This window comes from Methylobacterium sp. ME121, from assembly GCF_000974725.1.
GTDB classification, from domain to species: domain Bacteria; phylum Pseudomonadota; class Alphaproteobacteria; order Rhizobiales; family Beijerinckiaceae; genus Methylobacterium; species Methylobacterium radiotolerans.
Genome location: NZ_BBUX01000010.1, coordinates 1 through 55,212, shown reverse-complemented (window position 1 = coordinate 55,212; position 55,212 = coordinate 1). Strand labels below are relative to the sequence as shown.

54 protein-coding genes and 1 pseudogene (1 of these 55 only partly in view) are annotated in these 55,212 nt (G+C 72.9%); 26 read left to right on the top strand and 29 right to left on the bottom strand.

All coding sequences use genetic code 11. The features are described 5' to 3' along the window. Nucleotides 1-360: the final stretch of a tyrosine-type recombinase/integrase gene (locus tag ME121_RS09640; protein ID WP_059408734.1), read on the top strand. It extends 1,497 nt beyond the left edge of the window; only the last 360 of its 1,857 coding nucleotides appear in the window; the start codon falls outside the window, past its left edge; the stop codon is at nt 358-360. A gap of 144 nt (nt 361-504) precedes the next feature. Here the strand turns inward: ME121_RS09640 and ME121_RS09635 are convergent, their stop codons facing one another. Then, nucleotides 505-2,325 (bottom strand): recombinase family protein, encoded by a 1,821-nt coding sequence (locus ME121_RS09635; protein ID WP_210199723.1) that lies wholly within the window; start codon nt 2,323-2,325, stop codon nt 505-507. 11 nt (nt 2,326-2,336) lie between these two features. Here ME121_RS09635 and ME121_RS09630 point away from each other — a divergent pair. Continuing rightward, nucleotides 2,337-3,761 (top strand): annotated as a pseudogene (locus tag ME121_RS09630) (ComEC/Rec2 family competence protein); the annotation flags it as partial. Here ME121_RS09630 and lexA read toward each other — a convergent pair. Further along, the gene (gene lexA / locus ME121_RS09625; protein ID WP_012318999.1) at nt 3,755-4,483 is read right to left on the bottom strand and encodes a transcriptional repressor LexA; all 729 of its coding nucleotides are present in this window, start codon (nt 4,481-4,483) and stop codon (nt 3,755-3,757) included. The pseudogene ME121_RS09630 and the gene lexA sit on opposite strands and share 7 nt — an antisense overlap. Nucleotides 4,484-4,732: 249 nt before the next feature. On the opposite strand from lexA, the gene ME121_RS09620 reads away from it, so the two are divergent. Further along, complete coding sequence (locus tag ME121_RS09620; RefSeq protein WP_012318998.1) at nt 4,733-5,182, top strand: hypothetical protein; 450 nt, start codon at nt 4,733-4,735, stop codon at nt 5,180-5,182. 18 nt (nt 5,183-5,200) lie between these two features. On the opposite strand, the gene ME121_RS09615 is transcribed toward ME121_RS09620, so the two are convergent. Then, nucleotides 5,201-5,416 carry a hypothetical protein gene (locus tag ME121_RS09615; RefSeq protein ID WP_012318997.1) on the bottom strand — a complete coding sequence of 72 codons (216 nt, stop codon included), beginning with the start codon at nt 5,414-5,416 and terminating at the stop codon, nt 5,201-5,203. A gap of 80 nt (nt 5,417-5,496) precedes the next feature. On the opposite strand from ME121_RS09615, the gene ME121_RS09610 reads away from it, so the two are divergent. After that, the gene (locus ME121_RS09610) at nt 5,497-6,738 is read left to right on the top strand and encodes an NRAMP family divalent metal transporter (RefSeq protein WP_053621161.1); all 1,242 of its coding nucleotides are present in this window, start codon (nt 5,497-5,499) and stop codon (nt 6,736-6,738) included. 62 nt (nt 6,739-6,800) lie between these two features. Next, nucleotides 6,801-7,340, top strand: coding sequence for a formaldehyde-activating enzyme (fae, locus tag ME121_RS09605; RefSeq protein ID WP_012318995.1), 540 nt, complete (start codon nt 6,801-6,803; stop codon nt 7,338-7,340). 39 nt (nt 7,341-7,379) lie between these two features. Here the strand turns inward: fae and ME121_RS09600 are convergent, their stop codons facing one another. From ME121_RS09600 to ME121_RS09585, 4 genes are read right to left on the bottom strand one after another with little or no spacing between them, the layout of a single operon-like run. Next, entirely contained in the window at nt 7,380-7,844 is a 465-nt protein-coding gene (locus ME121_RS09600; RefSeq protein WP_012318994.1) for a hypothetical protein, read from the bottom strand. A 44-nt stretch (nt 7,845-7,888) separates the two neighbouring features. Then, nucleotides 7,889-11,179 (bottom strand): error-prone DNA polymerase, encoded by a 3,291-nt coding sequence (locus ME121_RS09595; RefSeq protein WP_059408732.1) that lies wholly within the window; start codon nt 11,177-11,179, stop codon nt 7,889-7,891. Continuing rightward, on the bottom strand, nt 11,176-12,903 hold the full coding sequence (locus tag ME121_RS09590; RefSeq protein ID WP_210383229.1) for a Y-family DNA polymerase: 1,728 nt from the start codon (nt 12,901-12,903) through the stop codon (nt 11,176-11,178). The genes ME121_RS09595 and ME121_RS09590 overlap by 4 nt, the downstream gene beginning before the upstream one ends. After that, nucleotides 12,830-13,615, bottom strand: a complete 786-nt coding sequence (locus ME121_RS09585) for an ImuA family protein (RefSeq protein WP_059408730.1) — start codon at nt 13,613-13,615, stop codon at nt 12,830-12,832. The genes ME121_RS09590 and ME121_RS09585 overlap by 74 nt, the downstream gene beginning before the upstream one ends. A 225-nt stretch (nt 13,616-13,840) precedes the next feature. Between ME121_RS09585 and ME121_RS09580 the strand changes: the two genes are divergently transcribed. Next, entirely contained in the window at nt 13,841-14,767 is a 927-nt protein-coding gene (locus tag ME121_RS09580; protein WP_059408729.1) for a collagen-like domain-containing protein, read from the top strand. A gap of 25 nt (nt 14,768-14,792) precedes the next feature. Here ME121_RS09580 and ME121_RS09575 read toward each other — a convergent pair whose 3' ends face one another. Then, entirely contained in the window at nt 14,793-16,010 is a 1,218-nt protein-coding gene (locus ME121_RS09575; protein WP_059408728.1) for a TIGR03862 family flavoprotein, read from the bottom strand. A 257-nt stretch (nt 16,011-16,267) separates the two neighbouring features. Between ME121_RS09575 and ME121_RS09570 the strand changes: the two genes are divergently transcribed. After that, a complete protein-coding gene (locus tag ME121_RS09570; protein WP_179239988.1) occupies nt 16,268-17,806 on the top strand; it encodes an MDR family MFS transporter in 1,539 nt (512 codons plus the stop codon). A 357-nt stretch (nt 17,807-18,163) separates the two neighbouring features. Beyond that, nucleotides 18,164-19,198: a TerC family protein gene (locus tag ME121_RS09565; protein WP_012318987.1), complete on the top strand. Its 1,035-nt coding sequence runs from the start codon at nt 18,164-18,166 to the stop codon at nt 19,196-19,198. A gap of 25 nt (nt 19,199-19,223) precedes the next feature. On the opposite strand, the gene ME121_RS09560 is transcribed toward ME121_RS09565, so the two are convergent. From ME121_RS09560 to ME121_RS09550, 3 genes are all read right to left on the bottom strand, one after another. Next, the gene (locus ME121_RS09560) at nt 19,224-19,979 is read right to left on the bottom strand and encodes an N-acetylmuramoyl-L-alanine amidase (protein ID WP_012318986.1); all 756 of its coding nucleotides are present in this window, start codon (nt 19,977-19,979) and stop codon (nt 19,224-19,226) included. Continuing rightward, complete coding sequence (locus ME121_RS09555) at nt 19,976-20,716, bottom strand: TerB family tellurite resistance protein (RefSeq protein WP_024830265.1); 741 nt, start codon at nt 20,714-20,716, stop codon at nt 19,976-19,978. Before ME121_RS09555 ends, ME121_RS09560 begins: the two co-directional genes overlap by 4 nt. A 162-nt stretch (nt 20,717-20,878) precedes the next feature. Continuing rightward, entirely contained in the window at nt 20,879-21,148 is a 270-nt protein-coding gene (locus tag ME121_RS09550) for a YMGG-like glycine zipper-containing protein (RefSeq protein ID WP_012318984.1), read from the bottom strand. Nucleotides 21,149-21,388: 240 nt separating this feature from the next. Here ME121_RS09550 and ME121_RS09545 point away from each other — a divergent pair, with 240 nt between their 5' ends. Beyond that, the gene (locus ME121_RS09545) at nt 21,389-22,057 is read left to right on the top strand and encodes an urease accessory protein UreE (protein WP_059408727.1); all 669 of its coding nucleotides are present in this window, start codon (nt 21,389-21,391) and stop codon (nt 22,055-22,057) included. Nucleotides 22,058-22,185: 128 nt separating this feature from the next. On the opposite strand, the gene ME121_RS09540 is transcribed toward ME121_RS09545, so the two are convergent. Next, nucleotides 22,186-22,611 carry a GFA family protein gene (locus ME121_RS09540; RefSeq protein ID WP_012318982.1) on the bottom strand — a complete coding sequence of 142 codons (426 nt, stop codon included), beginning with the start codon at nt 22,609-22,611 and terminating at the stop codon, nt 22,186-22,188. 163 nt (nt 22,612-22,774) lie between these two features. After that, complete coding sequence (locus ME121_RS09535) at nt 22,775-22,990, bottom strand: hypothetical protein (protein WP_012318981.1); 216 nt, start codon at nt 22,988-22,990, stop codon at nt 22,775-22,777. A 510-nt stretch (nt 22,991-23,500) separates the two neighbouring features. On the opposite strand from ME121_RS09535, the gene ME121_RS09530 reads away from it, so the two are divergent. Next, the gene (locus ME121_RS09530) at nt 23,501-24,376 is read left to right on the top strand and encodes an SDR family oxidoreductase (protein ID WP_012318978.1); all 876 of its coding nucleotides are present in this window, start codon (nt 23,501-23,503) and stop codon (nt 24,374-24,376) included. 68 nt (nt 24,377-24,444) lie between these two features. On the opposite strand, the gene ME121_RS09525 is transcribed toward ME121_RS09530, so the two are convergent. The 3 genes from ME121_RS09525 to motA all read right to left on the bottom strand — a co-directional run bounded on the left by ME121_RS09525 (nt 24,445) and on the right by motA (nt 28,877). Continuing rightward, entirely contained in the window at nt 24,445-26,076 is a 1,632-nt protein-coding gene (locus ME121_RS09525; RefSeq protein WP_245337807.1) for a methyl-accepting chemotaxis protein, read from the bottom strand. Nucleotides 26,077-27,130: 1,054 nt separating this feature from the next. Beyond that, nucleotides 27,131-27,991: a flagellar motor protein MotB gene (locus ME121_RS09520; protein ID WP_012318957.1), complete on the bottom strand. Its 861-nt coding sequence runs from the start codon at nt 27,989-27,991 to the stop codon at nt 27,131-27,133. A gap of 22 nt (nt 27,992-28,013) precedes the next feature. Further along, nucleotides 28,014-28,877, bottom strand: a complete 864-nt coding sequence (gene motA / locus ME121_RS09515) for a flagellar motor stator protein MotA (RefSeq protein ID WP_012318956.1) — start codon at nt 28,875-28,877, stop codon at nt 28,014-28,016. 495 nt (nt 28,878-29,372) lie between these two features. On the opposite strand from motA, the gene dusA reads away from it, so the two are divergent. Then, nucleotides 29,373-30,392 carry a tRNA dihydrouridine(20/20a) synthase DusA gene (dusA, locus tag ME121_RS09510; protein WP_089231324.1) on the top strand — a complete coding sequence of 340 codons (1,020 nt, stop codon included), beginning with the start codon at nt 29,373-29,375 and terminating at the stop codon, nt 30,390-30,392. A 12-nt stretch (nt 30,393-30,404) separates the two neighbouring features. Here dusA and ME121_RS09505 read toward each other — a convergent pair whose 3' ends face one another. Genes ME121_RS09505 through cobS form a run of 3 tightly spaced genes read right to left on the bottom strand, consistent with a single transcriptional unit; the run spans nt 30,405 to nt 32,192 of the window. After that, nucleotides 30,405-31,097, bottom strand: coding sequence for a retropepsin-like aspartic protease family protein (locus ME121_RS09505; protein WP_012318954.1), 693 nt, complete (start codon nt 31,095-31,097; stop codon nt 30,405-30,407). Further along, nucleotides 31,094-31,306 carry a DUF1289 domain-containing protein gene (locus tag ME121_RS09500; protein ID WP_012318953.1) on the bottom strand — a complete coding sequence of 71 codons (213 nt, stop codon included), beginning with the start codon at nt 31,304-31,306 and terminating at the stop codon, nt 31,094-31,096. Before ME121_RS09500 ends, ME121_RS09505 begins: the two co-directional genes overlap by 4 nt. Nucleotides 31,307-31,358: 52 nt before the next feature. After that, nucleotides 31,359-32,192: an adenosylcobinamide-GDP ribazoletransferase gene (cobS, locus tag ME121_RS09495; protein WP_059408726.1), complete on the bottom strand. Its 834-nt coding sequence runs from the start codon at nt 32,190-32,192 to the stop codon at nt 31,359-31,361. A gap of 86 nt (nt 32,193-32,278) precedes the next feature. Here cobS and cobT point away from each other — a divergent pair, with 86 nt between their 5' ends. Next, nucleotides 32,279-33,331, top strand: coding sequence for a nicotinate-nucleotide--dimethylbenzimidazole phosphoribosyltransferase (gene cobT, locus ME121_RS09490; protein WP_024830270.1), 1,053 nt, complete (start codon nt 32,279-32,281; stop codon nt 33,329-33,331). A 138-nt stretch (nt 33,332-33,469) separates the two neighbouring features. Here the strand turns inward: cobT and ME121_RS09485 are convergent, their stop codons facing one another. Further along, nucleotides 33,470-35,062, bottom strand: coding sequence for an ABC transporter substrate-binding protein (locus ME121_RS09485; protein ID WP_059408725.1), 1,593 nt, complete (start codon nt 35,060-35,062; stop codon nt 33,470-33,472). A 117-nt stretch (nt 35,063-35,179) separates the two neighbouring features. On the opposite strand from ME121_RS09485, the gene ME121_RS09480 reads away from it, so the two are divergent. The 4 genes from ME121_RS09480 (at nt 35,180) to queC (ending at nt 38,080) form a co-directional block, all read left to right on the top strand. Further along, nucleotides 35,180-35,857, top strand: a complete 678-nt coding sequence (locus ME121_RS09480; RefSeq protein WP_012318949.1) for a GntR family transcriptional regulator — start codon at nt 35,180-35,182, stop codon at nt 35,855-35,857. 104 nt (nt 35,858-35,961) lie between these two features. Beyond that, the gene (locus tag ME121_RS09475) at nt 35,962-36,915 is read left to right on the top strand and encodes a dihydrodipicolinate synthase family protein (protein ID WP_029361237.1); all 954 of its coding nucleotides are present in this window, start codon (nt 35,962-35,964) and stop codon (nt 36,913-36,915) included. A gap of 99 nt (nt 36,916-37,014) precedes the next feature. Beyond that, nucleotides 37,015-37,371, top strand: coding sequence for a 6-carboxytetrahydropterin synthase QueD (queD, locus tag ME121_RS09470; RefSeq protein WP_012318947.1), 357 nt, complete (start codon nt 37,015-37,017; stop codon nt 37,369-37,371). Next, complete coding sequence (gene queC / locus ME121_RS09465) at nt 37,361-38,080, top strand: 7-cyano-7-deazaguanine synthase QueC (RefSeq protein ID WP_012318946.1); 720 nt, start codon at nt 37,361-37,363, stop codon at nt 38,078-38,080. Before queD ends, queC begins: the two co-directional genes overlap by 11 nt. Here queC and ME121_RS09460 read toward each other — a convergent pair. After that, the gene (locus ME121_RS09460) at nt 38,067-38,633 is read right to left on the bottom strand and encodes a TetR/AcrR family transcriptional regulator (protein WP_024830274.1); all 567 of its coding nucleotides are present in this window, start codon (nt 38,631-38,633) and stop codon (nt 38,067-38,069) included. The genes queC and ME121_RS09460 overlap by 14 nt on opposite strands. Before the next feature lie 149 nt (nt 38,634-38,782). Here ME121_RS09460 and ME121_RS09455 point away from each other — a divergent pair, with 149 nt between their 5' ends. The 5 genes from ME121_RS09455 to ME121_RS09435 all read left to right on the top strand — a co-directional run bounded on the left by ME121_RS09455 (nt 38,783) and on the right by ME121_RS09435 (nt 42,460). Further along, nucleotides 38,783-39,745 carry a quinoprotein relay system zinc metallohydrolase 2 gene (locus tag ME121_RS09455; RefSeq protein ID WP_012318944.1) on the top strand — a complete coding sequence of 321 codons (963 nt, stop codon included), beginning with the start codon at nt 38,783-38,785 and terminating at the stop codon, nt 39,743-39,745. A 41-nt stretch (nt 39,746-39,786) separates the two neighbouring features. Then, nucleotides 39,787-40,626, top strand: a complete 840-nt coding sequence (locus ME121_RS09450; RefSeq protein WP_012318943.1) for a quinoprotein dehydrogenase-associated SoxYZ-like carrier — start codon at nt 39,787-39,789, stop codon at nt 40,624-40,626. 2 nt (nt 40,627-40,628) lie between these two features. Further along, complete coding sequence (locus tag ME121_RS09445; protein WP_012318942.1) at nt 40,629-41,225, top strand: rhodanese-like domain-containing protein; 597 nt, start codon at nt 40,629-40,631, stop codon at nt 41,223-41,225. A gap of 121 nt (nt 41,226-41,346) precedes the next feature. Beyond that, the gene (gene panB / locus ME121_RS09440; protein WP_012318941.1) at nt 41,347-42,165 is read left to right on the top strand and encodes a 3-methyl-2-oxobutanoate hydroxymethyltransferase; all 819 of its coding nucleotides are present in this window, start codon (nt 41,347-41,349) and stop codon (nt 42,163-42,165) included. 13 nt (nt 42,166-42,178) lie between these two features. Continuing rightward, a complete protein-coding gene (locus tag ME121_RS09435; RefSeq protein WP_012318940.1) occupies nt 42,179-42,460 on the top strand; it encodes a DUF333 domain-containing protein in 282 nt (93 codons plus the stop codon). A gap of 337 nt (nt 42,461-42,797) precedes the next feature. Here ME121_RS09435 and ME121_RS09430 read toward each other — a convergent pair whose 3' ends face one another. Continuing rightward, nucleotides 42,798-43,793: an NUDIX hydrolase gene (locus ME121_RS09430; RefSeq protein WP_012318939.1), complete on the bottom strand. Its 996-nt coding sequence runs from the start codon at nt 43,791-43,793 to the stop codon at nt 42,798-42,800. Between the two features lie 217 nt (nt 43,794-44,010). On the opposite strand from ME121_RS09430, the gene thiE reads away from it, so the two are divergent. The 3 genes from thiE (at nt 44,011) to ME121_RS09415 (ending at nt 46,343) form a co-directional block, all read left to right on the top strand. Further along, nucleotides 44,011-44,757, top strand: a complete 747-nt coding sequence (gene thiE, locus ME121_RS09425; RefSeq protein ID WP_012318938.1) for a thiamine phosphate synthase — start codon at nt 44,011-44,013, stop codon at nt 44,755-44,757. Then, entirely contained in the window at nt 44,754-45,569 is an 816-nt protein-coding gene (gene thiD, locus ME121_RS09420) for a bifunctional hydroxymethylpyrimidine kinase/phosphomethylpyrimidine kinase (protein ID WP_029361400.1), read from the top strand. The genes thiE and thiD overlap by 4 nt, the downstream gene beginning before the upstream one ends. A 147-nt stretch (nt 45,570-45,716) precedes the next feature. Then, complete coding sequence (locus ME121_RS09415) at nt 45,717-46,343, top strand: helix-turn-helix domain-containing protein (protein WP_012318936.1); 627 nt, start codon at nt 45,717-45,719, stop codon at nt 46,341-46,343. Nucleotides 46,344-46,377: 34 nt separating this feature from the next. Here the strand turns inward: ME121_RS09415 and ME121_RS09410 are convergent, their stop codons facing one another. The 6 genes from ME121_RS09410 to ME121_RS09385 form a co-directional block, all read right to left on the bottom strand. After that, nucleotides 46,378-47,361 carry a helix-turn-helix domain-containing protein gene (locus tag ME121_RS09410; protein ID WP_059408724.1) on the bottom strand — a complete coding sequence of 328 codons (984 nt, stop codon included), beginning with the start codon at nt 47,359-47,361 and terminating at the stop codon, nt 46,378-46,380. Between the two features lie 251 nt (nt 47,362-47,612). Then, complete coding sequence (locus ME121_RS09405; RefSeq protein ID WP_012318934.1) at nt 47,613-48,191, bottom strand: ABC-type transport auxiliary lipoprotein family protein; 579 nt, start codon at nt 48,189-48,191, stop codon at nt 47,613-47,615. 121 nt (nt 48,192-48,312) lie between these two features. Continuing rightward, nucleotides 48,313-49,395, bottom strand: coding sequence for an MlaD family protein (locus ME121_RS09400; RefSeq protein ID WP_012318933.1), 1,083 nt, complete (start codon nt 49,393-49,395; stop codon nt 48,313-48,315). 131 nt (nt 49,396-49,526) lie between these two features. Further along, a complete protein-coding gene (locus tag ME121_RS09395; RefSeq protein WP_012318932.1) occupies nt 49,527-50,336 on the bottom strand; it encodes an ABC transporter ATP-binding protein in 810 nt (269 codons plus the stop codon). 10 nt (nt 50,337-50,346) lie between these two features. Beyond that, entirely contained in the window at nt 50,347-51,501 is a 1,155-nt protein-coding gene (locus ME121_RS09390; RefSeq protein WP_012318931.1) for an ABC transporter permease, read from the bottom strand. Between the two features lie 48 nt (nt 51,502-51,549). Then, the gene (locus ME121_RS09385) at nt 51,550-52,725 is read right to left on the bottom strand and encodes an MFS transporter (RefSeq protein WP_012318930.1); all 1,176 of its coding nucleotides are present in this window, start codon (nt 52,723-52,725) and stop codon (nt 51,550-51,552) included. A gap of 149 nt (nt 52,726-52,874) precedes the next feature. Here ME121_RS09385 and ME121_RS09380 point away from each other — a divergent pair, with 149 nt between their 5' ends. Further along, a complete protein-coding gene (locus tag ME121_RS09380; RefSeq protein ID WP_024830277.1) occupies nt 52,875-54,209 on the top strand; it encodes a hypothetical protein in 1,335 nt (444 codons plus the stop codon). A 115-nt stretch (nt 54,210-54,324) separates the two neighbouring features. Further along, a complete protein-coding gene (locus tag ME121_RS09375) occupies nt 54,325-54,765 on the top strand; it encodes a DUF1489 family protein (RefSeq protein WP_012318928.1) in 441 nt (146 codons plus the stop codon). A 127-nt stretch (nt 54,766-54,892) separates the two neighbouring features. On the opposite strand, the gene ME121_RS09370 is transcribed toward ME121_RS09375, so the two are convergent. Next, nucleotides 54,893-55,212, bottom strand: a 320-nt coding sequence (locus ME121_RS09370) for a hypothetical protein (RefSeq protein ID WP_491892829.1), incomplete at its 5' end; no start/stop codon positions are given.

Genomic DNA, 55,212 nt, shown 5'->3' with positions numbered 1-55,212 from the left:
GAAATGTCTTCCGAACTCGGGCAGCCGACGGATGTGCATTTCTACCGCCTTGATGCCAAGAGCTGGGAAACTTTTGTTTGTTCCAACCGACTAGCAGACATTTCTCAAGAATATATACGGCGCATAGATCAAATAATATTCGATTTCAAATCGATGGAATCGTGCGGCCATGTAACTTACGCTCAGGAACTTTTTAGGAAAAATGCCAAAAGAATTGTCGTATTCGCCAATCATGGTATTCAAATCGATTACGTCCATGAGGCAACCGACGATCTAATCGACCGCCTCTATGGCTCGATTGTCGATGAGAGACGTCGGGCTTGCCTCCTCAAATCAAGAGGGTCTAAGCCTGGAATTTGATGTGTTGACCGGATAGTTTCGCGACATCGCTACGTAAATATTTCTCTCAAGCGAATTCAACTCCACCGACGGCAGCCGAATTCGTCGGGAAGAATATCGAAGCCTGGCAATTCGGTAGGCCGGCCGAGGAGGCAAGTAAATACTTTAAGCACTTTCTTCCTTGCTGCCCAACTTAGCCTCGCGGATCCTGTACGCTTCCTCCAGCCATACCCGACGGCGCGCAAGCTCCTTTTTGGTCGCCCAGTACCCGCCGCCGAACGCGGCCCCTGCCCAGGGCACCCATAGTTCCTCTTCCGCGCACCACCAATACCCGTCGCGGAAGAGGTGGATCTCTCCGTCAATCGTGAGGATATCGATGTACCCTTCCGGATGGCACCACATCTCCGCGACGGTCTCACGGATGATCTGTCGGATGCGCCACCGCGCGGCGAAGATCTGCTCCACGGGTGCCTTGTCCTGATGGAGTTCGATCAGGTGGGCCACAGCCATACGGCGTTCCTCGGCGCCGCCGGAGGCCTTCAGGGCGAGCGCCTGCGCGCCCAATTCCGAGATCCGCACCTCCAATACGTTCAGCTCGGCCTCGATCTCGGCCAGGGGCGCCTTGGCGAACCGACTGGATACGCCGACGTCTCGGACAATGGCTTCGCCCCGAGACTGCATCTCGTCGCGCTTGGCGATCGTGCGCCTCATCTCCTCATCCAGCCTGGCGGCCTCTCCGGGCGCCTTGCCGGAAAAATCGACTTTTATCAGCCAGGACAGGATGGCGTTCTCGTTGTCTTGGTAGGGGAAGCGATAACTGTTGGTGCAGGTCCCTGCGCGCTCCCCGGAGCAGCGAAGCACGGCGAATGATCGAGGCCCGCGGTCGCGGTATGTCATCCTCTTACCGCAACTTCGGCAGGCCGCGACCTCGCCGAACAGGTTGGTGACGTAAGTGCCCTGCCGGCCGCCGGCGTTGGGGGCCTTCCCGAGCCTGCGCTTCACCGCCACCGCCCTGGCCCGCGTCCACAACTCGTCGTCGACGACGCGGGGAAAGTAGCCGGGAATTGGATCGCCCACCGGCACGCGCTTGGCGACCATGACGCCCTTGCGCTCCTCGTAAACCAGCTTGTGCGGCTGGAACTCGCCGATCAGGGCTCGATTGTCGGTCAGCTTCTGCACTGTCCCGCCGTGCCATTGGGTGCCGTGACCCCAGGGCTTCTCCCCCCTCGCATTGAGGATGCGGGCGATACGGTCTCGCCCGATCCCGTCGGCCAAGTGACCCAGGATCTCCCTGACGACCTCGACGCGGTCGTCGTCAGCGACGAACGTGCCGTCGACGACCTTGAGCCACGCCGGGCACCGGCCCGAGATCGGACGCTCCAAGGCGACCTGTCGCTTCCGCTCCCACGTCTGGCGCAGGCGCGTCGCCTTGACGACGGATTCCTCGTGCGCCCGAGTCAGGCTCATGATCGACATGATGAACTGGGAGGCGTCGCGGCTTTCCCGGTAGACCTGGCCGTCGGTCAGGGAGACCACCACAATGCCGCTGTTCACCAGTGAGAGGAGCACGGCTTGAGCGCGCCCAACCTGTTGCCGGCTCATGCGGTCCAGGCTTTCGACCAGGAGGTGGCTCCCGCGGGCGATGCGACCGGCCTCGACCTCGGCCAGGAAGGCAGCGAGCTTCCCGCCCCCGCCGCGCGCGACGTTCGCGCCGGTGTATCCCGAGACGCCGATGTCGTGCAGCACAAGGCGGGTGTCGAGCGTCAGGTGCGGGTTCCTGGCGAGGTACTCGTCGCGCAATGCGATCTGCCTCCGGAAGCCGTCCCTGTAGGTCTTGCTGTCCTCGGTGTTGGCCTGGCGCTTCGAGCTGAGACGCAGGTAGGAATAGGCCGTTGCGGGCGCGGGTTTTCCACCCGGCGAAAACTCATTTTCCATCGCGGCGCCCGGTGATCCGTTCTCCTCGTTCGTAATCTCCAAGCCGGTCAACACGCAAGATTGTCGTGTCGATCTCGGGCCTCCACATGGTGCTGGCCGCCGGCGTGGTGTTCTGGCTGGTGCGGGCGGTCCTCGCCGCGGTGCCGCTCTGCGCGCTCCTCTGGCCGATCAAGAAGATCGCGGCCGGCTTCGCCATGGTCGGCGTCACCGCCTACTGCGCCTTCTCGGGCTGGGACATCGCGGCCGAGCGCTCGCTGATCATGACCCTGATCATGCTGGGCGCGATCCTGGTGGACCGGCCGGCCCTGTCGATGCGCAACCTCGCCCTCGCGGCGCTGATCGCGCTCGCCCGGGAGCCGGAGGGCCTGCTCGGCCCGAGCTTCCAGATGTCCTTCGGCGCCGTGGCCGGGCTGATCGCCTGCGCCCGGCTGATCGACGGGCGGCTGTTCGTGCGCCCCGGGGCCGGGCGGATCGGCCGCCTCGTCGGCACCGGCCTCTCGGCGATCACCGGGACCCTGGCCACGACCCTTGTGGCGCAGGTCGCGACCGCGCCCTTCGCCACCTACCACTTCCAGACGGTTCAGCCCTTCGGCCTCGTCGGCAACGCCCTGACCCTGCCGCTCGTCTCCCTGGCGGTGATGCCCGCCGCGGTAATCGGCTGCCTCGCCTATCCCTTCGCCCTCGACCGGCCGGTCTGGTGGCTGATGGGGCAGGCGGTGGCCGGCATGCTGGCGATCTCGGACTGGATCGCCGGGTTCGAGCGGGCGAGCCTGGTGCTGCCGGCCTTCGGCGCCGCAGCGCTGACCCTGCTGACCGCGGGCCTGCTGCTGGCGACGCTGCCGGCCTCCCGCCTGCGCTGGCTCGCCGTGCCGCCGGTCCTGCTCGGCCTCGTCCTCGCGGCCCGGCCCGACCGCTACGACCTCTACGTCGACCGGCAGGGCGCGGGAGCGGCGGTGCGGGGTCCGGACGGGCGGCTCGCGGCCCTCGGAAGCCCCTCCGGCTTCGTCCTCGAGCAGTGGCTGAAGGCGGACGGTGACGGGCGGCGGCCCGCGGCGCTCATCGTCCGGTCGGGCAGCGGGCGCTGCGACCGGCTCGGCTGCACCGCCCGGCTGCCGGACGGGCGGGCGGTCGCCCTCGTCCGGGACAGGCGGGCCTTCCCGGAGGATTGCGCCCGCGCCGCGGTGCTGATCACCTTCCTCGCGGCGCCGCCGACCTGCACGGGCCCCCTGGTGATCGATCGGCAAGTCCTCGCCGCCCGCGGCGCCGTGGCCCTCCGGACCGACGGCGACGGCTTCGCCGCGCGCTTCGCCCGGGACGACGGGCGCGCCGTGCCCTGGCGGCCGGCCCCGGGACGCGATCCGGGACGCGATCCGGGACCGCCGCGGCCGGTCACCGCGGAGCCGGGCGACCGCGCCGCGGAGGACGGGGCCGCCGCGCCGGGCGGAGACCTCGCTCCCGGCGACGCGCCGGCCGAGCCGCTTCAGTAGCGGCGGACGAGGCTGACGAGGCGGCCCTGGATCCGGACCCGGTCGGGCCCGAGCACGCGGGTCTCGTAGGCCGGGTTGGCGGCCTCCAGGGCGATCGAGGAGCCGCGGCGGCGCAGGCGCTTGAGCGTCGCCTCCTCGTCGTCGATCAGCGCCACGATGATGTCGCCGGTATTGGCGGTGTCCTGCTTGCGGATGACCACGAGGTCGCCGTCCAGGATCCCGGCCTCGACCATCGAGTCGCCGCGCACCTCGAGGGCGTAGTGCTCGCCGCCGGCCACGAAGTCCGGCGACAGGGTGATGGCGTGGCTCTGGTTCTGGATCGCCGAGACGGGCGTACCGGCCGCGATCCGGCCCATGACGGGGATCGAGATGGCCCGGCCGGACTCGTCGATCATCCGCGTGCTCGCCGGGGCCGGCGGCTGCTTGGACTTGCCGCCCTCGACCACGCTCGGCGTGAAGCGGCGCGGCTCGGCGGGGGTCTGGGGCGCCGGCGCGGCCTGCGTCAGGCTCTCGGGGATGCGGATCACCTCGATGGCGCGCGCCCGATTCGGCAGGCGCCGGAGAAAGCCGCGCTCCTCCAGCGCCGTGATCAGCCGGTGGATGCCGGATTTCGACTTGAGGTCGAGGGCATCCTTCATCTCGTCGAACGACGGCGGGACGCCGCATTCCTGCATCCGGCTCTGGATGAATCGCAGGAGGTCCAGCTGCTTGCGCGTGAGCATCGACGGGGGACTCGCGGCTTGGCGGACCGCCACGTGACGGTCTCCGAAACAAATCACGAACAGGTTAAACGTTCCGCAAGTGTTCCGCAAGAGCGGCACCGCCACGCTCGGCGCGCTGCGGCGCGCCCGCGGGACAAGGCGGAGAAACGCATTGACGGCGCAAGCGGAGCCGTTTCAATGCACCGCGGTGCCCCGCCGGGCAGGCGGCGGATCCGGGGCGCGGGCTGGGACCCTCTTGGAATGACGAGGATGCGACGACCCGCGGCTCTGCTGCCCCTCGGCCTCGCCGCCCTCGGCCTCGCCGGCTGCACCACCGGGTTCTCCTACATCTCGCGGAACTACGTGGCGCTCACCCCCCAGGTCGTGACGATCGGCTGCAAGGAGCCCTACGAGGTCTACGACAACCGGCAGCTGCGCCGGATGCTGATCGTCTCCAACGCCCTGCGCGAGTACACCGGCTGCAATCTGAGCGAGGTCCGGATCGATCCGGAGCCGGACGCCACCCGGGTGAAGCGCTTCCGCACCGCCGCCCGGGCCTATCTCGACGAGACCGTGCGCGAGGATTGCCGGATCACCGGCGAGACCGTGTTCGATCCGCTGAAGACCGAGTTCGCCTACGCGTGCGACGCGCCGATCGAGAAGCGCGGCACGGTGGTCCCCCGCCTGCCGGGCCGCAACCCCGGCCTCGGGGTGCGCTGACCGGCCGGCGGCGCGCCGTCAGGCGCCCGGCTTCGGGAAGGTCCGCTCAGCCGCGTCCCCGGCGGCGGCGAGCAGGGCGCGGGCGAAGGCCCGGGCCTCGGCCCGGTCGAGCACGATCGCGGCGGTCACCGGCGCGCCGCCGAGGTCGGCGAGGGCGAGTTCCAGGCGCACCCCGTCGGGCACGGCGCTCGCCTGCAGGCTCCAGCCGGAGCCCCGATCCGTGCTCTCCGCCATCTCACGCTCCTCCCGCCTGCCCCGGGAAAACGCCGCAGGCGCCCGCCGGAACCGCCCGTGCGCGGGACTGTTCCCGAGCCGTGCCCAGCGCTTCCCTGCCTCGCCTGTCCGCTTACCTCAAGGCCGCGGGCCCCGGACTCGTGGTGATGCTGGCCGATACCGATGTCGGAAGCCTCATCACGGCGGCCCAGAGCGGGGCGCGCTGGGGCTACGCGCTGCTGCTCCTGCAGATCCTGCTGGTGCCGATCCTGTACGTCGTCCAGGAGCTGACGGTGCGGCTCGGGACCGCCACCGGGCGCGGCCACGGCGCGCTGATCCGGGAGCGGTACGGGCCGGTCTGGGCCTGGATCTCGTACGGCGGCCTCGTGGTCGCCGGCCTCGGCGCCATCGTCACGGAATTCTCCGGCATCGCCGGCATCGGGGACCTGTTCGGGGTGCCGCGGCTCGTGAGCCTCGGCCTGCCGGCCTGCCTGCTCCTCGGGCTCGTCCTCACCGGGAGCTACCGGCGCGTGGAGGTCGTGGCGATCGTGGTCGGACTGTTCGAGCTGGTCTTCGTCGGGCTCGCCGCCGCGGCGCGGCCGAACGTGTCCGAGATCGTCGCCTCCTTCGGGCACATGCCGCTGGGCGACGGTCAGTTCCGGGTGCTGATCGCCGCCAATATCGGCGCGGTGATCATGCCGTGGATGATCTTCTACCAGCAGTCGGCGATCGTCGATAAGGGCCTGGGCTGGGAGCACGCGCGGCGCTCGCGGCTCGACACGCTCGTGGGCGCGGTGATCTCGCAATGCGTGATGGGCGCGATCCTCGTCGCCGCCGCCGCCACGATCGGCAAGGCCGGGCAGGGCAGCGCGAAGGGGCTGGAGACCGTCGGCGACCTCGCGGGCGCCTTCACGCCGGCCCTCGGGCCGTGGCTCGGACAGGTGGTGTTCGGGGTGGGCATCGTCGCGGCGGCCTTCGTGGCGCTCAACGTCGTGGCCCTGGCGCTGGCCTGGGGGTTCGGCGACGTGACCGGCCGGCCCCACTCCCTGGAGCAGTCCCCCCGGGAGGCGCCGGCCTTCTACGGCGCCTTCGCGCTCGCCGTCGCGGCGGGGGCGGGCGCCGTGCAGCTCGTGCCGAACCTCGTGGCGCTCAACATCGCCGTGGAGGTGATGAACGCGCTGCTCCTTCCCCTGGCGCTCGGCCTGCTGATTCTCCTGGCCACCCGGGCCCTGCCCGAGGGACAGCGCGTGGCGGGCGCCTACAAGTGGCTGGTCTACACGGTGTCGGGCCTCACCGTCGCCTTCGCGATGGTCGGCGTCCTGGACGGGGTGGGCCTGCTCTGACGCGATTGACGCAGGGCCCCCGATGATGTCTCCCGCGGGCTCCGATCAGGTGGAGTTCGAACATGCAAGAGATCTGGTTCCGCGCGGGCGAGGCCACGGTGCTGGCGGCCGAGGGCCAGTACACCGACGCCATGCCGGAGGTGCTGATCGGCTCGGTGCGCGGCCCGGTGGGTCAGGCCTTCGCGTCGATGATGGGGCAGGTCCAGGGCCACACGCGGATGTTCGTGGTGCGCGACCTCAACCAGTTGGTGCGCCCGGCCACGATGATGACCACCAAGGCCACGATCCACACGGCCGAGTACGTCGAACTCCTCGGCGGCGTGGTCCAGGCCGCCACCGGCGACGCGATCGTGGACTGCATCATCGAGGGCATCCTGCCCAAGGACGGGCTCGACGAGCTGTGCATGATCATCATGATCTGGCTCGATCCCCGCTGCGCGGAGGACGACAACCTCGACCAGAAGGACCTCTACCGGACGAACTACGAGGCGACGAAGCTCGCCATCGCCCGCGCCCTCAAGGGCGAGCCGACGGTGGACGAGCTGATCGCCAACCGGAAGACCGTGAAGCACTACGCGCTCGACGGCGTGATCGAGTACTGATCGGCCGCGCGGACCGCATCCCGCCGGCTCAGGTAAGCCTCAGCCCGGCGGGATGCGCCCCACCGAGCAGAGGGTGCGCACCGTGCTGCTGCCCGGGTCGGTGTAGCAGGAGGCCGACCAGCCGTTCTGCTGGATGAACGACTTGCGCCGCTCCGCCAGCGCGGTCCGGTAGGCGTTGGCGATGATCGGCTCGACGGTCGCGGCCGGCTCGCCGACGAGGATCTCGGAGGCCACCGACAGGTCGCGGAAGAAGGCCGCCGAGGGGGCCGGCTCGGCGGAGGTCGCCTGCACGATCGGCTCGGCCCGGCAGGTGACGTCGAACTTGATCGGGCCGGCCACGCGGATGTCGATGCTGGGGCCGGCGCGCTTGCCGACCCGGCCGCCGATCGCGCCGGCGATCTGGCGGGTGAGGTCGTCGCAGCTGTCGGCCCGGGCGGCCTCCGCCAGGAGGGGCAGGGCCGCGCAGGCGGCGAGGAGGAGGCGCGGAACGGCGAAGCTCGACATCGCCGCACTCTACGCCCGGCGCGGGGCCTGTCGAGGGGCGCGCCTCAGTGGAAATCCCGGCTGCGGTACACGCGCCGGTCCGGGGGCACGCCGAAATCCGTGTTCTCGGGCGGCAGCCTCATGCCGGCCTCGCGCAGGTCGCGTAAGGAGGCGGTGAGGTCGCGGAACCCCTCCGCCACGAGGTGGACCACCCCGTCCGCCCGCTGGATCCGGCCGCGCACGGCGAGGAACCGGGCCTGCATGGCGGCCCGGCGGTTGGCCTCGAACACCGCCTTCCAGACGATCACGTTGGCGATACCGGTCTCGTCCTCCAGGGTCAGGAAGACCACGCCCTTGGCGGTGCCCGGCCGCTGTCGGATCAGCACGAGGCCCGCCACCGTGACCCGCGCGCCCTGGGGCAGGGCCGGATCGAGATGGGCCCGGACCGGGATCGCGCCGATCCGGGCGAGCCGCCCCCGGAAGAAGGCGACCGGATGCCCCTGCAGGGACAGGCCGGTGGCGGAATAATCCTCGGCCACCGCCTCGGACGGGGCCAGGGCCGGCAGGTCCACAGCCGGCTCGTGCCGGAACAGGCCGTCATCGGCGTGCCAGGCGAAGAGCGGCAGCGGCGCGTCCAGCAGATGGGCCCGGCGCTCGCTCGGATCGGCTCGGGCGGCCTTGCGGGCCGAGGTCCCCTCCAGGGTGCGGACCATCCAGAGGGCGGCGCGCCGGTCGAGGCCGAGCGAGCGGAACGCGTCCGCCTCGGCCAGGCGCTCCAGGGCGTTGCGGGGCAGGGCGAGGGACGCCTGCAGGCCCTCGATGCTGGCGTAGCCGTTGGCGCGCAGCCGCACGAGCCGGCGCATGGCGGCCTCGGGCAGGCCGCGCACCGCGCGCAGGCCGATCCGCACGGCGTGCAAGGCCGGATTCCCGCCCGGCTCCAGGGTGCAGTCCCAGTCGCTGGCGTTGACGCAGACGCCGCGCACCTCGACGCCGTGGGCGCGGGCGTCGCGCACCAGCTGGGCCGGCTGGTAGAAGCCCATGGGCTGGGCGTTGAGGATCGCCGCCAGGAAGACGTCGGGGTGGCGGCACTTCATCCAGGCCGAGGCGTAGACGAGGAGCGCGAAGCTCGCCGCGTGGCTCTCCGGGAAGCCGTAGGTGGAGAAGCCGCGGATCTGCGCGAAGCAGCGCTCGGCGAAGTCCTTCGGGTAGCCCCGGCGGGTCATGCCGCCCACGAACTTGTCCGCGAACCCGCCGATCGAGCCGACATGGCGGAAGGTCGCCATGGCACGGCGCAACCCGTCGGCCTCGGCCGGGGTGAAGCCCGCCGCCGTGATGGCGATCTGCATGGCGTGCTCCTGGAACAGCGGCACCCCGTAGGTCTTCTGCAGGACCTCCTTCAGCTCGTCGGCCGGGCCGTGGTGCGGGTGCGGGGCCGGGTACTCCACCGGGTCGATCCCGGAGCGCCGCCGCAGGTAGGGGTGGACCATGTCGCCCTGGATCGGGCCGGGGCGCACGATCGCGACCTGCACCACGAGGTCGTAGAATTCCTTCGGCTTCAGGCGCGGCAGCATTGACATCTGCGCCCGGCTCTCGACCTGGAACACGCCGACGGAATCGGCCTTCGCCAGCATCGCGTAGGTCGCGGGATCGTCCTGCGGCAGGTCGGCCAGCGTCGCGTAGAAGGTGCCGTGGTCCCGCTCCAAGAAGTCGAGGCCGCGCTTGAGGCAGGTCAGCATGCCGAGCGCCAGCACGTCGACCTTCATCAGCCCGATCGCGTCGATGTCGTCCTTGTCCCACTCGATGAAGGTGCGGTCCGCCATGGCGCCGTTGCCCACCGGCACGGTCTCGTCGAGCCGGCCGCGGGTCAGCACGAAGCCGCCGACGTGCTGCGACAGGTGGCGGGGGAAGCCGATCAGCTGGTGGGCGAGGTCGAGCGCCTGACGGATCGCGGGATTCTCCGGGTCGAGGCCGGCCTCGCGCACGTGCCGGTCCGGCATGCCGGTGCCCCAGGAGCCCCAGACCGTGTCGGCGATCGCCGCGGTCACGTCCTCGGTCAGGCCCAGGACCTTGCCGACCTCGCGGATCGCCATGCGCGGGCGGTAGTGGATCACCGTGGCGCAGAGGGCGGCCCGCTCCCGCCCGTAGCGGGCGTAGAGGTGCTGGATCACCTCCTCGCGGCGCTCGTGCTCGAAATCGACGTCGATGTCGGGCGGCTCGCCGCGGTTCTCCGAGATGAACCGGGCGAAGAGCAGCCGGTGCTTCGACGGGTCCACCGCGGTGATGCCGAGGCAGAAGCACACGGCGGAATTGGCCGCCGAGCCGCGGCCCTGGCAGAGGATGCCCTGGCCGCGGGCGAACTCGACCACGTCGAACAGGGTCAGGAAGTAGCGGGCGTAGTCCATCTTGGCGATGAGCCGCAGCTCCTCGCGGAGCGTCGCCGCGACGGCGTCCGGGACCTCGCCGGCGTAGCGCCAGCGCGCCCGCTCCCAGGTCTTCTCCTCCAGGTATTCCTGCGGCGTGCGCCCGGGGGGCACGGGCTCGTCCGGGTACTCGTAACGCAGCTGCGCCAAGTCGAAGGCGCAGGCCTGCGCGATCTCGACGGTGCGGGCCAGCGCCTCCGGGTGGTCGGCGAACAGCCGCGCCATCTCGGGCGGCGGCTTCAGGTGGCGCTCGGCATTGGCCTCCAGGCGGTAGCCGGCGTCCTCGATCCGGCAGCCTTCGCGGATGCAGGTGACCACGTCCTGGAGCGGGCGCCTGTCGGGATGGTGGTAGAGCGCGTCCGAGACCGCGACCATCGGGGCGCCGGAGGCCGCGCCCAGCTCGGCGAGCAGCCCGAGGCGCCGCCGCTCGTCGCCGCGGCGCGTGTGGCTCGCCCCGAGGAAGGTCCGGCCCGGCGCCGCGGCGGCCAGCGCCTCCAGCCGGGCCCGGAAGCCCTCCGGCAGGCGCCGGGCCGGCGGCATGGCGATGAACATCTGCCCCTCCGAGGCCTCCAGCATCTCGGCGAAGGCGAAGCGGCAATCGCCCTTGCGGACGCGCCGGTTGCCGAGGGTGAGCAGCCGGCAGAGGCGGCCCCAGGCCTCGCGGTCCATCGGGTAGGTGACGGCCTCGAACCCCTCCTCGGTGACGAGGCGCACCCCCGGCAGGATCCGGATCGCGGTGCCCTGCGGTTCGAGGGCGCGGGCCGCCGCGTGCGCGCGCACCACACCGGCCACGGTGTTGCGGTCGGCGATGCCGATGGCCTCGAGGCCGTAGGAAGCCGCCTGCGCGACGAATTCCTGCGGGTGCGCGGCGCCGTGCAGGAAGGAGAAGTTCGTGGTGACGGCGAGCTCGGCGTACGGGAGCTGAGGCGCGGTCACGCGAACAGCCCGTGGACGTACCACGCGGCCGGGCGGTCGGGGGCGTGCGGGCCGTCGCGGTAGAGCCAGAGCCGGTGCCCGGCCTCGCACTCGATGCGGTAGTAATCGCGATCCGCGCCGGGCTCGCGCCACCATTCGGCGGCGATCCGCTCCGGCCCCTCGGCATGGGTGACCCGGTGGATCCGGGCGCGCCAGCGGAAGCGCCGGGGCGGCCCCTCCGGAACGGTCGAGAGCACGTCGAGGGCGGCCTCGCCGCGGGGGAAGATGACCAGGGGGCGGGGCGGGAGGTCTTCGGGCCAGGGGGACGCGCGGGTGCGCGCCTTCCCTTCCATCCCTGTGCGGGAGGTTGCCCCCATCGGGGTCGAACACCGCCCTTGATCGAGGAGCGCACCCGGCCCCCCCTCCCGTGCGGGAGAAGGTCGGGGTGAGGGACGGGAAGCGTCGGGATCGAGCACACCGCCGCCGTGAGAGGCGGTCGCGCCGCGTCCCGCAGGACCTGATCCCTCTCCCTGCCCCTCTCCGGCCACCCAGACCCGGCTCCGGTCGGCCCGCTCGGGCAGGTGGCTCGCCCGGGGCTCGAGCCGCAGGAGCGCCCGCCCGAGGCGCTGCGCCAGGGCATCGGCCAGGACGCCGACCCCGTCGCCCGCGGACGCCGCGCCGAGATCCGTCTGGCGGGCCGGCATGGGACCGGTCACCGTGACGGCGAGCGCCACCGTCTCGAACCCGAAGCCGGCGTCGAGGGCGGAGCCCAGCCGGTCGAGGCGCAGGGAGACGAGGGCCGCGACCCGCTCCGGGCAGCGCTCGGGGCGGGACAGGCCGAGATCGAGGACGCGCAGGGCGCCGTCCACCCGGTGCAGGCTGAGGCGCAGGGCGCAGGCGCCGAGCCCGTCCCGCTCCAGCCGGGGGGCGGTCTCGGCCATCAGGTCCCGGGCGGTCCGGACGATGTCCGCTTGCCGCCCGATCGGGTCGAGGAAGCCGCGCGCGGCGGCGTAGGCGGCGGCCTCCGTCAGGGGCGCCAGCGGCTCGGGCCGGCGGGCCAGGGCCTGATCGAGGCGCAGGAGCAGCGCCGCGCCGAAGCGGCGGGCGAGGGGCCCCCGGGGCAGGGCGTCGAGTTCGCCGATCCGGCGCAGGCCGAGCCGCTTCAGCCCCGCGACCGTACCGGGATCGAGGCGCAGGGCGTCCACGGGGAGAGCCCGCAGGGCCTCGGGGGCCCCGCCCGGCGGCACCACGACCCGGTCGCCCCCGCCATGCCGCGCCAGCGCGAAGGCCCCGCCGGGCGTGTCGGCCAGCGCGATCCCCGCCGGGACGCTGCTCCGCGCGAGCCGGGCGGCCAGGTCCGCGACGAGGTTCGCCTCGCCGCCGCGCAGGTGGCTCGCGCCGGCGACGTCGATGTAGAGCCCGTCCGCCGCCTCACCCGGCCCGAACGGCGCCACGAGGGGCGCGTACCCGCTCGCCCAGCGGCACAGCCGCAGCAGGGCGTCCCGGTCGGCTTCCGGGTCGGCGGGATAGACCTGGAGCGGGACGCCGATCCGCGCCCGGACCCGGCCGAGGGGCTCGCCGACCCGGAGGCCCAGGGCGCGGGCCTCCGGGTCGAGGGCCACGAGCCGCAGCCCGCCGGACCCTTCGGCCGCCACCGCGAGGGGGCCGCGCTCAGGCGCGAGACCCGCCCGCCGCAGCCGCGTCACCGGCCAGTGGCTCAGGCAGATGCAGACGATGCGCGGCATGGTCCCACTCCACAAGCCAGTCGCCGCCCCGCCCGTTGCGGCAGCGGTCGAGCCGCGCCCGCCAGCGCGGCCTGTCCAGGGTCCCGAACCGGTCCCGCGCCGCCGGCGCCGACGCGATCCGCCAGCGGGTGGCGGCCCCGTTGGGCAGGCTGGCGGGCGCCGGCCGCAGGATCAGCAGCAGCGGCGGCGCGGGCCCTTCCGCGGCGAGCTGCAGGCGCCGGCCCGGCTTCAGCGGCAGCCCGTCCCGCAGGAGGCCGATCAGGGCCGTGAGCGCCCGCGCGTGCAGGGCCGCCTCCAGGGCGCGGAACACCTCCGCGTCGCTGCCGGCTTCCAGCAGCAGCAGGCGGCCGGGGTCGAGGCCGAGGCCGGCGAGACCGTGCCCGTAGGGCAGGGGCTGGCCGGGCGCGGCGGCGATCAGCGCCTCTCCGGGCGCCCGGGCGAGGTGGCGGGCGCAGAGCGCCAGGGCGAAGCCCAGGGCCGCGATCGCGTCCGCGGGCTCGGCCGGCGCGATCTCGTGGGGCGGCCCGAGGACGAGGCCGCCGCCGGGCAGGTGCGCGTCGAGGTCCGGCACGCCGAGCGGCAGGACCAGGGACGGATCCCGGCCCCGGTCCGGCGGCGCGAGGCGCACCCGCAGGGCCGCCAGCCGGGCCCGGGGATCGCTCGGCGCGAGCGCCGCCTCGGTCTCGTCCGCAGGGTCCAGCCCCATCTCCATCGGCTCCGGTCATGCTGGACGATAGGAACAGAACAGGAACAGGCACAAACGGTTTCCGCAAGGTCCCGAAATCGCGCGTGGCGGCAGCGGCTTGGCCTGTGGACGGCTGTGGACGCCGGTGGACTCGACAGCCACCTCTGGGTTCGAGGTCACGGTTGACCGCAATCGCAGGGCGAGACCAATGTCCCGACGCCGCGCGCGTGACGCGGCCGGACCGGACCGCGCATGCGCTCAGCCCTCAGCTCAGCCCTCACCCTGACGTTCCTGCTCGCCCTGGCGGGGGCGGCACTCGGCCAGCAGGCGGATCCGCCGGGTGCCGCCGGTCCGGATCCGGCCGCGTCCGCCCCCGCGACGGGGCGGTCTCGCCCGGCCCGCCCGCGGGTCCGCCACGCGCAGGCCCCGAGCCAGCCGATCATGGTCTACGACGCGCGGATCGAGGCCGGCGACCTGCGGATCTCGGGCTCGGTGCGCAAGCCCGGGGCGATCGTGGTGCTGGACGACGACATCTCGATCCAGGCCGACCGGCGCGGCCGGTTCACCTTCCGGCTGCCCTACCGGCCCTCGACCTGCGTGGTGACGCTGAAGGCGGAGCCGGACGAGCGCGAGGCGGTGGTGGCGAACTGCGCGCCCGAGGGGCCGCCCGGACCGCCCGGTCCCCAGGGTGCGGCGGGACCGGCCGGCGAGACGGGCCCCAAGGGTGAGACGGGCCCCAAGGGTGAGACCGGTCCCAAGGGCGAGCAGGGGCCCAGGGGGGATCAGGGGATCAAGGGCGAGCAGGGCCCTCAAGGCGAGCGGGGCCTCAAGGGCGATACGGGTCCCCAGGGCGAGCCCGGCCCGAGAGGAGAGCCCGGTCCCGCGGGCGCGGTCGGCCCACAGGGCGCACCGGGTCCGAAGGGCGACGCGGGCGCCGCGGGCCCACGGGGTCCGGTCGGACCGCAGGGCGGCCCGGGTCCGAAGGGCGAGGCCGCCGCGGCCAGCCTGCGGCCCGTGCGCAAATCCGACTGCCCGGGGGGCTGCACGATCACCTGCGGGACCGGCGAGATGCTGGTCACGGCCCACTGCCTCAAGGGCGGCGCGCCGGTCTACGAGGGGGAGGGCGTCAGCTGCCCGGCGGAGGCGTCCGGCATCGTCGGGTTCTGCACGCGGCCCTGAGGCGGGCAACCCTGATCCCGGCGGCTCAGCCGCCGGTCTCGCGCAGCCAGTCGAGCATCCCGGCGGCGGCCACCCGGCCGCCCGCGAAGGCGCCCTGGAGCAGGTAGCCGCCGGTCGGCGCCTCCCAGTCGAGCATCTCGCCGGCCAGGAACAGGCCGGGATGGGCGCGCAGCATGGACCGCCCGTCGAGGGCGTCGAGCCGGACGCCGCCCGCCGTCGAGATCGCCCGCTCGATCGGCGCGGAGGCGGTGAGGGTGATGGGCGCGGCCTTGATCAGACCGGCGAGGGCCCCGGGCTCCGTCGGGAGGGCGCCGCCGGCCGCCTCGCGCAGCAGACCCGCCGCCGCGGGCGCGAGGCCCGCGGCCTTGCGCAGCCGGGTCCCGGCCGAGTCGCCCGGCCGGGCGCCGGACAGGCGGCGGGCGAGGGCCTCCCGGGTCAGGTCGGGGCGGAGATCCACGACCAGCCGCGCGCTGCCCCCGGCCGCGATCGCCTCCCGCAGGGGGCGCGAGAGAGCGTAGATCGCCCCGCCCTCGATGCCGGCCTCCGTGATCACGGCCTCGCCCCGCACCGTGGTGCCCGCGCAGGTGAGCGCCACCCGCTTCAGCGGCGCGCCGGAGAACCGCTCCCGGAACAGGTCGGACCACGCCGCCGCGAAGCCGGCATTGGCCGGACGCAGGGGCGCCACCGCCACGCCGAGCCCTTCGAGGAGCGGCACCCAGCGCCCGTCCGAGCCGAGGCGGGGCCAGCTGGCCCCGCCCAGCGCCAGCAGGGTGGCGCGGGGGCGGAGGTCCAGGGGACCGTCCGGGGTCTCGAAGCGCAGGCCTTCGGCGATCCCCGTGAGCCGGTGGCGGGTGCGGATCCGGACGCCGAGGCGGTCGAGCCGCGCCAGCCACGCCCGCAGCAGCGGCGAGGCCTTGAAGCTTTGCGGGAAGACGCGCCCGCTCGAGCCGACGAAGGTCGGCTCGCCGAGATTCGCGCACCACGTCCTGAGCGCGTCGGGCGGGAAGGCCGCGATGGCCGCGTCGAGGACGCCGCGCGGATGGTAGCGGGCGAGGAACTCCGCCCGCGCCTCGCTGTGGGTGATGTTGAGGCCGCCGCGCCCGGCGATCAGCAGCTTGCGGGCGACGGACGGCATGCGCTCGTAGACCGTGACCGCGCGGCCGGCCTCCCCCAGCAGCTCGGCCGCGGCGAGCCCGGCCGGCCCGCCGCCCACGATGGCGATTGCATCCCTGTCATCCGGCATGGGCCGGGAGAGCGACAGCCCGGCGCCCTCTGTCAAGGGCGAAGGCCGGATCGGCGCCGGGCGCCATGGGCTGGCCTCCGGCGTTGCGCTAGGAACCGGGTACGTCCGGACCTGCGTTCTTTCCGATCCCGGGCGCCGCGGATACCGGCACACCGGCCCGCGACCGCGGTCCGTCCGCACACCTCCTCATGCCGCCCCAGGCCCCGTCCGCCCCGGACGGTCGGCCGGCACGGTCCGGATCAGAGGCTCTCAGACACGTGGCCAGTCCCGTCGCCGTCACCGAGGTCCAGCCGCAAACCCGGGCGCGGCCGGCCGGCCCGCAGGCCGCGCTCAGCCCCGGCGAGATCCGCGCCATCGTCTACGGGCTGATGACCGCGATGCTGCTCGCGGCCCTCGACCAGACCATCGTGGCGACCGCCATGCCGACCATCGGCCTCGACCTCGGCGACGCCGCGAACCTGCCCTGGATCGTCACCGCCTACCTGCTGGCCTCCACGGCGGTGACCCCGCTCTACGGCAAGCTCAGCGACATCCACGGCCGGCGGATCATGCTGCTGATCGCCATCGCGACCTTCGTGGTCGGCTCGCTCGCCTGCGCGCTCGCGCCCACGATGGTGGCGCTGGCGCTCGCCCGGGGCCTCCAGGGCGTCGGCGGCGGCGGGCTGATCGCCCTGGCGCAGACCATCCTGGCCGACATCATGTCGCCCAAGGAGCGGGCGCGCTACCAGGTGGTGATCGCGGGCGTGTTCGTGACGGCCTCGGTGGCGGGGCCGCTGCTCGGCGGCTTCTTCGCCCAGCACCTGCACTGGTCGCTGATCTTCTGGATCAACCTGCCGATCGGCTGCCTCGCCTTCGCGCTCACCAACGCCAACCTGAAGCGCCTGCCGCGCCACGAGCGCCGCCACCGGCTGGACTATCCCGGCGCCGCCCTGATGGTGGCGGGCTCCGTCACCCTCCTGCTGGCCCTGAGCTGGGGCGGGGTGCGCTATCCCTGGGACTCGGCGCCGGTCCTCGCCCTCCTCGCCGGGGCGGCCGTGCTGGGGGGCGGCTTCGCGGCGCGGCTCGCCACGGCGCCGGAGCCGCTGATCCCCACGGAGGTGCTGAAGGACCGGGTGGTCTACAGCGCGACGCTGGCGGCCTGCTTCGCCATGGGCACCTTCATCGGGCTCACCATCTACGTGCCGATCTTCCTCGAAGGGGTGATCGGGCTCTCGGCGAGCGAGTCCGGCGTGGCCCTGGTGCCGCTGATGATCGGCACCGTCACGGGCGCGACCCTGTCGGGCCGGTCGATGCTGCATTTCCGGCACTACAAGCGGGTACCGCTGGCGATGATGTGCGTCAGTCTCGCCTGCTGCGCCACCATCGCCTGGCAGGGCCGGGCGCTGCCCTTCTGGCTCATGGAGGTGCTGTTCGCGCTGCTCTCCATGGGAATCGGGACGATCCTCCCGCTCTCGACCATCTCGATCCAGAACGCCGTGGAGACGCACCAGCTCGGCATCGCCACCGCCGCGATGAACTTCTTCCGCTCCCTCGGCGGGGCGCTGATCGTGGCGGCCTTCGGGACGATCGTGCTCGGCGGCGCCGCGGGCGGGGCAGGGGGAGGGGCGCACGACGTGGAGAGCCTGATCCGCGGCGCGGACCCGGCCCAGCTCGCCCTGACTTTCCGCTACGTCTTCCTGGCCGCCTGCCTCGGCCTGCTCGGCGCCTTCACGTTCCTGGCGCTGATGGAGGAGCGGCCCCTGCGCGAGCGCACGTCGCCGAAGATGGCCGCCGAGACGCCGGAGGCCTCCACCTGACGGCCCCCGGGGTGGACTTCTGCCGATCCCGCGACGCCGGACCGGGCCGGGATCCCGTCACCGCGCACGCGGGCGGGGCCGAGACGGGAGACCGCTCCGGAGCAGGTCGCGGACGCGTGCGGGTGCTCGCGCCTTCCGGCGGCATCCGGAAGGTGACGCGCTCCTTCGTCGCGCCGGGGCCACGGGGGCCGGATATCGTCACCGGTCCGCGCGCCACGCCGGCGCTCTGCCCTTGATTCGCCCGGATCGCCCCTTACGTCGACCTCATCGGCTGCGGGCCCCTCTGGCGGGCGCTCCTCAGCGCCCGTGATGTCGGAGCCGATGCTTTCCATTCGGAATCAGCATCAGGTCCCGCACATGATGGACGTCCTTACCGTCGTATGGCTCGGCAAGCCGTTGTGGATGTGGCTCGGGTTCCACGTCCTGATCGCCTGCCTGCTCGCCTTCGACCTCGGGCTCCTCCACCGCGACAAGGAGCACGAGATCGGCGTCCGGGAGAGCCTGCTGCTCACCGGCTTCTACCTCGCCCTCGGCCTCGCCTTCGGCGGCTGGATCTGGTGGTATCTCGGGCCGTCCTCCGCCGAGGAATACGTCACCGGCCTCGTGGTCGAGAAGTCGCTGTCGATGGACAACGTCTTCGTCATCGCCATGATTCTCACGGCTCTGGGCGTCCCCCGGGCCGCCCAGCACCGGGTCCTGCTCTGGGGCATCCTGGCGGCCGTGGTGCTGCGCGGCCTGATGATCGGCCTCGGCGCCGCCCTGGTGCACGAGGTGCACTGGGTGCTCTCCCTGTTCGCCGCCTTCCTGATCTACGCCGGCCTGAAGATCCTGATCGCGGGCGACGAGGAGGAGGGCGACTTCCAGAACAGCGCCGTCGTGCGCTGGTTCAAGACGACCTTCCGGGTCACGCCCGACCTGCACGGCCAGCGCTTCACGGTGCGCAAGACCGACCCGAAGACCGGCAAGGTCGCCCTGTACTTCACGCCGCTGGCCCTCGCCCTGGTGCTGGTGAACGGCGCCGACGTGATCTTCGCGGTCGACAGCGTGCCGGCGATCTTCGCGATCACCACCGACACGTTCGTCGTCTACACCTCCAACATCTTCGCGATCCTGGGCCTGCGCGCCCTCTACTTCGCGCTCGCCGCCATGGTCGACCGGTTCGCCTACCTGAAGACGGCGCTGGCCTTCATCCTGATCTTCATCGGCGCCAAGATCGTGGTGGCCGACACGTTCGGGCTCATCCACGTGCAGCCCTGGGTCTCCCTGGTGGTGACCCTGACGCTGCTGGCGGCCGGTGTCTTCTACAGCCTCTGGCGGACCCGGACCGACGCTTCGGCCGCGGCCGCCCCGGAGGCCGCCCCCCCGCACGAGGCGCGGGCCCACCGCGCCTAAGGGGGGCCCGGCGGGCGCCCGGCCCTCAGGACGCCGGCAGCGCCGCGATCAGGTCGCGCAGGGTGGTGATGGTGGAGGCGTCGGCCACGCCGTCCACCCGCGCCGGGCGGAAATGGCGCTGGAACGCGGTGACCACAGCCCGGGTGCGCGCGTCGAACGTCCCGGTCACCGGCAGGTCGTAACCGTAGAGCGCGAACATCGCCTGCAGCGCCTCGACGGGCTGGCCAGCATCGCCCCGCGCGAGGAAGCGGCCGTCCTGGAGGCGCGCGGGCGGCACGTGGTGACCCACCCCCGCCGCCGCGAGGCGGTCCCACGGGAAGATCTCCCCCGGATCCTCCTTGCGCTCGGGCGCCACGTCGGAATGGGCGAGCACCCGCTCCGGCGGGATCGGCCAGCGGCCGAGGATGTCCCGGGCCAGCGCGATCACGGCTTCGACCTGCGCCTCCGGGTACGGCGGCAGCCCGCCGGCATGGCCCGGATTCACGATCTCGATCCCGATCGACCGGGAATTGACGTCGGTCTCGCCCTTCCAGGCGCCGGCCCCGGCGTGCCAGGCCCGGCGGGCCTCCGGCACCATCTGGACGGTGCCGCCATCCTCGAACACGAGGTAGTGCGCCGAGACCTCGCTCAGCGGGTCGCGCAGGCGCGCGAGGGCGGCGGCCCCGCTGTCCATCCCGGTGTAGTGCAGGATCAGCATGTCGAGCGGCCCCGCGCGGCGGGCGCCGTGGTTCGGCGAGGGCGCGACGCGGCGGGCCAGGGGGCTGTCGGGCGCGAGACTCACCGGAGTCCGCGCTCCTGCGCGATCCGGTCATAGGCCGCGTTGATCGCGGCGAGCCGCCGCGTGGCGATGGCGACCGCCTCCGTCGGCAGGCCGCGAGCGAGCGCCCGGTCCGGGTGGTGCTCGGCCACCAGCGCCCGGTGGCGGGCCTTCACGGCGGCGTCGTCCGCCCCGCGGTCGAGCCCGAGGACGCCGTAGGGATCGTCCGGCAGCCGCACGTGGCGGGCGGCGATGCGCCGGAACGCCGCCTCGTCGAATCCGAAGATGCCCGAGACGGCGCGCAGGTAGCGCTCCTCGGCCTCGTGCAGCGCCCCGTCGGCGCCGGCGATCTGGAACAGGCCGTCGAGCACGTCCTCGAGGAGCGCCGGCTCGTCGCCGAAGGTGGTCGCCAGTTGCTGGGCGTAGGCCTCGAAGCCGCTCGTGGTCTTCTTGGCGAGGTCGAACAGGCGCTCGACGCCCGCCCGCGCGGACGGCTCCACCTGCACGACCCGGCCGAACGCCTCGACCTCCGACGGCAGCACGACCCCGTCGGACTTGGCCATCTTGGCGGCGAGCGCCACGAGTCCGGTGGTGAACACGACGTCGCGCGGCGTCCGCCCGAAGGGCGCGCCGACGCGGTCGAGCAGGAAATGGCCCGCGACCCCGCCGATCAGCGCCCCGAGCGGACCGCCGAGCGCGAGGCCGAATCCGGCACCGCCGAGCTTGCCCCAGACGCCCTGAGACTTGGTCGCCTGATTCATGGGCGGACCGGTCCCGGCGCTGATCCTCGGCTCGGCTCTGTCATCGGGGGCGGCGGGGTTCCGGCGCCGGGACGGGCCCGGCCGAGCGACGGGATAGCCGCTCCGCACGCCGCGAGGAAGGGCCGGGACGCGCCCGGCCCCCCCAGGTACGCTCAGCGCGGCTCAGCGGCAGTAGACGTTGCCGTAGGCGTCGCGGTAGGTGCCGTAGGGGCAGCGCGGCGCGGTCGAGGCGCCCACGATGGCACCGCCGGCGCCGCCGATCGCGGCACCCGCCAGGGCACCGCCCGCGCGGCCGGTGGCCGCCGCGCCGATCGCCGCACCGGTCAGGGCGCCGAGGCCGGCACCGCCCAGAGCCCGGTCCTCCGGGGTGTTGCAGCCGGCGAGCGAGAGGGCGGCGATGGTGGCGATGGCGGCGGCCGTCAGCTTCTTCATGGTCCCCAGAACTCCCTTGTGTATCCGGTCCGGCCGGTGGCCGTGATCGTTGCGGATCGCGTCGAGCTTAGCAGGAAAGGAATGTCGGCCATACGGCTAAGGTTCCATCGGCCGCGGGACGAGTTGCGCCGGGTTCCCGTCTCGCCCTATGCCACGGTTCGGAGGCGCTCCGGCCGCAATGCCGCGACGCCCTATCCGGCACCACGCCCGGCACCAGTCCGGCTCATGTCCGAGGGTCCCATGCCGACAGCCACCACGATCGTCCGCCGGGCCGCGGTCCGCGCCGACCGCGTCGCCGACACGGTGACCCTCGACCGCGCGGCCCGGGCTGCCGTCGCGGGATCCCTGGTCGCCGAGGGCGGCCTCGGCTTCGACGTCGCGCTCACCAGGGCCGCGGCGCTCGAGGACGGCGACGCCCTGCGCCTCGACGACGGTCGGCTCGTCGCGGTGCGGGCGGCCGCCGAGGACCTCTTGGAGGTGCGCGCCGAGAATCCGGCCCGCCTGCTGCGCCTGGCCTGGCAGCTCGGCGGCAGCCACGTGGACGCCGAGATCGGCACGGACGTGCTCTACGTGCCGGCGACACCCGCCGCGGCCGAGCTGGTGCGGGGGCAGGGCTGCGTCGCGACCCCCGTCTCCCGCGCCTTCCGGCCCGAGCAGGCCGCCCACGATCACAGCACCTGCGGACACGATCACGGGCACGACCACCATGCCCACGATCACGACCACGATCATCACGACCACGGTCACAAGCACGCGCACGACCACGGTCACAGCCACGGTCACAGCCACGATCACGGGCACCATCACGAGCACGGGCACCAGAAGCACGCCCACGATCACGCCCATGACCACGGCCATGACCACGGCCACGTGCACGGTCCCGGCTGCGGCTGCGGCCACGAGCACTAGCGTTCGAGCCGGGCCCGGTCCGGAGCGGCGCTCGGGGACAGGGCCGGTCAGACGGGACCGATCGGGGGTCCCGCGCCGGCTCCCGACCGCGGCCGCTCCACCACCGTCACGCGGCCGTCACGGGGCCGTCACTCCGCCGGGACGAAGCGCAGCGTGCCGGCGCGACGCGTGGGCTGGCCGGTGTCGTTCGTGTGATTGACGCCGTCCATCACCGGGACCTCCGGAAAGTCGAAGGGGCTGACCCCGTCCAGGCAGGCCACGTTGACGGCGTGGACGTTCGGGTCCGACCGCCGCTGATGATGCGTGTAGACGCCGCAGCGGGAACAGAAGAAGTGCTGCGCCGCCCCGGTGTGGAACCGGTAGGTCGTCAGCGCCTCCGCGCCCTGCAGGATCCTGACCCCGCCCGGCCGCGCCATGACGACGACGGCGCCGCGCATGCGGCAGTAGGAGCAGGTGCACCGGCGGATCGACGCGAGATCGTCGCCGAGGGCCGCCTCGAAGCGCACGGCCCCGCAATGGCAGCGGCCGGACCGGATCGTCGCGTCGTCCGCCATGGGCCGGGCCTTCCGTGCGTTTTCCTGCGATCCGACTCGGCGACAGACCCGGCCGGCGCTCCGACGTCTAGGTTCCCGACGCCGCGGGGACAATCACCATGTCTTCACGCGGCGTGTCAGGAAAACTCACGCTCCGCCGTCAGGACATCCGCTGCGCTCCGGGTCACAGGCGCTTCGGCACGGGCCTGCGGCAGTAGAGGCGCGCCTCCTCGTCTGACAGGCTGTCCTGGGCCGCCACGCACTGGTCGAGGGTGAGGCCGATGCTGGCCGCGTAGGGCTCGTCGGGCGACAGCGCCGCGCGGGCGAGGGCCGCCAGGTACAGCAGGAACGCCGCGGCCGCGGCGATCAGCGCGGCGACGACGGCGCGCTTCAGCAGCATCGCCGGCGACCGATCACGGGATACCGACCAGCAGCAGCGCGAGCGCGAGCACCGCCAGCCCCGCTCCGATCAACGCCACGGCGGTGTAGTCGCGTCCGGACCGCCGCGCGGACGCCCGGCCGGGCCGGTTCATGATCGGCGTTCCGGATCCCTGTGCAGCGTTCGGGCCCCGGGGCTGGCTCACTTCAGCAGGCCCCACAGGCCCGTGGCCAGTCCGAAGGTGAGCGAGAGCATCGCGGCGCAGACCAGGACGCGGTCGATCACGCGGGCGGCCCGATCCTCCGGCTGTGCGTCGATCATGGCGAGACCTCCTCGCGGCCAGAGTGGCGAACGGCTGTTGCTGACCTGTGTCGGCCCGCCGCCGGCACACGGGTTCGTGTTGTCCGCGACGGAAGCCGCCTCGGACGGGGCCGTGCCGGGCAGGGCTGTGCCGGGCGGGGCGCGGCGCCAGGGCACTGGAACACCCGGGAGACCGTGCGGTTGGACCGGCATCCCTATCGGAGACGACGCGTGACCACGGATCCGCTGCACAAATATCCCCGCCCGCCCTTCGCGGCGCAGCCCCAGAGCTTTCCCGGCAAGACCGGCCGCATGGAGCCGGAACCCGACCACGGCGAGGCGAGCTACAAGGGCTCGGGCAAGCTGACCGGTCGAGCGGCGCTGATCACCGGCGGCGATTCCGGCATCGGCCGCGCGGTCGCCATCGCCTTCGCCCGCGAAGGGGCCGACATCGCCATCTCCTACCTGCCCGACGAGCAGGCCGACGCGGAGGCGGTCGCCCAGTGGGTCGAGAAGGCGGGACGGCGGGCGCTGCTCCTGCCGGGCGACCTCAAGGACGCCGCCTACGGGCGCCAGATCGTCGCCCGCACGGTGGAGACGTTCGGGCGCCTCGACGTGCTGGTCAACAACGGGGCGTTCCAGCAGCCGAACGAGGACCTCGCCGGGATCGACGACGCCGTGTTCGAGGACCATTTCCGCACCAACGTGTTCGGCGCGTTCTACGTGACCAAGGCGGCGCTCGCCCATCTGAAGCCCGGCGCCTCGGTGATCTTCACCTCGTCGGTGAACTCCAAGCACCCGATGCCGTCGCTCCTGGCCTACAGCGCCACCAAGGGCGCCCTGAGCAACATGGTGCTCAGCCTCTCCCAGCTGCTCGCCGACAAGGGCGTGCGCGTGAACGGCGTGCTGCCCGGGCCGATCTGGACGCCGTTCATCCCCTCCGGGATGAGCCAGGATTCGGTGAAATCCTTCGGCAGCCAGGTGCCGTTCGGCCGGCCCGGACAACCGGCCGAACTCGCCTCGGCTTACGTGATGCTGGCCTCTGAGGAGAGCAGCTACACGTCGGGCGCGCTCGTCACGGTGGCCGGGGCCATGCCGGTGTTCTGACGCGCCCCTCCGGTGCGCTTCGCGGACGGGCCCCGCGCCGGGGGGCGCCCGTCCGCGCGACGGCGCGCTCAGGCGGCGCGCATCTCGACGAGGAACCGCATCACCTCGGCGCGCAGGGCCTCGGCGCTGCGGCAGACATCGCCGGCCGCCGCGCCGACCTCCGCGGCCACGCGGTGCGTCGCCTCCGCGGCCGACGAGGCCGAGACCACGTTCTGGCTCACGGCGTCGGTTCCCCGGGCGGCCTCGTCGATGTTCTGCGAGATGTGCCCGGTGGCGAACCGCTGCTGCTCGACCGCCGCCGCGATCGCGCTGGCGATCGCGTTCATCGTGTCGACGGTCCTGCCGATCGCGTGGACCGCCCCGACCGCCTCCGTCGTCTCGCCCTGGATCGCCGCGATCTGCGCGGTGATCTCCTCGGTGGCCTTCGCGGTCTGCCCGGCCAAGCCCTTCACCTCGGCGGCGACCACGGCGAAGCCGCGACCGGCCTCGCCAGCCCGCGCCGCCTCGATCGTGGCGTTCAGCGCCAGCAGGTTGGTCTGCTCGGCGATCGCCGCGATGATCCGCACGACCTCCCCGATTCTCTCCGCTGCCCCGGCGAGGCCGCGGATCTGCCGGTCGGTCCGCTCCGCCTCGGTCACGGCCTGGCCGGCGATCGCGGCCGACTTGGTGACCTGCCCGCCGATCTCGCCGATCGAGGCGGACAGCTCCTCGGTGGCCGCCGCCACCGTCTGCACGTTGGCCGCCGCCTGCTGCGCCGCCCCGGCCGCCGAGCCCGCCTGCCGCGACGCCTGCGCGGCGGTGTCGGCCATCGCCCGACAGGCCTCGCGCATGCCGGCCGCCGCGGTATCGACCTGTGCCAGGAGCTGGCTCGCCGCGGTGTCGAAGCTGCGGGTCACCGCCTCCATCCACTGGGCGCGCTCCTGCCGGCGCTCCTGCTCGGCGCGCTGCTCGATCGACAAGGTCCGGGCCTGGATCATGCTGTCCCGGAACACGCCGGCGGCCTCGGCCATGTGGCCGATCTCGTCGCGCCGACCGAGTCCCGGTATGGCGACGTCCGTCGCGCCGTCGGCGAGGCGGCGCAGGGCCGCCGTGAAGGCGCTCAGGGGTCGCGTGATGCTGCGCGCCAACAGGAACCCGACCAGCCCGATCCCGACCGCGAGGGGTGTCAGCCAGAGCAGGGTGGTGACCGTCCGCCCCCGGTCCATGGCGTGGATGTCGTCCACGTACAGGGCCGAGTTGATGACCCATTGCCAGGGCTCGTAGGCGAGCGAGTAGGCGACCTTCGGGGCGGGCTCGGTCTCGCCGAGGCGGGCCCAGCGGTACTCGGTGAAGCCGCCGCCCTCCTGGCCGTGCTGGATCATCGTCCAGACGAAGGTCTTCTTCATCGCCGCGTCGTCGCGGGACCGCGTGCCTTCGATCTTGGGATCGGGATGGACGACGTTGCGGCCGATATTGCCCGGGGCCGAGCTGTAGACGAAGACGTAGTCGCTGCCGTTGTAGCGCATCGCCCGCAGCGCCTCCCCCGCGCGCCGCCGCGCCTCGTCGGCCGTGATGGCGCCGGCCTCCGCCTGCTGGGCGAACGCCGCCACGATGCCGTGCGCCGACTCGACCTGGGCGCGGATGGCGGCCCTGCGGCCATCCATCATCACCGCGCCGACGAGCGAGATCTGAACGCCCACGATCGATATGAAAGCCAGCAAGATACCGCCGATAAGGTAAAATATCCTCTTTCCGATCGTCATATCGAATTTCCCGGCCATGAATAAAGTTATTATGCCCAGATCGCGGACAGAATCGACTGTCCCTCAGCGCTGCGCCGGACCATCATCTGCCGTACATTGGAATTATTCCATGACGGGCGAGCATATGAGATATGCTTCATCCCGATCGCGGCGGAGAAGACCTGTCCGCGCCGGACGGCCACCCGGCCGGACCGGACGCCGGCCCGGGCCGACGCTCCGCCCGACATCGGCGCGCGGCCCTGTTCGACGGGGGCCTCGCCATCGACCGGTGGGACATCCCCGGAACGCCGCCGGAACGGCGATCCGCCCGCGCCCGGATAGCTGCCCGGGGGCGACGTTCGGCGCGTGCGGCCCGGCCGGGCCGGCGCCCTGCGCGCTGGCTGTGCCGGATCGACGGCGCCGAGGGCTGAGAGGCGGCCGGGTCCCGCGGGCCAGGCGCTGGGCGTCGAGCGCGCGGCGAACCCGCGCGACCTTGCCCTCCGGTCGGTGCGCGCGGGCCCGACGGTCGCGGGCGCGGAACATCCGCGAGCCGCGCGGGCGGCTCGCGGACACGTGCACTCGAAATGCGCGCGCGGCCGGCGCGATCGCCCGGAGTCAAGTCTCGCTGAACGGCCCTGTCACCGCGGCCGCGATCGGCGAGGCCCCGCCTGTCCCGACCGTACGCCCGGACGGGAACACCGCATCATCGCGCTGGCGGGACCTGGAACCTGACAGGCCGCGGGTCCGGCACCCGTGATCCCGTCTTCGAGTCGCGGGGCGAAGCGACACCCGGGGTTTGACCAGGCCCCGTCGGGGCGGGCTCGCCTCGAAGGCTCCGCGCTCGGCGGGCCCATCCATCGCGGCGCAGCTCGCAGGCGCTGCGAGCGTGCCGGCCGCTCCGGCTCGGCCGCCCGCGCCGGACGCGACGAGGCGGCTCAGGATCCGGCGCGAAGCGCGCGAGACGCCGCGATGATCTGAGGCGCTCTCGACGGCGCTTCGCGCGGTGTCGTCCGAGTCGGCGCAGGTCTCGTCGTCAGCGAAGAAGGTTCGGGGGCACCGGCGGGCTCGCATTGAGCAGCGTGATCGTCACCCGTCGGTTCGGCGCGAGGTAGGGATTGTCGGGGAAAACCGGCTCGGTGTCGCCGCGTCCCGACACGGCGGAGAAGTTGTCGTTGGGAACCCCTGCACCCGACAGGATCTCGCGCACGGCGAGCGCGCGCCCGGCGGAGAGGCTCCAGGGTTCGCCGGCCCGTGCCGAGCCCGGGCGCGCAACGGCCGTGTAGCCGGTGATGGACAGGCGATTGGGCATCCGGCGCAGGGCGGGCGCGAGCGCCTCCAGCACGCGACGGGTGCGCTCGTAGGGCTCGACAGAGCCCTCGCGGAACATGGAGCGGCCATCCTGGTCCACGAGGGACACGTTCACGCCCTCCTTGGTCGGCTCGATCACGATGTTCTTCGACAGCTCGGCGATGTCGGGCATCGTCTGGAGCGCCTGCCGGAGGCTGGCTATGGCGCTCCAGTTGGCCTGCACGTTGGCGACCGGACGGCTGGCATCGAGCTCGCTGGTGAGGCCCGGACTGGTCGGGCGCGCTGTCACCTCCCGCTCGGCAGAGCCCCTCTCCGCGTCGCGGGGGGTGGACGGCTTGTTGCCTGCGGTGTCCAGGGCGGTGCCGTACAGGATCCCGCCCGCACCGCTGGTTGCAGGGCTCAGAGCCGCCGGCGAGAAGTACTCCGCCAGACCGATCTTCTGCTCCTGCGTCGTCATGCTGATCAGCCACATCAGCAGGAAGAACGCCATCATGGCGGTCACGAAGTCCGCGTAGGCGATCTTCCAGGCCCCGCCGTGGTGGGCATGGCCGGCCTTCTTGACCTTCTTGATGATGATCGTGGTCATCGAATCCCTGCCGGCTATCGGGTCAGCTCTGGGCGGGCAGAGCGGCGGTCGCCGCTTCCACCTCGTTGAAGGTCGGGCGGACGTCGCTCATCAGAGCCTTCCGGGCGAACTCGACCGCCATCACCGGGGGCTGGCCGGCGATGTGGGCGAGCAGACCCGCCTTGAGTGAGAGGTAGTATTTGGATTCGGCCTCGAAGAGGCTCTTGAGCGACTGCGCCATGGGCCCGAAGAAGCCGTAGGCGACGAAGACGCCGAAGAAGGTACCGACCAGCGCGCCGCCGATCAGATGTCCCAGCACCTCCGGCGGCTCCTTGATCGCGCCCATCGTCTTGATCACGCCGAGCACGGCGGCGACGATGCCGAGCGCCGGCGTTCCGTCGGCGAGCGACTGCATGGCCGAGACGACGCGCTCCTGCTCCTGGTGGTGCGTCTCCAGTTCCTCGTCCATGAGCGCGTCGATCTCGTGGACGTTGTTGGCGCCCAGCGTCACCATACGCATGTAGTCGCAGACGAACTCGACCGCGTGATGGTTCGCCGCGAAGGTCGGGAAGGCGTTGAACAGCGTCGACTCGCCCGGATCTTCGATGTGCGGCTCGAGCGCCATCGAACCCTTCTGCTTCGCGAGCCTGAACAACGAATACTGCATCCCCAGCAGCTCAACATAGGATTGCTGGTTGTATTTGGGGCCCTTCACGAGCGTGCCCAGCATGGCGGGCACGGCCTTGAGCACCGGCCCGGTGTTGCCGATGACGAAGGCGCCGATGGCTGCGCCGAGGATGATGACGAACTCGAACGGCTGCCAGAGGACCAGCAGATGGCCGCCCATCGCCGCGTAGCTGCCGAAGACGCAGGCGAAGACGATCAATGTGCCGACGATCAGCCGCATGACTTGCCATCCTTAAGCGGCGGCAGGTGCAGCCCGCGCGACGCTACCAATGGATCCGAGAAATCACTGATCTTGGTTAACGGTGCGTTTCGAGCCGCGACCGGAGGATCGTAGGATGTCTGATCCCGGCGTTCGGTGGGGCGGGTTCGGCCTCAGGTAAGGGATGCGGGCGTGCCCGAGGCGGCCGCACCGGCTTTCACGCGTCGTCGGGCACAGCCGCGGCGGGCGCGCCGAGTTCCGCCTCCCGCTTCCTGGCCCGGGGCGCGGCCGCGCGCCGGTGGACGGTCCGGGTCTCGCGGTGGACCTTGCCGTCTCTTTTGACGGCGATCTTCGCGTGATACCCCGTCGTCCCGGTCCTCCGCGCGCTCGACGATGGTCCCCATCGCGCGCCAAGCGGTGGTACAGCACGGGGTCGAGCCGGCACGCTGAGGCCGGGCTCCGCGCCGTCCGACGCCCGATGGGGCCCGGCGAGGTACAGCACGAGAGCGACAGCAAGTGATTGCCGCAACGGAAGAACCTGGAAATCTCAGCGGATGGCGCTTCTCCGTCGCCCCGATGATGGACTGGACGGACCGGCACTGCCGGGCGTTCCACCGGTCGCTGTCGGCGCGCGCCCGCCTCTACACCGAGATGGTGACCACCGGCGCGGTGCTGCACGGGCCGCGCGAGCGGCTGCTCGGCTTCGCGGCGGTGGAGCACCCGGTGGCGGTCCAGCTCGGCGGCTCGGACCCGGGGGAGCTGGCGCAGGCCGCCCGCATCGCCGCGGATCTCGGCTACGACGAGGTCAATCTGAATGTCGGCTGCCCCTCGGACCGGGTGCAGGAGGGCCGCTTCGGCGCCTGCCTGATGCGCGAGCCGGCCCTGGTGGGTGACTGCGTCGCCGCCATGAAGGCGGCGGTCCCCGTGCCGGTGACGGTGAAGTGCCGGATCGGCGTCGACGATCAGGACCCCGAGGCGGCGCTCGACGCCCTGGCCGACGCCGTGGTGGCGGCGGGCGTCGACGGGCTGATCGTCCACGCCCGCAAGGCCTGGCTCCAGGGCCTCTCGCCCAAGGAGAACCGGGACGTGCCCCCCCTCGATTACGGCCGCGCCGCGCGGCTGAAGCGGCGGCTTCCCGGGCTGCCGATCGCGGTCAACGGCGGCCTGCGCGACCTGGATTCCGCGCGGGCGCGGCTCGCCGAGGTCGACGGCGTCATGGTCGGCCGCGCCGCCTACACCGAGCCGGCGCTCCTGCTCGGCGTCGATCCCGACCTGTTCGGCGTGCCGGCCCCGGCCCCCGACGTTTTCGCGGCGGTCGCGATGTTCGAGCCCTACATCGCCGCGTGCCTGGCCCGGGGCGAGCGCCTGCACGCGGTCACCCGGCACATGCTGGGGCTGTTCAACGGTCGGCCGGGCGCGCGGGCCTTCCGGCGCCACCTCTCGACCCACGGGATGCGCCCGGAGGCCGACCTCGCGACCCTGCGGGAGGCGGTGGCGCTGGTCTCCCGCGCCGTGCCCGAGGCGCGCGCCGCCTGAGCGGCGGCCCGGTCAGGGCCGGCGCAGGATCAGGCGGTCGCCCCGGACCTCGTAGCCGGACAGGCGCGACAGGAAGGTCTGGCCGAGGAGATTCGCCGAGAGCGCGCCCGGCTTGGCCACCATGGCGTTGACCCGCCGCTCGGTGATCGTCCCGACGCTGAGCGAGTCGAGCTGGGTCGGCGCCGCGTAGGTGACGCCGTTGGCGGTGGAGACGCGGGCGGTGAAATCGGCTGGCGCGGGCGTGAGCCCCAGCGCGGCGGCGTTCTCGGCGGTGAGCACGACGCTGCTCGCCCCGGTGTCGAACAGGAAGGGCTGCACCCGGCCGTTCACCTCGGCATCGACGCGGAAATCGCCGTCCGCCCGCCGTGTGACGGTGACCGAGCCGTCGGCGCCCGGGGTCGCGCTCCCCGGCCGGAGATCGCCGAGCACCCGGGCGCCGACGTCCTGGATCCGGTCGCGGTAGCTGTAACCGATCACCAGGGCGAGGCCGATCAGCGCCCAGGCCAGGAGCGCCTGGAGGTTCGCGCCGAGCCGGGCCGTGAATTGCCGCCAGAACCCAGCCACCACCAGGAGCAGGATCGTGCCGGTCCAGGCGAGGTTCGCCAACTGGTCGGGCCCGATCACGCCGCCGACGCTGTCGCTGCCGTCGCTGAGGACCAGGGCGACGAGAACCAGGGCGAGGGCCGCGAGGCCGAGATAGATCATGACGGCAGCGGCGCTTCCAGGGGCGCGAGGCGGGCGGCGCGCATCCGGGCCTCCAGCCCCGCCATCACGGCGCGGCGCTGCGCCTCCGACAGCGAGCCCCAGGCGGCGATCTCGTCGCGGGTCCGGCCGCAGCCGCAGCACAGGCCGGTCGCGGCGTCGAGGACGCAGACCTTGGTGCAGGGGGAGGACGGTTTCGGCGCGGGCGGCATCGGTGATCCTTGGCCGGGGGATCGTGGCCGGGTCAAGACGCGGCGGGATCTGTCAGTCCGCCACGCCCGCCGTCGCCGCCACCAGGGCCAGCAGGGCGGCGATCTCCGCGGCCTGCTGGCAGGCGCCGATGACGTCGCCGGTCTGCCCCCCGATCTGCGCGCGCGCCAGCCGGGTGAGGCCCAGTGCCGCGAGGCCGGCGCACAGGATCATCAGCGCGACCCCACCGAAGGGCAGGCCGAGCGGCACGGCGCCGAGCGCCAGCACCGCGCCGAGGCCGAGCGCGGTGGCGAGGCTCGCCCGGTCCGGGCGGCCAACCGAGGCGGAGAGGCCGCCCAGCCGCGCCGGCGCCAGCAGCACCATCGGGGCGAGGGCGGCGACCCGCGACAGCGCGGCCGCCAGGATCAGGCCGGTCACGGCCGCGTGGCCGGTCCGGTCGAGGAGCGTCGCCAGGGCGCCGATCCGCAGGGCCAGCGCCAGGACCAGGGCCGCGCCGCCGTAGGCGCCGATCCGGCTGTCGCGCATGATCTCCAGGCGGCGCTCCCGCGTGGCGCCGCCGCCGAACCCGTCCGCGACGTCGGCGAGCCCGTCCTCGTGGAGGGCGCCGGTCGCCACCACCGCGACCGCCACCGCGAGGGTCGCGGCCAGGAACGGCCCGAGCCCGACGGCCCAGCCGGCCGCCAGCACCAGGGCGGCGGGCAGCGCCAGGATCAGGCCGGCCAGCGGCAGCATCCGCGGCAGGGTGGTGAAGTCGGGGCTCCGGTGCGGGTCCGGCTCGCCGGGCAGTTGCGGCACCGGCAGGCGGGAGTAGAAGCGCAGGCACCCGGCGAGGTCGTAGAGGGCGCCGCGCCCGGGCCAGTCGGCCTCCCCGCCGGTCTGCCTGTCCATCGCGGTCTCTCGCATCCGCCCGCCACCGCGCGCCGCTCCCGTATAGTCTCCCCGTCCGGGGGCGCCCACAGGAAATCATCGCCGCCATGACCGATTCGAAGACCGACCCGATGACCGCGCCCGAGCCCGGCCCCTTCGCCGACATCCGCAACCTGCTGACGGCGATGCCCGGCCCCGACGCGGAGGCGAAGGCCGCCGTCGCGGCCCGGGACGCGACCCTGACGAAACCCGCCGGCTCGCTGGGGCGCCTGGAGAGCCTCGTGACGTGGCTGGCGGCGTGGCAGGGCAAGGCGCCGCCGACCTTCGACCGGCCGCTGGTCTGCGTCTTCGCCGGCAGCCACGGGGTCACGCGCCGCGGCGTCTCGGCCTTCCCGGACGCGGTCAACCGGCAGATGCTCGACAACTTCGCCGCCGGGGGCGGGGCGATCAACCAGATCTGCGCGGCCTACGGCCTCGGCTTCAAGGTGTTCGACCTCGCCCTCGACATGCCCACCGGCGACATCACGGAGGGGCCGGCCCTCGACGAGCGCGCCACGGTCGCCACCATGGCGTTCGGCATGGAGGCGGTGGCCGCCGGCACCGACTGCCTCGGCATCGGCGAGATGGGCATCGGCAACACCACGGTGGCGGCCGCCCTCTACGCCGCCCTGTTCGGCGGCGATCCCGCCCACTGGGTCGGGCGCGGCACCGGGATCGACCGGGACGGCCTGTCCCGGAAGGTCGCGGCCGTGGAGGCGGCGCTCGCGCACCATGCCGGCCACCTCGACGACCCGCTCCAGGTCCTGGCGCGCCTCGGCGGGCGGGAGATCGCCGCCATGGCGGGGGCGATCCTGGCCGCGCGGCTGCAGCGCATCCCGGTGGTGATCGACGGCTACGTGGCCACCGCCGCGGCGGCCGTGCTGCACGCCGCCGACCCGGCCGCCCTGGACCACTGCCTCGCCGGCCACGTCTCGGCGGAGGGCGTCCACGCCGAGGTTCTGGAGCGGCTCGGGCTGGTGCCGCTGCTGGCGCTCGGCATGCGCCTCGGCGAGGCCTCGGGCGCCGGCATGGCGATGGGCCTGCTGAAGGGCGCGCTCGCCTGCCACACCGGCATGGCGACCTTCGCGCAGGCCGGTGTGTCCGAGAAGGGCGCGGGCTGAAGACGCAGGGGCATCCGCACCCTCGCGTCTTCGCGAGCGGCGCGAAGCGATCCAGCGGCGCCCCGCCCATCAGCGGCCCGCTGCCCTGGGTTGCTTCGCTGCGCTCGCGAAGACGAACCGTCCTCGAGAGCGCCCTGATCAGGCGGTCTTCTCGATGTTCCAGAAGAACTGCACGGGCGCCATGACCATGCCCTTGAGCTTCGCGCTGACGGCCATCGGCTGCTGAACGAGGCCCGCGGGCGCGTAGGGCACGACCGCGAAGGCCCGCTCCTCGATGCGCGCGGCGAGCGCCTTCTGCTGCGCCTCGTCGCCGGTGGCGATCCAGTCGCTGCGCAGACTCTCCAGGGTCGGGTCGTCCGGCCAGCCGAACCACGCCGCCTGACCGTTGGCGCGGATCAGCGGGTGCAGCGCCGGGTTCAGCACGTCGGCCCCCGACCAGAGGGTGTGGAACAGGGACCAGCCCCCGGCATCGACCGGCCCGCGATTGCCGCGGCGGGCGATGAAGCTGCCCCAGTCGGTCGAGACCAGATCGACGTTCATGCCGAGCTGCTTGAGCAGGTCCTGGGTCACCAGCGACTGGTTGTAGGCGATCGGCTGGTCGGCCGGGGCCAGCAGGACCACGCGCTCGCCCTTGTAGCCGGCCTGGGCCAGCATCGCCTTGGCCTTGGCGAGGTCGGCCTGCATGGCGGCGGCCCCGCCGGCCCCGGTCGACATCGGCGAGCCGGGCGTGAAGAAGGTCTTGGCCTCCCGGTAGTATTCGGGGCTGCCGACCACCGCCTGCATGTAGTCGTCCTGCTTCATGGCCATCATCACGGCCCGGCGGATCTCGGGATTGTTGAACGGCGGCTGCGTGTGGTTGAACCGCATCAGCAGGATCAGCCCGAGCGGCACGTTGCGGATCTCGATCCCCGGCTTGCCCTTGAGGACCGGGATCAGGTCGATCGCCGGCTGCTCGTACCAGTCGACCGCCCCCTGGATCATCGCGCCCACCGCGGCCGAGGCCTCGGTGATGGCGAGCCACTCGATCCGGTCGACCTTGGCGACCTTGCCGCCAGCCGCCCAGGAGGGCGCCTCCTCGCGGGGGCGGTAGCCGGCGTGGCGGGTGTAGATCGCGTTCTGGCCGGGGATCCATTCCCGCGCCTCGAAGCGCCACGGCCCGGAGCCCGTGGCGTCGGCGATCGGCTTGGACGCGTCCTGGAGGGCGACGCGCTCCGGCATGATGAACGGCACGTTGGAGGACAGCTTGCCGAGCGCCGCCGGGAGGAGGGGGAACGGCTTCTTCAGCGCGATGGTGAAGGTCCGCGCGTCCTCCTGGCCGTAGCCCTCCACGAAGCCCGCCAGGGTCTGGCCGAACGCGTCCCGCTTGGACCAGCGCGCGATGGACGCGATGCAGTCCTTGGCCTCGACCGGCGAGCCGTCGTGGAAGGTGAGGCCGTCCCGGAGATGGAAGGTCCAGCGCAGGCCGTCGGGCGCGGTCTGCCACGCGCTGACCATCTGCGGCTGGATTTGGAAATTCTCGTCGGTGGCGAACAGCGTGTCGTAGACGAGATAGCCGTGGTTGCGGATGACGTAGCTCGTGGCGACGATCGGATCGAGGGACGGCAGGGGCGTCGACGGGATGAAGCGCAGCACGCTGCCGCCGCCGGGCTGGGCCCGGACCAGGTGCGGGAGGCCGAGGCCGGCGGCCGCGCCGGCGGTTCCGGCCAGTATCTGGCGGCGGGAGAGCGTCATCGCGGGCACCCTTGTCCTGATCGAGCCCATTGCCCGATTGATTTTATACAATTTCAACACCGGAGCTCCGCCGTCAAGGGTCCTGCGGAGCACCGGGAGCCGACCGGGAGCGAGACGATGAAGAACCGGACCATCGCGGGTTCGATCGGGACCGAGATCCGGCGGCGCATCCTCGACGGCCGCTACCCGGCGGGCTCGCAGCTCCGCCAGGACGGACTCGCGGCGGAGTTCGGGGCCAGCCGGATCCCGGTGCGCGAGGCCCTGTTCCAGCTCGAGGCCGAGGGCCTCGTCCGGATCCTGCCCCATCGCGGCGCCATGGTGGCCCCGCTCTCGCCGGCGGACGCCGCCGAGGCCCTCGAGCTGCGGGGCGCCCTCGAGCCGCGCCTCCTGGCCCTCTCGGCGCCCCGCCTGACCGCCGACGACTTCGCCCGGGCCGACGCCCTGCTGGAGGAGTACGCCGCGGCCCTGCGGGCGGGCGCGACGGCGCGCTGGGGCGCCCTCAACACCGAGCTGCACCTCCTCCTCTACAGCCGGGCGGAGCGTCCCCGCGCCCTCGGGCTGGTCGGCTCCCTGCTGGCCGAGTGCGACCGCTACACCCGCCTCCAGCTCTCCACCGACGGCGCCGAGCTGGAGCGGGCAGACCGCGAGCACCGCGAGATCGTCCGGCTGTGCCGGAACGGCCACGTCTCGGCCGCCCGCGCCCTCCTGACCGACCATATCGACCACGTCGCCGCCGCGCTGATGGCGTTCCTCGGGGCCGCGCCCGGCCCGGCCCGCGAGACAGGGATTGTATAAAATCCTTGCCAGACTCGCGCGGCGCTGCCATGGAGGGGCGTGCCGCCCCGCGAGGCCCGCAAGGCCGGCCGGGACGATCCCACCTCCCAGCAGGCGAGCCGGCGATGGCCTTCGATCGACACATCTTCTCCGGCACGATCCCGGCCCTGATGACGCCCTGCCGGCCGGACCGGACGCCCGACCTCGACGCCCTGGCGCGCAAGGGGCGGGAACTCGTCGATGCCGGCATGTCGGCGGTCGTCTACTGCGGCTCGATGGGCGACTGGCCGCTGCTCACCGACGAGGAACGGATGGCGGGCGTCGAGCGGCTGCTCGCCGCCGGCGTCCCGGTGATCGTCGGGACCGGCGCGCAGAACCCGAAGCGGGCCGCGGCGCTCGCGGCGCACGCCAAGGCGGCCGGCGCCCACGGCCTGATGATCATCCCGCGCGTCCTGTCGCGCGGCAGCTCGGCCGCGGCCCAGGAGGCGCATTTCGGCGGCATCCTGGAGGCCGCCGTCGACCTGCCGTCGGTGATCTACAACAGCCCCTACTACGGGTTCGAGACCCGGGCGGACCTGTTCTTCCGCCTGCGCGCCCGCCACCCGCACCTCGTCGGCTTCAAGGAGTTCGGCGGCGCGGCCTCGCTCACCTACGCGGCCGAGCACATCACCGGCCAGTCGCCCGACATCACCCTGATGGTCGGCGTGGATACCCAGGTGGTGCACGGCTACGTCCATTGCGGCGCCCGGGGCGCCATCACGGGCATCGGCAACGTCCTGCCGCGGGAGGTGCTCCACCTCGTCGCCCTGTGCGAGAAGGCCGCCGCGGGCGACGTCCCGGCCCGGCGCCGGGCCGAGGAACTCGACGCCGCCCTGGCGATCCTGTCGAGCTTCGACGAGGGGACGGATCTCGTCCTCTACTACAAGCACCTGATGGTGCTGGAGGGGAACCCGGAATACGCGCTCCACTTCAACGCCACCGACGCGCTGAGCGCCGGTCAGCGCCACTACGCGGAGACGCAGCTGCGCCTGTTCAAGGCGTGGTACGCGCGCTGGTCGGAGGAGACCGCCGGGGCCTGATCCCCGGCCGCGGCCGAACGCAGGGCAGCCCGTCTTTGCGCGGGACCGCCCGTCGGCGCTATGGCGGGTGCGAGATCGGCCACATCCGCGAACCCTCCCATGAAGATCACCCAAGCCTTCACCTTCGAGGCGGCCCACCGGCTGCCGAACGTGCCCGAGACCCATCGCTGCCACCGGATGCACGGGCATTCCTACCGGGTCGAGCTGACGGTCGCCGGCCCGGTCGATCCCCGGACCGGCTGGGTGATCGACTTCTACGACATCGAATCGATCTTCGGGCCGCTCCTCGCCCGACTCGACCACCACTGCCTCAACGAGATCGAGGGGCTGGAGAACCCGACCGCCGAGAACATCGCGGCCTGGATCTGGCATCGCCTGCGGCCGGACCTGCCGGGGCTTGCCCTGGTGCGTGTCGCCGAGACCCCGATGTCCTGGGCGGAGTACGATGGCGAATGACCCTGTCGGGCCCGGCGACCGCGCCGCGCTGGTGCTGTTCTCCGGGGGCCAGGATTCGGCCACCTGCCTGGCCTGGGCGCTGGACCGGTTCGACCATGTCGAGACCCTCGGCTTCGACTACGGCCAGCGCCACCGGGTCGAGCTCGACCGCCGCGCGGCCCTGCGGGCGGGCACGACCGCCCTCGACCCCGCCTGGGCGGCCCGCCTCGGGGACGACCACACGCTCGCCCTCGACGCCCTCGGGCAGGTGTCCGAGACGGCGCTGACCCGGGAGGCCGCGATCGGCTACGAGGCGTCGGGCCTGCCCAACACCTTCGTGCCCGGCCGCAACCTCGTGTTCCTGACCTTCGCGGCGGCGCTCGCCTACCGGCGAGGGCTCCGGCACGTCGTCGGCGGCATGTGCGAGACCGACTATTCCGGCTACCCGGATTGCCGCGACGACACGATCAAGGCCCTGCAGGTGGCGCTGAACCTCGGCATGGAGCGGCGCTTCGTGCTGCACACGCCGCTGATGTGGCTCGACAAGGCGCAGACCTGGGAACTGGCCGAGAGCCTCGGCGGGCGGGCGCTGGTCGACCTGATCGTCGAGGAGAGCCACACCTGCTACCTCGGCGAGCGCGGGCAGCGGCATCCCTGGGGCTACGGCTGCGGGACCTGCCCGGCCTGCCGCCTGCGGGCGGACGGCTACGCCCGGTTCACTGCGGCCTGAGGCCGTCGACCAGCACCGCCAGCGTCCCCCGGAAGGCGTCGGGGCTCGCGAACAGGCGCTCCATCAGGAGCGCCCCCTCCAGGGTGGCGACGACGTAGCGGGCGAGCGCCGCCGGATCCGCGCCGCCGCGGACGCTCCCGTCCGCCTGGCCCGCGCGCAGGACCGTCTCCAGCCACGCGAGGTGGTCCGCGAAGAAGGCCGCGATGTCCCGGCGCAGGCGCTCGGGCAGGGCCTCGCCCTCGATGGCCAGCGCCGCGCAGAGGCAGCCGAGCCCCTGCTCGACGCCGCCGAGATAGAGCCGCCCGTAGGCCTCGATCCGCCCCGGCCCGTCCGGCACGTCCCGGTGGATCGCCTCCAGGGCCGCGGCGTAGCGCGCCGCGTAGGCCGCCACCAGGGCGGCCCCGAGATCGACCTTGGTGGGGAAGTGGTGGTGGATGCTCGCCTTGCGGATCCCCACCGCCGCCGCGAGGTCGGCGTAGCTGAAGCCGGCGAAGCCGCGGCCCCGCACCAGGGTCTCGGCCTGCATCAGCAGCTCGGCGCGGGTATCCCTCATCGCGGCGATCGTCGCTCCAAACCCACCCGCCTCATCGCACGGAGTCACGCGAACGTGCACGCGCCCCGGCGACCGGCACACGGCGGCCCCTTGACGGGACACGAATCTACCTACTTAATGGTAGACAATCAAGATCGGGAGGTTTCGGCATGACGGCACGAGCCGTCCATCCGAGGACGCTGGCCGCCGGGCCGACGCGACGGCACGCCCTCTTCGCGGGACTCTGCCTGTGCTGCCTGCCGACGCTGGGCCGCGCCGCCGAGAGCTTCACGATGGAGGAGGTCGGGCCGGGCCTGTACGTGCGCAAGGGCCTGATCGCCGACGCCACGCCCGAGAATGCCGACGCCATCGCCAATATCGGCTTCCTCGTCGGCAGGACCGGCGTGGTGGTGACCGAGTCCGGCGGCAGCCTCGCCGACGGCCAGTGGCTGCGCGCCGAGATCGCCAAGCGCACGGACAAGCCGATCACCCACGTGGTGCTGACCCACGTCCACCCGGACCACGTCTTCGGGGCGGGGGCCTTCGTCCAGGACAAGCCGGTCTTCATCGGCCACGCCAAGCTCACCGAGGCGCTGGCGGCCCGGGGCGAGTTCTACCGCAAGCGGCTGATCGATCTGCTCGGCGAGGACCGGACCGGTCCGGTGGTCTACCCGACGATGAGCGTCGCCGACACGGCCGAGATCGACCTCGGCGACCGGCGCCTGACCTTCACGGCCCACGGCCCGGCGCACACCACCTCGGACCTGTCGATGATCGATTCCGGCAGCGGCCTGCTGTTCCCCGCCGACCTGCTGTTCGTGAACCGGATCCCGTCCCTCGACGGCAGCCTCAAGGGCTGGCTGCGGGAGATCGAGCGCCTGAAGGCCATGGGTCCCGCCCGGGCCGTGCCGGGCCACGGCCCCGTCGCGGTCGACCTCGCCCCGGCGCTCGCCGACCTCTCCGGCTACCTGACCGCCCTGCGCGACGGCACCCGGGCGGCGATCGCCAAGGACGTCCCCATCGAGAAGGCGGTGACCCGCGTCGCGGCGGACCAGCGCGACAGGTGGGCCCTGTTCGACACCTACAACGGCCGCAACGTCACCGTGGCCTACCAGGAACTCGAGTGGGAATAGGTTTCGGGATCCCCATATCCAAGCCAATCGGGAGGCACGCCATGACGCACAGGATCGGACAGACCTTCTCCACCCTCGCCCTCGGCCTCGTCCTGGCGACGACGGCCCTGTCCGGACCGCTCGCCGGCGCCGCGCGGGCGGCCGGCGCCTCCGACACCGACCAGGAGCGGGCGGCCCGCTGGCAGGAGATCGCCAAGTCGATCTTCGGCGACCGCCAGATCGCCCCGACCGACAGCCTCGTGAAGATCGAGGCGCCCGCCCGGGCGCTCGACGCCGCCCTGGTGCCGATCACCCTGACCATGCCCAACGACGGGCAGATCAAGGCGGTCTCGCTGATCATCGACGACAACCCGGCGCCCTACGCGGCCAAGTTCGAGTTCGGGCCGGCCGCCGACCCGGCCGAGCTGAAGCTGCGCGTGCGGGTCAACAACTACACCGACATGCACGCCGTGGTGGAGACGACGGACGGCAAGCTCTACGAGGCCAAGCAGTTCGTGAAGGCCTCCGGCGGCTGCTCGGCCCCGATGGGCATGAGCGACGAGGAGGCCATGAAGGGCATGGGCGACATGCGCATGAAGTTCGCCGAGACGGCGGCCGGCAAGCCCGTCGAGGCGACGCTGATGATCCGCCACCCGAACTTCTCCGGCATGCAGATGAACCAGGTGACCCGCGACTACACGCCGGCGCGCTACATCGACAAGCTGACCGTCTCGGCGGGCGACCGGAAGGTCTTCACCATGACGGGCGACATCTCGATCGCGTCGAACCCGGTGATCAACTTCGCGTTCAAGCCGGACGGCAAGCCGATCCAGGTGGCGGCCTCCGACAACCAGGGCGGCCAGTGGCAGCACAGCTTCACCCCGCCGAGCCCGACGAACTGACCATGCGGCGCCTCCTCCTGACCGGCCGGGCCGCGGCGGCCTGCGCCGCGCTCCTCTGCCTCGCCGCGGCCCCGGCCGATTCCCCGGTGAACGTCCCCGAGCCGGAGGGCCTCTACGCCGGTCCCCCGAAGGGCTACACGCCGCCGACCCTCAAGGGCGCCGCGGTGGTCGACGCCGACGCCGTCGCCGCCCTGATGGCCGGGCCCGACAAGCCGGTGCTGCTCGACGTGGCGGCGCCGGACCGCAAGCCGTCGAACTTCCCGGAGGGCCGCCTCTGGCTGCCGGTGCATCCGTCGATCCCCGGCGCCGTCTGGATGCCGGAGGCCGGCGCCGAGCCCCTGGCGCCGGCGCGCGAGGCGCTGTTCTACGCCCGCGTCGCGGCCCTGACCGGGGGCGACAAGGCCAAGCCCGTCGTGGTGTTCTGCCACGTCGAGTGCTGGGGCAGCTGGAACGCCGCCAAGCGGCTGGTGCTGAAGGGCTATACCGGCGTGCGCTGGTTCCCGCAGGGGGTCGAGGGCTGGCAGGAGCAGCACGAGACCGCGAACCTGACGGTCGATCCGGACTGGAAGGCGGGTGCCGAGCCGCAGGCGGGGCGCTGACCCGCGGCGCCGGGCCATGTAAGAGAGGCCCGGAACGAGGCTCACGGAGCGGGCGCGCCCGCTCCCGGGCGGGAGAGGGGACCCGCGCCTCGTCCTGGGTGGCCGGAATGAGGTCTGAACCATGTCGCAGGTCGTGCAGTCCCGACGGCTCCGGGCGATCGATATCGGCAAGCGCAAGGCCGAGGGGCGCAAGATCATCGCGCTCACCGCCTACCACGCCCACACGGCCGGCATCGTCGATCCCTATTGCGACTTCATCCTCGTGGGCGATTCCCTCGGCATGGTCATGCACGGGATGGAATCGACGATCCCCGTGACCCTGGAGATGATGATCCTCCAGGCCCAGGCGGTGATCCGCGGCACCGAGAAGGCGCTGGTCGTGGTCGACATGCCGTTCGGCTCCTACGAGGCGAGCCGGGAGCAGGCCTTCCTGAACGCCTCCCGGGTCCTGAAGGAGACCGGCGCCGGCGCGATCAAGATGGAGGGCGGCGCCCATTTCGCCGAGACGGTGGCGTTCCTCGTCCAGCGCGGCGTTCCGGTGATGGGCCATATCGGCCTCACTCCGCAGGCGGTGAACACGATGGGCGGCTTCAAGGTGCAGGGCCGGGGGCCGGACGACGAGCGCCGACTCCTGGAGGATGCCCGCGCCATCTCGGAGGCCGGCGCCTTCGCGATCGTGCTCGAGGGCATCGTCGAGCCGGTGGCGCGGGCGATCGCGTCCTCGCCCCGGGTCACCGCCGCCACGATCGGCATCGGCGCCTCGGCGGTCTGCGACGGGCAGATCCTGGTTCTGGAGGACATGCTCGGGCTGTCCGAGCGCACGCCGAAATTCGTGCGCCAGTTCGGGAGCCTGCGGACCCACATCGAGGACGCCGTGAAGGCCTACGCCGATGAGGTCCGGGCCGGGCGGTTCCCGGCCGACGACCACACCTACGGGTAGGGCAGGGCGGCCCATGAAGCGCGTGATCGGGCCGTGGAGCGCTGCCGCCGCGTGGCCTGTCCGCGCGCTCGCGGTCTGCGCCGCGGTCGCCGGACCGGGAGCGGCGCGGGCGCTGGAGAATCCGGCCTCGGCCTTCTGCGCGACGATGGGCGGGCAGTCGATCCTCGCGAAGCTGCCCGACGGCGGCACGATCGGGCTCTGCGCCCTTCCGGGCCGGAAGATCGTCGAGGAATGGACGCTGTACCGGATGCTCCACGGCGTGAAGCCGGCACCCGGCGCCGACCCGTTCCGGTAGCCCGGCCGGCCCGGTCCCCGAACAGTCCTCATCCGTGGCCATCGGGCCGGCGTGAGTGATCTCGGCCGCCCGACGAGGCCACTCTCGTCGGGCGCGCTCTCTCAGGCGGGATCGACGACCCATGCGGCGGGCCCGATCGCGCCGGCGCCGCGTCCGCGCGTGCCTCGCCCTCGGCCTGATCGCGGCCGGGAAGCGCGAGCCGGTCGACCCCGACACGGTCGTCCGGATCGCCTCCCTGACCGAGCCCGTGACCGCGACGGTCGCGGCGGCCCTGGCGGGCGACGCGCTCGACGCCGGCGGGCTCGGCACCCTCGCGCGGCGGGACGGATCGACGCCGTCACCCCGCGCGCCGCGACGGCAGCCGCAGGCCCGGGGCCGGGCGCTCCAGCAGCACCTCCCGGCGGAAGCGCACCAGCCGCGCCGGCCGGCCGGCGGCGCCGCTGGTGACGCTCTCGGTCTCCTCCACCAGCCCCTGCTGGGCCACGAGGCGCCGGAAATTCTGCTTGTGCAGCTGCGTCCCCGACAGGGCCTCCACGGTCTTCTGCAGCTGCAGCAGGGTGAACTCCGGCGGCATCAGCTCGAACACCACCGGGCGGTACTTGATCTTGCCCCGCAGCCGGCCGATCGCGGTGGCGAGCACCCGCCGGTGGTCGAAGGCCATGGGCACGCCGGTCGGGTCGTTCGGCAGGGCCGGGCCCGGATTGCCCTTCGCCTCCGGGATCAGCCCGGCCTCGAACAGCAGCTCGTAGCGCTCCAGGACGCGCTCCTCGTTCCACGTGCCGCCGTTCATGCCGAAGGTCAGGCCGAGGCGGTCCAGGCGGCGGGTCCGCGCGGCGCAATCCTCGGGCTCGGACGCCCATTCGGCGAGCCGCGCCTCGATGGCGTCGAGCTGGCGCGGGCGCCCCTGCCGGAAATCCTCGTAGGGCAGGTAGCGGTACCAGTTCTGCCACGCGGCCTCGGCGAGCCCCGCCGGCCGCTCCTCGCGGACGAGCGCCAGATAGGCCACCGAGAGCGAGTGCACCCCCGACAGGGTCGCCGTGCCGGAGCGGTCGCGGTCGCCGAAGGTGTAGAGCTGCTCCACGTAGCCGAGGCGCTGGTGCGTCTGCCGCTCCACCCAGGCGCGCAGGCCGCGCTCCAGCGTGGCGTGCTCGGGGACGAGGGGACCGGCCGGCAGGCCGTCGCCGCGGCCGGGCGCCTGGTCCGGGACCCGGATCGTCAGGGCGCGCGGCTCCCCCTTGGTCGCGGCGACGATCACCGCGACGAGGCCTACGGAGGAGCGCTCCGGCGGGGCCTGCCCCCCGCGCGCGTCCGTCTGCGTCGCGGCACCCGTCATCGTTCCTCGACCGTCCGTCCCCCGGGATGCGCCGTAGCGGATCCCGCCTATAGGGGGGCAGGATCGCCGCGCGTCAACGCCGCCGTATGACGGAGCGGGGGGCCCCGTCGACGCACCGCGCGCCGACGGCCGCTTGCCAACGCGGCGAGGCCTGCCCAAACAGGGGCCCGGGCGGGCCGGCACGGGGCCGGCCGAGGCGGATCGAGCGACGACAGCGATGCCAGCGAGCGCGACTTCCCCGGCGAATTCCCCCGCGAACTCCCCCGCGCCGTCCTCCGCGGCCGGCAGCCGGGCCGTCGACCTGCGCCTCTACGGGCTCCTCGATGTCGGTGTCTGCGGCGCCGACGGGGCGCGGCTGGCGGAACTCGGCGCGGAGGCGGTGGCGGGAGGCTGCACCCTGCTCCAGTACCGCGAGAAGGACATCGCCGATGCCCGCGCCGCCCTGGCGCGGATCCGGGCGATCCTGGCGGCGGTGGGCGGCCGCGTCCCGGTCCTCGTCAACGACCGCGTCGACCTCGCCCTGGCGGCCGGAGCCGACGGGGTGCATCTCGGCCAGAGCGACCTCCACCCGGCCGACGCGCGCCGGCTCCTGGGGGAGGGCGCGATCATCGGCCTCACCCTGAAGAAGCCCGCCCAGGCCGACGAGCTGTACCGGCTGCCCGTCGACTACGCCTGCATCGGCGGTGTGTTCGCCACCACCAGCAAGGACAACCCCGACCCGCCGGTGGGCCTCGACGGCTTCGCCAGCATCGCCTTCCGCGCCCGCCTCGCCCGTGGGGCCGGCCTGCCGCTCGGCGCCATCGCGGGGATCGGCCTCGACAACGCCGCCGCGGTCGTCGCCGCGGGGGCGGACGGCGTCGCGGTCATCACCGCCCTGTTCGGCGCCGACTCGGTGCGCCAGCGCGCCCACGACCTGCGCGCGCGGATCGACGGCGCCCTGGCGGAGCGGGCCGGCGCCCGATGAGCGGCCCGGCGCCCATCGCGGTCACGATCGCGGGCTCGGATTCCGGCGGCGGTGCCGGCATCCAGGCGGACCTCAAGACCTTCTCGGCGCTGGGCGTCTACGGCGCCAGCGTGATCACGGCCCTGACCGCGCAGAACACGATCGGCGTCCAGGGCATCCACGACGTGCCGGCGGATTTCGTCGCCCGGCAGATCGACAGCGTGTTCGCCGACCTCGCCGTGAAGGCCGTGAAGATCGGCATGCTGTCGCAGACCGCGGTCATCGCGGCGGTCGCCGAAGGCCTGGCGCGGCGCGCCGGAGCGATCCCGGTGGTCCTCGATCCGGTGATGGTCGCCACCAGCGGCGACCGGCTGATCACCGACGCCGCCGTGGCGACGCTGCGCGAGCGGCTGCTGCCCCGGGCCGACCTGATCACCCCCAACCTGCCGGAGGCGGCGGTGCTCCTCGGCGAGCCCGTCGCCGCGGACGCGGCGGCGATCGTGGCCCAGGCGCGCCGGCTGGTCGCCCTCGGCGCCAGGGCGGTGCTGATCAAGGGCGGCCACGGCACGGGGCGGGAGAGCATCGACCACCTCGTGACGGCGGACGGCGCCCTGCGGACCCTGTCGGCGCCGCGGATCGCGACGCGCAACACCCACGGCACCGGCTGCACGCTCTCGGCCGCGGTCGCGGCGGGCCTCGCCCAGGGCCTGGCGCTGCCGGAGGCGGTGGCGGAGGCCAAGGCCTACCTCACGGCCGCCCTCGCGGCGGCGGACAGCCTCGCGGTCGGAACGGGGCACGGGCCGGTCCACCACTTCCACGCCGTCTGGCCCTAGGCCGGTCCTGGCCCGGTCCTGGGCCGGCGCTTTCCGGTGCGCACGCCGCTGCGCGCGCCGGGCGCCGCCTTGCAACCGGGCGTCGATTGCGTTTGAAGAAGCGCACGATCGTTCGGATAACGGAACGGTGCAGGCGGATCGGGGACGATGCAGGATCAGGCGGAACGGCCCGACCGGGCGCGCGGGCGCGACCTGCTGACCGGGGCGCAGGCGCTCTCCGGCCAGCTCGGCAAGACCATCCAGCGGCTGCGCAAGGCCTATAACCTCTCGCTCTCGGAACTCGCCGAGCAGTCCGGCGTGGCCAAGTCGATCATCAGCCAGATCGAGCGCAACGAGACCAACCCGACGCTGGCGACGATCTGGCGCCTGTCCCAGGCCCTCGACGTGTCGATCGAGCGGGTGCTGGCGGCCGGCGACGAGGAGCCGTTCATCGAGAAGACCTCCCGGGCCGACACGCCGATCCTCGTCTCCGAGGACGGGAAGGTGCGGCTGGCGATCATCGGCTGGCTCAAGACGATCGAGTGGCTGCAATGGTACGAGGTCACGGCCGATCCGGGCGGCGTCCTCGACTCGGACCCGCACCAGCGCGGCTCGGTGGAATCCCTCTCGGTCACCGAGGGCGCGTTCGAGGTCGAGATCGGCGGCGTCGTGCAGCGGGCGCGGGCCGGCGAGACCCTGCGCTACCGCTGCGACCGGCCCCACCTCGTGCGCTGCACGGACGGCCCGGCCCGGGCCACCATGGTGGTGATCATGAAGGCCGCCGTGATGGAGTGAGGCGGCCCGGCCGATCCCCCGGCCAAGCCCCCGGTCAGCGCTCCGGACTGGCGGCGGCGCCCGGCGCGAGGGCGCGCACGCGGTAGTCGCGGGGGCTCAGGCCGTAGCGCTCCTTGAAGCGGCGGGAGAAGTGGGACTGGCTGAGGAAGCCGCAGCCATACGCCACGGTCCCCAGCGGCATGTGGAGGCAGCCCGGATCGGCCAAGCGCTTGGCGGCCGCCTCGAGCCTGCGGTGCCAGATCCAGTCGGCGATGTGCCGGTCCTGCGCGCGGAACAGCGCTTGCAGCCGGCGCAGGGACACGCCGGCCGCGGCCGCGAGCCGGGGCGGGTCCAGGGTCGGATCGTGGAGATGGGCCTCGAGATAGGCCCGGGCGCGCTGCACCACGACGCTGTCCTGGACGGGCCGCTGCGCCTCCCGCGCGAGCCGCTCCGCGAGGCTGGCGACGATGAGGTCGAGCCCCGTGGAGACCATGCTCTCGGCCACCTGGGGCGTCAGCCGGTCGCCCAGGCTGAGCAGGTTGCCCAGGAACGACCGGGTCAGGGTCGCGGTCGGCAGATCGCCGCCGACAGTCACGCCGGCGAACAGGCGTGCGGAGCCCAGAGCCCCCTCCAGCCGCTCCCGCGGGATCCCGATGGCCAGCACCTCGCTGTAGCCGCCGTGCTCGATCGTCCAGGGTGTATTCGTATCCCGGATCGAGAAGTCGCCGACCCGATCCGTGCTCGACCGATCGTACTGATCCGCGCGGACCTGTCCCGAGAGCACGATGCTCATGAACAGGTGGTCAGTCTTGTGGTTCTCATGGCGAAGCGTGCGCGGCGTCGTGGCCGCCCGCAGGTTGCGCAGCGCGAATTTCGTGAAGACCAGGCCGCCGATACTGGCTCCCTCGATCGTCGCGTGAAACGGATCGTCGTTGAGACGGTCCTGCGCCATCGGAACCAGGCGATCTTCGCAGACGTCTCGCCACAGGCGAAACCTATCCTTCTCCGATACACCTTCGGTTGAGAACAGAGTCTGCATCGCGGCAGCCGTATGACCGCGATTGCTGCGAACCGCAACCGCGCCCCGTCCACGCACGCCGCCGCGGCGCCGCGGGACACGGATTGATCGGCAGGAAATCCCGCGCGCCCACGATGGACCGTCGGGCCCGTCCCATCACCCGTGGCGCCTGTCGGGCCGTGGAGCGGATCCGCACGGCTGGCATTCGGAAGACGTTCCGTCGCGAGCGCCCCGCCCCGGCGGGGGCGTCGGCGCGGGCCGGCCGCGGGGCCTCAGCGCCCGCTGTTCACCCAGCGCACCACGTCGGCCAGCACGACGGTCAGCGCCTGATCGAGGGCGCGGGCGCCGCTGCCGGCATCGATCTTGGACACCGGGACGCGGGCCGTGAAGATCCGCGCCGCCGCCACCTTGCCGGTGCCGTCGGCCACGAGCTTCAGCGACAGGTCGACCACGGCCTCGCCGGTCCCGGACTGCACGTCGAAGGCGCGGATCTCGCTGATCAGCTGGTAATCGGCCACGACCTTGTCGCCGGGCCGGCTCACGGAGCGGAGCCGCCCGGAATTCTCCAGGCTCTGGATGAGCCGCGTCTGGATCAGGCGCGGCAGCCGGTCGGCCCACTGGCCGCCGCCCAGGAAGGACAGGGCGCCGCCGTTCTCGCGGACGATGATCCGGTCGGCCTCGAAGGGCTGGATGCTCACCGGCTCCGAGACCACGATCGAGCGGCCGGCCGCGATCGGCCGCCCCGCGGCCGGCAGCGCCGCGAGGTCGAAGGTGAGGGGCGCCGCGCCGCCGCAGCCGCCCAGGAAGGCGGCGAGCAGCGCGGCGGCGGCGATGTGGGACGAGCGGACCATACGCATGACCTGAGGGACCCCGCCGGCGAACGGCGGAGCTGTATAAGCTATGCGGTTAAAACTAATCCGCCGCGGCATCCGTGCCGTGCGCCGGGACACATCCGCCCGGCGACGCGGCATTTCACCGGCCACCGTTGTATTCAGGCAACGAAGGCTTGCCGCCGAAGATCACCTGGCTCGGGTCGCGCTCCAGGCTGCGCACCGTGCGGTTGAGGGTGCTCAGCGTCCGCTGCCCGTCCCCCGACAGGGCCTCCACCTCGCGGCGGCCGGTGCCGCTCAGCCGGCCGAAATTGGCCGAGATGCTGGCGGTGCGCTTGTCGAGGTTCTCCGACATGGTCCGGAACGCCTTGCCGGCGTCGCGCACCGAGATCGCCGCCGCGCGGATCTCCGCGAAGGTGCTGGAGCCCTCCTGGCCGGAGGCCGAGCCCAGGAAGCTCTCGGCCCCGTTGAGCACGGCGTCGATCTTGTCGGCCGAGGCGCTGAGCTTGCCGGCGAGCAGCCGGGCGTCGTGCAGGCCGGCCTCGATGTCGGGGCTGGCCTTGGACAGGGCGGCCGAGAAGCGGTCGGCGTTGTCGATCACCCGGCCGAGCTTGGCCCCGTCCACCGCCTTGACCAGCGCGGAGATGTTCGGGCCGGCATCGGCCAGCGTCTTCGAGAAGGTCTCGACATTGGCGAGCGACCGGTTGATCGCCCCCTCGTTGGCGGAGACGAGCCGGTCGAGGCGGGCCAGCATGTCGTCGGCCCGCTGCGCCACCTGGCGCGCCAGCGCCATCATGTCCTGCATGTCGGAGGAATCGGCGAAGATCGTCGGCGGCTCGCCGTTGGCCATCGGGGTCAGCACCGGCGCGTCGGCGTTGCCGCCCGACAGGGAGATCACCGAGACGCCGGTGAGCATCGCCGAGTCGAGGCGGGCGCGGGTGTCGGCCCGGAGCGGGGTCGCGGGATCGACCTTGATCGTGGCGAGCACCCGGCGGGGATCCTGCGGGGCGAGGCGGATATCGGTGACCTCGCCGACCTTGATGCCGTTGAAGTTCACGCTCGAGCCGCGCGACAATCCCCCGACCGAGCCGGAGAAGACGATGCGGACGAGCTGGCTGACCTGCCGCGACGAGCCGCCGGAGAGCCACAGCACGGTGCCGAAGCCCGCCAGGATGACGGCGATCGTGAAGGCCCCGATCAGGGCGTAGTTCGCGCGAGTTTCCATGCGCTCAACCTGCGGTTCTGGCCGGCGGAGATCCGGCCGGGCCTGGAGCCCCGGCTCCCAGACGGGAGCAGGGCGGGATCTGGGTGGGGCGGCGACCGGGCATCGGATCAGGCATCGGATCAGGGATCGGATCAGGCATGGGCCGAGGCGCCGCCCGTGGCGATGGTCCGGGCGCGCTTGCCGTGGAAGTAGGAGCGTAGCCAGGGATGGTCGCTCGCCAGCATCTCGTCGATCGTGCCGGCGGCGATGATCTGGCCGTCGCCGAGCGCCGCGATGCGGTCGCAGGCGGTGTAGAGGCTGTCGAGGTCGTGGGTGACCATGAACACGGTCAGCCCCAGCGTCTCCTTGAGGGTCGAGACGAGGTCGTCGAACTCGCCCGCGCCGATCGGGTCGAGGCCCGAGGTCGGCTCGTCCAGGAACAGGATCTCGGGATCGAGCGCCAGGGAGCGGGCCAGGGCCGCGCGCTTGATCATGCCGCCCGACAGTTCCGAGGGCAGCTTGTCGGCGGCGTCGGGCTTCAGGCCGACCATCTCGATCTTGAGCCGGGCGAACTCGTCGAGCAGGCGCTCGGACAGGTTCAGGTGCTCGCGCATCGGCACCTGGATGTTCTGCTTGACGGTCAGCGCCGAGAACAGGGCGCCCTGCTGGAACAGCACGCCCCAGCGCTGCTCCATCCGGCGCCGCTCGGCGTAGGTCAACGCGTCGACGTCCCGGCCGAACACCTCGATCGTGCCGGCTCGCTTGGGGTTGAGGCCCAGGATCGTCCGGGTCAGCACCGATTTGCCCTGGCCCGAGGGGCCGACGAAGCCCAGGATCTCGCCGGCGCGGATGTCCAGGCTCAGGCCTTTCAGGATGTTGCGGTCGCGGAAGCCGACCACGAGGTCGCGCACGCGGATGATCGGCGCGGGGCCATTCGGCGAGGCGGTCATCGGGGCATCCATCGCGGCCGCCTCAGAAGTCGATCGCGGCGAAGAACACCGCGAACAGGCCGTCGAGGACGATGACCATGAAGATGGACTTCACCACCGACGCGGTGACGTGACGGCCGAGCGATTCCGCGGAGCCCTCGACCGCGAAGCCCTCGATCGTGGCGATCACCCCGATGGTCAGCGCCATGAACGGCGCCTTGATCAGGCCGACCATGACGTGGTGCACGCCCACCGCCGCCTGGAGCCGGACCAGGAACTGGTCGAGGGTCAGGCCGCCGTAGAGCATCGCGGTGAGGCCGCCGCCGGCGAGCGCCGCGAGGTCGCCGATCAACGTCAGCATCGGCAGGCCGATCATCAGCGCGAGCACCCGGGGCACGATCAGGATCTCGACGGGGTCGAGGCCCATGACCCGGAGCGCGTCGACCTCCTCGCGCATGCGCATGGAGCCGATCTCGGCGGTGATCGCCGAGCCGGAGCGGCCCGCGACCATGATCGAGGTGAGCAGCACGCCCATCTCGCGCAGGATCAGGAGGCCGATCAGGTTGACCACGAAGGTCTGGGCGCCGAAGCGCTGGAGCTGGAAGATACCCTGCTGGGCGACGATGCCGCCGACGAGGAACGAGATCAGCACGATGATCGGCGTGCCGTTGAGCGCCACCTGCTGGATCTGGTTGATCAGGGCGTTGCCGCGGAACGTGCCGGGCCGCAGGGCGACGCGCCCGCAGGCGGCGATCAATTCGCCCAGGAAGGCGAGGGCGGTGACGAACTCGTGGCCGCCCTGCACGGTGCGGCGGCCGGTGGCGTCGAGCAGGCCGACGACCGGGCCGTGCCGCCGCGGCGGCGGCGCGTCCGGCTCGCGCAGCCGGACCTCGCCCAGCAGTATGCGGTGCTCCGGGCGGGCGCCGAGATAGGTGAGGGCGCTGCCCGCCTGCTCGATCTCGGCGCGGGTCCGCTCCAGGACCCAGGCGCCCAGGGTATCGAGGCGCTCGATCCCCGACAGGTCGACCGCCACCGGCCCGGCGCGGCCGGCCGCCGCGATGCGCGCGGCCGCGGCCTCGACGGTCGGGGCCTGGTCGGCGGTCCAGCGGCCGTCGAGCGCCAGGCGGCCGTCGGCCGACCGGTCCCGCAGCGCGGCGCCGGCCAAGGCGCCGGGAACACTGCCCTCGCTCAGCAACACCCTTACTCCTCGATCGAGGCACCACCCTGCCCGGCGGTTATGACGACATTACGGTTGACGATCCGTCTCCAACCGCACCCCCAGCGCGCGGCGGGAGGCCAGGGCGAGGCCCAGTCCCGCGGCGGCGAGCGGCGCCATCAGCAGGAAGGCGAGGGGGCCGCCGGCCCGGTAGGCGACGCCGCTCACCAGGGTCGCGACCACCGAGATCCCGGCATTGACCGCGCTGAGGGTGCCCTGCGCCCGGCCCCGCGCGCCGTCGGGGGCGTAGGCCGAGACCGCCGCCATGGCGCCGAGCTGCGTCGCCCCGAAGGTCAGGCCGTGGAGGCACTGGAGCGGCACCAGCGCCGCGAGATGGTCGCCGAGGAGGTACATGCCGATCGCCCGGAGGATCGCCGCGACGGCCCCGGCGCCGAGGAGCCGCACCGGGCTGCGCCAGGCGGCGGGCAGGGCGGGCAGGCCGGCGAACAGGGCGATCTCGGCCAGCACGCCGATCGCCCAGAGCGCGCCGACCCAGGCGGGCGGGATGCCCTGGCCGGTCCAGTAGATGCTGCCGAACCCGTAGATCGCCCCGTGGCTCGCCTGGATCGCGGCCGCCGCGCCGATGCACAGCCAGAGCCTGGGCGGCAGCCGCTTCCGGCCGTCGCCCTCCGCCGACGGCGGCAGGGCCGCCACCGCGCGGCTGCGCCACGCCACCAGCGCCGCGCCGAGGGCGAGGCCGGTCAGGAGCAGCGGCACGGCGAGCCGGCCGCCGAGCGCCGTCAGCAGCACGCCGCCCGCGAGGTTCGCCAGCAGGAACGCGATGGAGCCCGCCATCCGGATCCGCGAGTAGGCGAGGCGGGCATCCCGGCGCACGGCGGCGAGCGTCAGGTAGTCGATGCAGGGCACGAGCGGCGCGCCGGCGACCGCGTTGAGCACGATCAGCCCGGCCAGCAGCGGCCACGCGATCCCGGCCGCGGCGGGCATCAGCGCGTAGGTCAGGCTCAGGGCGAGGCTGCCGAGCAGGATCAGCCGCCGGGGGCCGAGGCCGCGGTCGAGGAGGCTCATCAGCGGCGCCGTGGCGGCGATCCGCGTGGCGATCGGCAGGGCGAGCAGGACGCCGATCACCCGGGCATCCAGCCCCAGGGCGTCGAGCCACAGGGGCATGAACGGCATCGCGATGCCGATCTCGGTGAACACCACGGCGTAGAGCAGCGACAGGCGCGCCGGGCCGGACGGGCGGGGCAAGGCGGGTCTCGACGAGCGGGGAGGGGGCGGAGGCGGAACCGGGAGGGCGTCCGTAAGCGCCCGTTAAAGGGCCTCTGTCAAATTCCCGGGGATCGGTGCGCACCGGGGCGGGCCGCCGCCGCGCCCGCATCGAGCGTCCAGAGAGGCCCATGTTCGGTTCCGTCAACCCGAGCGCGCACGCGTCGGCCGAGTACGAGGCGATCGAGGCGACGATCAGCGCCAGCGAGCGCGGCCGCTGGTTCCTCGCCGAGTATGCCCGGCGCAACCGGGGTGCCGAGACCGAGGTGCTGCTCGGGGCGATCGCGCGGCTGGAGCGGAGCGTCACCGCCGACCGCGGGCAGGAGGCCTTCGGGCACCTGCGCGGCAACCTCCTCGACATGGCCGACGCGATCAGCCGGACCAAGGGCGAGATCGCGGCGCTCAACGCCCCGAACGGCGACGAGACCCGTCTGACGCAGGCGTCCCTCGCCCTCGACGCCATCGTGCGCGAGACCGAGCAGGCGACCTCCGACATCCTCAGCGCCGCCGAGTCGATCCAGGAGGCGGCCTGGACCCTGCGCGAGCGCGGGGCCGACGCGCAGGCCTGCGACGCCCTCGACCGCCACGCGACCGCGATCTACACGGCCTGCTCCTTCCAGGACCTGACCGCGCAGCGCACCGCCCGGATCGTCTACACCCTGCGCTACCTGGAGGACCGGGTCTCCGCGATGATCGCCATCTGGGGCGAGGACGCGGTGCGGGTGCCGCCCCACCGGGGCGCGCGGCCGGACGGCGAGCCGGCCGACCTGAACCAGAGCGACATCGACCGCTACATCGCCATGGACGTGCCGGCCGTCACCGTGGCGGCCCTGGTGGCCCGCCCCGGCAGCCCGGCGCTGCACGAGGACCTGGTGTTCCTGCCGGTCCAGGCGGAGGCCCGGGCGCCGGAGACCGAGCCCGCGGCCGAGATGCCGGCCGGGCTGGCCGGCGCCTCGCCATCCGCGCCTGAGCCGGTGGCCGAGACGGACGGCGACGTCGAACCGGTCGAGGCGGCCGGGCTCGCGGACGCGTCGGACACGGACCTGGGCACCGCGCTGGCGGACGGATCGGAGGCCGCATCTGCGGCCGACCCTGAATCTGGCGCGACGACCGATCTGGAGGCCGACGGGGCGGTCGATTTCGGGCCCCTCCCGGAGGACGGCCCGGAGATGGTGCCGGAGCCGGCCCCGGAGGTCGCCTCCCCGCCCGCCGCCGCGACGTTCGCCGAGGCCACGCCGGAGCCCGACGCCGCGACCGGAGCGGTCGAGGAGGATCTCGCGCAGGACATCGCGCAGGACATCGCGCAGGACATGGCGGAGGACATGGCGGAGGACTTGGCCGACCTCACCTGGGGCGAAACCGTCGCGGCGGCCCCGGAGCCGGCGATGCCGCCGGAGGAGCCGGCCCTGAGCTTCGCCGAGATCGACGCGCTGACGCCGGAGCAGCGGCTCGCGCTGTTCGCCTGACAGGCTCCGACCGGGCCTCGGCGCCGACGCCGCGCGGCGGGGCGGTTCGACAGGCGCGCCACGGCGCGGACCCTGCTATCAGGGGCGCCCCCGGCAACCCCGAGCACGCGCATCCGTGGCCCTGCACCTGATCAAGCTCTGCGTCGGCCCCGCCACCATCGCCGACCTCGAGGCCCGGCAGGCCCGGTTCCGGGAGGAGGCGCTCCGGGACGGCCGGCAAGCGGCCCCGTTCCACGTCACCCGCACCCTGCCCAAGCGCCACCGGGAGATCACCGGCCACGGTTCGATCTACTGGGTGATCCGCGGGACGCTGTCCTGCCGGCAGGCGATCACCGCGATCGAGCCGCTCACCGGGGAGGACGGCATCCCGCGCTGCCGCCTGGTCTTCGATCCCCGGCTCGTCCCGGTGGCGCCCCGGCCCTACCGGCCGTTCCAGGGCTGGCGCTACCTCACGGCGCGCGACGCGCCGGCCGATCTCGGGGCCGAGGCTTCCGGGGACCTCGCCGAGATGCCCGAGGCCCTGCGGCGCGAACTGGTCGGCCTCGGCCTGCTGTGAGGGCGGGGCGGCGCCCGCGCCGCCCGGTCCCGCGCGCAACGTCAGGATACGGGGGCGGGTGCGACGGATCTCGTCGTCCCCGGCGTGTGCCCCGCCGGCGCCGCGAACGGCCCCGGCGGGATCGGTCCTACGCCCCGTCGAAGCGCCCGCTGGCATGGGCCAGCATGGTGTAGACCTTGCCGGTCTCCGAGGTCAGGTAGGCGTCGGTGCGCTTGGCGTCGCTGTCGTTCTTGACCACGTCGCCGAGCAGGCGCTCGAACTCGCTGACGTAGCGGTCGACGCTGCGGCGGAACTCCGCGTCGGTCCTGTAGCGGCGCTGGATCTCCGCGAAGGTCGCCCGGCCCTGCGGCGTGTAGATCCGCGGGTCGAACAGGTTCGGCTCACCCCGGCGGTATCGCTCCCACAGGTCGACCGCGGTCCGGTGCTCGATCATCTTGGCGATGTCGG

Coding starts and splice junctions, on each gene's coding strand:
- lexA (WP_012318999.1), bottom strand. CDS start 4,483: ATGCTCACGCGCAAGCAGCTGGACCTCCTGCGATTCATCCAGAGCCGG.
- ME121_RS09620 (WP_012318998.1), top strand. CDS start 4,733: ATGCGACGACCCGCGGCTCTGCTGCCCCTCGGCCTCGCCGCCCTCGGC.
- ME121_RS09615 (WP_012318997.1), bottom strand. CDS start 5,416: ATGGCGGAGAGCACGGATCGGGGCTCCGGCTGGAGCCTGCAGGCGAGC.
- fae (WP_012318995.1), top strand. CDS start 6,801: ATGCAAGAGATCTGGTTCCGCGCGGGCGAGGCCACGGTGCTGGCGGCC.
- ME121_RS09600 (WP_012318994.1), bottom strand. CDS start 7,844: ATGTCGAGCTTCGCCGTTCCGCGCCTCCTCCTCGCCGCCTGCGCGGCC.
- ME121_RS09590 (WP_210383229.1), bottom strand. CDS start 12,903: ATGCCGCGCATCGTCTGCATCTGCCTGAGCCACTGGCCGGTGACGCGG.
- ME121_RS09585 (WP_059408730.1), bottom strand. CDS start 13,615: ATGGAGATGGGGCTGGACCCTGCGGACGAGACCGAGGCGGCGCTCGCG.
- ME121_RS09580 (WP_059408729.1), top strand. CDS start 13,841: ATGCGCTCAGCCCTCAGCTCAGCCCTCACCCTGACGTTCCTGCTCGCC.
- ME121_RS09575 (WP_059408728.1), bottom strand. CDS start 16,010: ATGCCGGATGACAGGGATGCAATCGCCATCGTGGGCGGCGGGCCGGCC.
- ME121_RS09565 (WP_012318987.1), top strand. CDS start 18,164: ATGATGGACGTCCTTACCGTCGTATGGCTCGGCAAGCCGTTGTGGATG.
- ME121_RS09555 (WP_024830265.1), bottom strand. CDS start 20,716: ATGAATCAGGCGACCAAGTCTCAGGGCGTCTGGGGCAAGCTCGGCGGT.
- ME121_RS09550 (WP_012318984.1), bottom strand. CDS start 21,148: ATGAAGAAGCTGACGGCCGCCGCCATCGCCACCATCGCCGCCCTCTCG.
- ME121_RS09545 (WP_059408727.1), top strand. CDS start 21,389: ATGCCGACAGCCACCACGATCGTCCGCCGGGCCGCGGTCCGCGCCGAC.
- ME121_RS09540 (WP_012318982.1), bottom strand. CDS start 22,611: ATGGCGGACGACGCGACGATCCGGTCCGGCCGCTGCCATTGCGGGGCC.
- ME121_RS09535 (WP_012318981.1), bottom strand. CDS start 22,990: ATGCTGCTGAAGCGCGCCGTCGTCGCCGCGCTGATCGCCGCGGCCGCG.
- ME121_RS09520 (WP_012318957.1), bottom strand. CDS start 27,991: ATGACCACGATCATCATCAAGAAGGTCAAGAAGGCCGGCCATGCCCAC.
- motA (WP_012318956.1), bottom strand. CDS start 28,877: ATGCGGCTGATCGTCGGCACATTGATCGTCTTCGCCTGCGTCTTCGGC.
- ME121_RS09505 (WP_012318954.1), bottom strand. CDS start 31,097: ATGATCTATCTCGGCCTCGCGGCCCTCGCCCTGGTTCTCGTCGCCCTG.
- ME121_RS09500 (WP_012318953.1), bottom strand. CDS start 31,306: ATGCCGCCCGCGCCGAAACCGTCCTCCCCCTGCACCAAGGTCTGCGTC.
- cobS (WP_059408726.1), bottom strand. CDS start 32,192: ATGGACAGGCAGACCGGCGGGGAGGCCGACTGGCCCGGGCGCGGCGCC.
- cobT (WP_024830270.1), top strand. CDS start 32,279: ATGACCGATTCGAAGACCGACCCGATGACCGCGCCCGAGCCCGGCCCC.
- ME121_RS09485 (WP_059408725.1), bottom strand. CDS start 35,062: ATGACGCTCTCCCGCCGCCAGATACTGGCCGGAACCGCCGGCGCGGCC.
- ME121_RS09480 (WP_012318949.1), top strand. CDS start 35,180: ATGAAGAACCGGACCATCGCGGGTTCGATCGGGACCGAGATCCGGCGG.
- ME121_RS09475 (WP_029361237.1), top strand. CDS start 35,962: ATGGCCTTCGATCGACACATCTTCTCCGGCACGATCCCGGCCCTGATG.
- queD (WP_012318947.1), top strand. CDS start 37,015: ATGAAGATCACCCAAGCCTTCACCTTCGAGGCGGCCCACCGGCTGCCG.
- queC (WP_012318946.1), top strand. CDS start 37,361: ATGGCGAATGACCCTGTCGGGCCCGGCGACCGCGCCGCGCTGGTGCTG.
- ME121_RS09460 (WP_024830274.1), bottom strand. CDS start 38,633: ATGAGGGATACCCGCGCCGAGCTGCTGATGCAGGCCGAGACCCTGGTG.
- ME121_RS09455 (WP_012318944.1), top strand. CDS start 38,783: ATGACGGCACGAGCCGTCCATCCGAGGACGCTGGCCGCCGGGCCGACG.
- ME121_RS09450 (WP_012318943.1), top strand. CDS start 39,787: ATGACGCACAGGATCGGACAGACCTTCTCCACCCTCGCCCTCGGCCTC.
- ME121_RS09445 (WP_012318942.1), top strand. CDS start 40,629: ATGCGGCGCCTCCTCCTGACCGGCCGGGCCGCGGCGGCCTGCGCCGCG.
- panB (WP_012318941.1), top strand. CDS start 41,347: ATGTCGCAGGTCGTGCAGTCCCGACGGCTCCGGGCGATCGATATCGGC.
- ME121_RS09435 (WP_012318940.1), top strand. CDS start 42,179: ATGAAGCGCGTGATCGGGCCGTGGAGCGCTGCCGCCGCGTGGCCTGTC.
- ME121_RS09430 (WP_012318939.1), bottom strand. CDS start 43,793: ATGACGGGTGCCGCGACGCAGACGGACGCGCGCGGGGGGCAGGCCCCG.
- thiE (WP_012318938.1), top strand. CDS start 44,011: ATGCCAGCGAGCGCGACTTCCCCGGCGAATTCCCCCGCGAACTCCCCC.
- thiD (WP_029361400.1), top strand. CDS start 44,754: ATGAGCGGCCCGGCGCCCATCGCGGTCACGATCGCGGGCTCGGATTCC.
- ME121_RS09415 (WP_012318936.1), top strand. CDS start 45,717: ATGCAGGATCAGGCGGAACGGCCCGACCGGGCGCGCGGGCGCGACCTG.
- ME121_RS09410 (WP_059408724.1), bottom strand. CDS start 47,361: ATGCAGACTCTGTTCTCAACCGAAGGTGTATCGGAGAAGGATAGGTTT.
- ME121_RS09405 (WP_012318934.1), bottom strand. CDS start 48,191: ATGGTCCGCTCGTCCCACATCGCCGCCGCCGCGCTGCTCGCCGCCTTC.
- ME121_RS09400 (WP_012318933.1), bottom strand. CDS start 49,395: ATGGAAACTCGCGCGAACTACGCCCTGATCGGGGCCTTCACGATCGCC.
- ME121_RS09395 (WP_012318932.1), bottom strand. CDS start 50,336: ATGGATGCCCCGATGACCGCCTCGCCGAATGGCCCCGCGCCGATCATC.
- ME121_RS09380 (WP_024830277.1), top strand. CDS start 52,875: ATGTTCGGTTCCGTCAACCCGAGCGCGCACGCGTCGGCCGAGTACGAG.